This window comes from Acidovorax sp. BL-A-41-H1 (genome assembly GCF_051942715.1).
The window spans coordinates 739,489-796,130 of sequence record NZ_JBPVJQ010000003.1 but is presented as its reverse complement, the minus strand read 5'-3'; the positions used below and the strand labels follow the sequence as shown (position 1 = coordinate 796,130).

Genomic DNA, 56,642 nt, shown 5'->3' with positions numbered 1-56,642 from the left:
GCCACCGCCACCGACGTGATCAGCAGGTTGCGCGGCGTGAGCCAGGCGGGGAATGCAGATGCGGAGGCGGGCGCAGGCATGGCGGCTTTCGGATCGGAGCAGGTACGGCGTGAATTACACCAGACGCTGCATGCCAGAATCCGCCGCATGTCCCAGCCATGGCGCCCCCGCACTTTTCCGCTGCAGCTTGCCAGCCTGCTGGCCTGTGTGCTGGTGGCCTGTGCGGGCGCAGGCGCCCTGGCGGTGTGGCGGCTGCACGACCTGCAGGCCGCCTTTGAGACCGACGCGCGCATCGTGCACCGCCTGCTGAGCCAGCGCGTGGTGCAGCACGATGCGGTGATGGCCACGCTGGCCCTGCTGCAGCCGCCCGCCACCGGCGCGAACGGCGGTGCGGGCAGCGCTGGCAGTGCCGACGCCCTGCCCCGTCTGCCCGCCGTATACCCGCAAATCCTGTCGGTGCTGCAGCGCCCGCCCGGAGCGCAATGGCCCGCTGATGTGCAAGCTGATCTGACTGCGGCCGAGGCTGCCTCCCAACGCTCGGGCCATGCCGCAATGGCGCTCCTCAACACCAGCGCGGGCCGCTACTACCTGGTGATGGCCGGGCGGCCCGCCAGCCACGCACTGCTGATTGACCTGCGCGCCACCGTGCCGCGCGACGAGTGGCCGATGGACATGGCCACCAGCCCGGTACGCGTGACGCTGGAGCACGGCGGCCAGTCGTTCGTGGTGCAGCCTGGCGGCATCGACCCGCGCGGATGGGGCCGCGAGTACGGCTTTCACAAGGTGCTGGCCGCCGCCAGCCAGCCGTTTGACGTAGTGGCCCGCCGCAGCGTGGGCCTGCACGAGCTACCCTGGTGGTCCATGCTGGGCTGGTGCGTGCTGACTGCTGCGCTGTGGGCCGCCGCGCTGGCCCTGCACCGCCAGCGCATTGCCCGCCAGCGGGCGGAAGAGCTGCTGCGCCTGGGCCAGGTGGCGCGCCTGAACACGCTGGGCGAGCTGGCCGCAGGCATGGCGCACGAACTGAACCAGCCGCTCACGGCCCTGCTGTCGGGCACGCAGGCCGCGCAGCGCCTGCTGGCCGAAGACCCGCCCGACCTGGCCACCGCCCAGACGGCCATGGCGCGCGCCGTGGAGCAGGCGCGCCGCGCGTCGGCCGTGGTGGGCCGGCTGCGCCGCCTGGTGGAGCGCGCCGACCCCGCAGGGCAAACCCAGCCGCTGGCGCTGCCCGCTGCCATCAGCGACGTGCTGCACCTGCTGGAGCCCGAGCTGGCCGCGCGCGGCATCGCGCCCGAGGTGACTGCTGCTGCCGACCTGCCCCCCGTGCTGGCCGACCCGGTGGCGCTGCAGCAGATCGTGCACAACCTGCTCATGAACGCCCTGCAGGCGCTGGAACAGGTACCGCCCGCCGAACGCCGCCTGCGCATCGGCATGGCCCGCAGCGGCGATGGCAGCGTGGCCCTGTCGGTGCGCGACCACGGGCCGGGCATCCCGGCGGATCAGCGCCTGCATGTATTCGAGCCTTTTCACACCACGCGCGACGGCGGCCTGGGGCTGGGCCTGACGCTGTGCGAAAGCCTGGCACAGGCCATGGGCGCGCAGCTGGTGCTAGCGCCCCTGCCCGCCCACCCCGCCGCGCAGGACCGCGGCGCCGAGTTCGTGCTGACCATGCCCGCCGTTGCTGGCTGACCCCGCGCTCCAGCCACTGCGCACCCGACCATGACGGACACCGCCGCCCCCCTCTCACCCCTCATCCACCTGGTCGATGACGACGCCGCCGTGCGTGAAGGCCTCGCCCTGCTCATCAGCACCGTAGGCCTGCGCGTGCAGACCTGGGCCGACCCGCTGACCTTCATGGCGGGGTTTGACCGCTCCAGCATCGGCGCCATCGTGCTCGATGTGCGCATGCCCGGCATCAGTGGCCTGGCCGTGCTGGAGCAGCTGCTGGCCCAGGGCGTGGACCAGCCCATGATCCTGCTGACCGGCCACGGCACGGTGGAGATGTGCCGCCGCGCCTTCAAGACCGGCGCGGCCGAGTTCCTCGAAAAACCGGTGGACGACGAGGTGCTGCTCGAAGCCCTGCAGAACGCCGTGCGCCAGCATGTGCGCTCGCGCGAGCGGCACCAGGCCGACCAGCAGGCGCGCGAACGCTACGCCCAGCTGTCGGGCCGCGAGCGCGAGGTGCTGGGGCTGATCATCGAAGGCCTGACCAACAAGGAAATCGGCCGCGCCCTCACGGTGTCGCCCCGCACGGTGGAAACCCACCGCGCCAACCTGTTTGCCAAGCTCGGGGCCGAATCGCTGGCGCAGCTGATCCGGCGGTACGCAGCCCTGGTGGACGCGGCACCCTGACCTGGCGTTCAAGGCGCTTCCGTAGTTCTACGGAGGCGCGCGCGTAGCCGCCCGAATGGCTGAAAACGGCAGGAATTTCTACAGTTCTCCCACGGCGCCACACACGGTGGCACCGACGTCAAAAACACCGGAGAACACCATGCAACACACCCTCGTCAAAGCTGCCGCCCTCACCCTGTCCCTGATCGCCACCGCCGCCAGCGCCGAAGGCGTGCGCACCGAAAAGAACATGTCGCTCGACCTCGCCACGCAGATCGCCGCACAGACCGTGGCCACCTGCACCGCCAATGGCTACGCCGTGACTGCCACCGTGGTCGACCGCGCAGGCACCGTGCGCGCCGTGCACCGCGCCGACAACGCCGGCCCGCACACGCTGGAAGCCAGCCGCCTGAAGGCCTACACGTCCGCATCGGCCAAGAACACCACGCTGGCCATGATGGAAGGCACGCAGAAGAACCCTGCGGCCGCCAACCTGGTGAACATCCCCGGCTACCTGCTGCTGGGCGGCGGCGTGCCCGTGAAGGTGGGCAATGAAGTGATCGGCGCCGTGGGCGTGGGCGGCGCACCCGGTGGTCACCTGGACGAGCAATGTGCAGTCGCAGGCATCGCCAAGGTGCAGGATCTGCTGAAGTAACCCCCCGCCCACACCTGCAACGCACGCCATCGGAGACACCCGTGAAGCACTGGAACCTTGTATTCACACTGGCCGCTGCACTGGCCTGTGCCACCACGGCCCAGGCCCAGGTGCCACCCACGGCGGCAGAAACTGCGGCCTACCAGGGCCTGCACGCGGCTGCGGCGCGGGGCGATGTGCCAAAACTCACCCAACTGATCGGGGCGCGAGCCGACGTGAACGCCCGCGATGGCTACGGGCGCACGCCGCTACACGTCGCCACCTATGCCCGGCAGGCCGAAGCGATCCGCGCCCTGGCCCAAGCGGGTGCCGACCTGAACGCGTTGGAGAAAGACCGCTACGACGCCGTGACCATCGCCGCCGTGGCCGACGACGAAGCCACGCTGCGCGTGCTGCTGCAACTGGGCGCCAGCGCGAAACAGGTGACCAGCCGCTACGACGGCACTGCGCTCATCGCCGCTGCCCACCTGGGGCACGACGGCGTGGTGCGCCATCTGATCGCCGCTGGCGCGCCGCTGGACCACGTGAACAACCTGCACTGGACGGCGCTCATCGAGTCCATCGTGCTGGGCAACGGCGGCCCGCGCCACCAGGCCTCACTGCAAGCCTTGTTACAGGCAGGCGCCAGCCACGCGCTGAGCGACCGGCAGGGCAACACGCCGCTGCAACTGGCGCGTCAGCGGGGCTTCAGCGAGATGGTGCGAATGCTGGAAGCGAAGGGGGCCAGGTAGATAGCGAGTGGGTGCGGGGCGCCTCAGTACCGAGACACCACACCCAGCCCGCACTTCAGCGGTACAGCTCTGCTCCCGCCATGCGCACCTTGTCGGCGCGCGCCGCGCCCAGGGCATCCACCACCGGCTCCCACACACTCGCGTAGGCGGGCATGGCGTGCGGCGCAAACGCCGTATGGGGCCAGTCCGAACCCCACACCAGCCGCTCGCCCATCAGCCCGGCCACGCGGCGGATCGCGCCGTGCAGTTCGGCGTAGGGGGCCACGGCCTCCAGGCGATACCAGCCCGACAGCTTGACCCATGCCCCCAAGTCGGCCAGCCTTGCCAGCGCCTGCCAGGCCGCATCGTCCTGCGCCAAGGCGGCGCGCATTCCCGCCAGATGGTCCAGCACACAGGGCAGCCCCGTTTGCGCATGCAGCTGGGCAATCTGCGCCAGTTGGGCGGGTGCCGCATACCACTGCACATGCCAGCCCAGCGCCTTCAGGCGGGGCGCCAGCGCCTGCATGGCCTGCGCCCCGTTGCCCACGGGGGACACCAGATTGAAACGCACGCCGCGCACGCCCAGTGCGTGCATGGTGTCCAGTTCGCTGTCGGCAATGCCGGTATCCACCACCACCACCGCGCGGTGCCGGCCCGGTTCGCGCGCCAGGGCATCGAGCACCAGCCGGTTGTCGATGCCGTACACACTGGGCTGCACCAACACGAGGTGGCCCACGCCCAGCTTCGCGGCTTCTGCCTCAACGCGTTCAAGGGGCTGGTGCGCAGGCTGGTAGTGCCCAGCCTGGACCGGGGCTGCGGCACCAAACACATGGACGTGCGTGTCCCATCCCTCCTGGGCATCCCGCAGCGGTGTGGATGTGGCCAGCGCACCCATGGGTCAGCCCACCACGATCTTGCGCTCGCGGATGACCTTGCCCCACTGCGCTTGCTGGGCCTGGATGAACTTGCCCGCACTGGCCTGGGTGGCATCGGGAAAGGCATCGCCGCCCAGCGCGCGGATGCGGCCCAGCACCTCAGGGTCTGCCAACGCCTTGCTGATGGCGTTGACCAGCTGCGTGCGCACCTCGGGCGCAATGCCCGCCGGGGCCAGCACGGGATTCCACTCCAGCACTTCGTAGTCGGCCACGCCGGCCTGCGCCATGGTGGGCACATCGGGCAGCGAACGGGCGCGCACGGCGCTGGTCACTGCCAGCGGCCGCAGCTTGCCCGCCTGGATGTGGCCCAGGGACGAGGCCACGTTGGCAAAGAACAGCGGCACCTGCCCGCCCATCACGTCGTTCATGGCAGGGCCGCCCCCACGGTAGGGAATGTGGGACAGCCGCACGCCTGTGCGCTCTTCAAACAACGCCCCTGCCAGATGCTGGGCCGAGCCATTGCCGGACGACGCATAGGCCACGTCCTCGGGCTTGGCCTTGGCGCGTGCGATGACCTCCTTGACGGAGTTGACGCCGAAGCCCGGGTGGCACACCAGCACGTTCGGAAAGGTCGCCAACACGGCCAATGGCACAAAGGCCGTGTTGCTGTCGTAGGGCAGCTTGGGGTAGAGCGATGGATTGACGGCGAACGACGATGCATCGAGCAGCAGTGTGGTGCCATCCGGCGTGGCGCGGGCCACGGCCGATGCGGCCAGCTGGCCGCTGGCGCCGGGCTTGTTGTCCACCACCACGCCTTGCCCCAGCGCCTCGGCCATGCGGGGCGCGATGATGCGGGCCATCAGGTCGGCACCGCCGCCTGCCGGGTAGGACACCACGAGCGTGATGGTGCGCCCAGCCGGGATGCCCGCCGCGCGGGTATGCACCCAGGGCGCGGCGAGCAGTGCGCCCGCGCCCACGAGGGCAGCACGGCGGGACAGGGAGCGAGGTGCTCCGGGGATGGAGGAATGCGGCATGGAAGTCTCCTTGTGGTTGTCAGGTCAGGTGATCGTCACGGTGTAGTGAAAAGCGTTGGCATCGCCGCGCGTGGTGCGCCATTCGACGCAGCGCCCGCCCAGGTCGTAGGCAGCCCGTTGCACCACCACGCCCGGATGGCCGGCGGCCAGCCCCAGGTGGATGGCCTGCGCGGCCGTCAGCACGGCAAAGCCAATGTCGTCCACGGCACGGTGCACATGCACGCCACAGCGGCGCGCAAACATGGGGTACAGCAGGTCGTCCCATTCAGCGGTGCTGCCTTCGGTCAGGGGCGCGAACACATCCAGCGGCAACCACAGCTCTTCCAGCAGACAGGGCTGGTCGGCCAGCAGGCGCAAACGCTGCAGCCGCAGCACCATCTCGCCCGTGGCCAAGCCCAGCCTGCGTGCCACGGCGGCCGGGGCCGCCACGCGCTGGCGCGACAGGATGCGCGAGCGCGGCATTTCGCCACTGCCGCTGTCAAACCGGAAAAACCGCAGCATCGACGCACCGGCAATGCCCTGGCGCACAAAGGTGCCCCGGCCGTGGATGCGTTCCACCAAGCCTTGCGCCACCAGGAGTTCCAGCGCGCGGCGCATGGTGCCCAGCGCCACCTGGTGCTCGGTGGCCAGCAGGCTTTCTGCCGGCAGGGCCGAGCCGGGCGGCCATTCCCCAGCCACCACGCGGGCACGCAGGGCAGCGGCCAGAGCGGCGTAGCGGCTCAGTCCCGGGGCACTGTCAAAGGCAACAACCTTGTGGGATGGGGTCATGCCAAGAACTATAGTCCTCTATAGGTCTTAGTGCAATGCGCAGATGCAACAGGCGGCGTGAAAAAAACTCCGGAAATGATTCGACGCCGGGCAGGATCTATTAACTATCAAATCGATAGCAACAAATGACACCCATCAAGCGCCAGAGGCAGCTTTCACCCAAACCGTCACCTGCCACCAGCGCAGCCAGGCTCCGCGCAGCAGCGCTGGCCCCACGTGAGCGCCTCAGAGGCTGAGAGTTTTTTAGCCGAGCCCGAAAAGCGCGCAAAAACGCCTCGGATCTAGGCGCAAAGCACAGCCATAGCTCGGGCTATGGCGAGCATTTGCAACGACGAGCTGGGGCGTTTTCGCGTGCAAGGCGGGCATGGATAAAAGACTCTCAGCCTCTCAGTCCGTGACGAGCCGCGCCTTCACCGCCTTGCCCTTCACACGCCCCTGGTTCAGCCGCTGCACGGCCTGCGCGCCGATGGCGCGGTCCACAGCCACATAAGTGGAAAAGTCGTTCACATTGATCTTGCCCACCTGCTCGCGGGTGTAGCCCATGTCGCCGGTCAGCGCGCCCAGCACGTCGCCGGCGCGGATCTTTTCCTTGCGCCCGCCAATGATCTGGATGGTGACCATGGGCGGCACCAGCGGGCCGCTGCCTGCGGGTGTGAGCTCGGCCACCGGGAACCAGCGCGATTCGCGGCCCTGCAGCTGCTCGATCTTGCCCACAAAACCCATCTCGTCCATGCTGGCCAGGTTCAGCGCCAGGCCCTCGGCATCGCCCCGGCCGGTGCGGCCGATGCGGTGGATGTGCACCTCGGCATCGGGCGTCACGTCCACATTGATCACGGCGGCCAGGTTGGCAATGTCCAGCCCGCGTGCGGCCACGTCGGTGGCCACCAGCACCGAGCAGCTCCGGTTGGCAAACTGCACCAGCACCTGGTCGCGCTCGCGCTGCTCCAGCTCGCCAAACAGCGCCAGCGCGCTAAAGCCCTGGGCCTGCAGCACGCCCACCAGGTCGCGGCACTGCTGCTTGGTGTTGCAAAACGCAATCGATGAATCGGGCCGGAAATGGTTGAGCAGCTGCGACACAGCATGCAGGCGCTCGCTGTTCTTCACCTCGTACCAGCGCTGCTCGATCTTGCCTTCGGCATGCTGGGCCTGCACCGTGATCTGCTGCGGGCTCTTCATGAACTGGGCGGCCAGCCTGGCGATGCCCTCGGGGTAGGTGGCCGAGAACAGCAGAGTCTGGCGCTCCTTGGGGCACTGCTTGGCCACGACGACGATGTCGTCGAAGAAGCCCATGTCCAGCATGCGGTCGGCCTCGTCCAGCACCAGCGTGTTCAGGGCCTCCAGGCTCAGGTGCTGGCGCTCCAGGTGGTCCATCACGCGGCCGGGGGTGCCCACCACGATGTGCGCGCCGTGCTCCAGGCTCAGCATCTGCCCGCGCAGCGGCACACCGCCGCACAGCGTCACCACCTTGATGTTTTCCTCGGCACGGGCCAGGCGGCGGATTTCGGTGGTGACCTGGTCGGCCAGCTCGCGCGTGGGGCACAGCACCAGCGCCTGCACGGCAAAGCGGCGGGGGTTGAGGTTGGCCAGCAGGGCCAGGGCAAAGGCGGCGGTCTTGCCGCTGCCGGTGCTCGCCTGGGCGATGATGTCCTTGCCCAGCAGCGCGGGCGGCAGGCTGGCCGCCTGGATGGGGGTCATGGTCGTGTAGCCCAGCTGCTGCAGGTTGGCCAGCACGGCAGGGCTCAGCGCCAGCGTGCTGAAGGCAGCGCCGGCTTGGTTTTCTTTGGAGGTCATGCGCGGATTATCCGGCCCCGCCCCGTGGAGGCCATGCCGGTACACGCTGCGAGGGCTTGGCGCAGCCCGGGGCACTGGTGGAATCCCGGAGCCGCAGCCAGCCAGGGAGCGACGACAGCTTGTTACATATCGGATATAACTTGTGGAGCAAACCGCGCCCCGCCCCATGACAGATATTCCTCTCCTTGGCGATACCGCCAGTACAGCCGAGTCCGGCGACGGGTTGCTCGGAGCGATTGCGGATGCGGTCCCGGCACTGATCGCGTACTACGGCGTGCCTGACATGCATTGCAGGTACGCCAACGAGGCCTACGCCGCGTACACAGGCCACACCGCCGCATCCATTGTGGGCCTGTCGGTGCATGAAACGCTTGGCGGCGTGACCTGGGAGGGGATCCGCCACGATGTCGAGCGCGCCGTGCGCGGCCAGCGCGTCAGGTACAACCGCGAGCACAAGCTCCACACCGGAGAGACGCGGCTGTTTGAGGTGCAGCTCATCCCGCACTTTGACAGGGCCATGAAGGTTCAGCTCGGCTGTCACGTCTTCATCATCGATATCACGGAGCGCTGGAAAGCCGAGCGCACCATGCGCGAGAGCGAAGAGCGCATGCGCAAGTTCTCCGAAGCGACGCAGGAGGCCATCGTCTTCCACCACGAGGGTGTGATTACCGACGGCAACGAGGCACTGATCCGCCTCACGGGCTACCCGCTGCATGAAATCGTGGGGCGGTCCATCTTCAGTTTCATCAGCCCCGAATGGCGCGCGCTGGCCATCGAATACACCCGCGCCGAGCGCGAGCATCCGTACGAGGTCACCGTCCGCCACCGCGACGGCCACATCATCCCCGTGGAGGTCACTGGCAAGACCTTGCCGACGGAGCGCGCGGGCTACCGCATCGTCGTGGTGCGCGACATCACCGCCCGCAAGCAGGCGCAGGCGCGCGAAGCCTTCATGGCGCTGCACGACCCGCTCACGCAGCTGCCCAACCGCCACTTCCTGATGGAGCAGCTGGCACAGGTGCTGGCGCTGGCGCGCCGCCGCGAAGGGCGTGCTGCCGTGCTCTTCCTCAACCTTGACCACTTCAAGACAGTGAACGACTCGCTGGGCCACCAGGCGGGAGACCGGCTGCTGTGCGACGTGGCCGAGCGCCTGCGCGCGGGCGTGCGCGACGCCGACATCGTGGCCCGGGTCGGCGGCGATGAATTCGTGGTGGTGCTGACCGATGTGCAGGACGCAAACGGCGCGGCCGCCGTGGCCGACGAGCTGCTGGCCGCCATGAACGCGATGTTCATGCTGGACCAGATCCCGCTGTCCATGTCGCATTCGATAGGCATCAGCATCTTTCCCGACCATGCCGGCACGGCGGACGTGCTGCTGCGCTGTGCCGACGCCGCCATGCACCATGCCAAGGACAGTGGCCGGGGTCACCGGCAGTTCTACGAACCCAGCATGGACGGTGGCGCCCTCGACGTGCTGCACAAGGAGCGCCTGCTGCGCAAGGCCATCGCCGAATCCGGGTTCGTGCTGCACTACCAGCCGCAGATCCGCCTGGAAGACCGCTCGCTGCAGGGCATGGAGGCGCTGGTGCGCTGGCAACACCCGGAACGCGGCCTCGTCGGGCCCGGCGAGTTCATCGAGTTTGCCGAGTCGCGGGGCCTGATTGCGCACATTGGCCGCTGGGTGATGCGCGAGGCCTGCCGTCAGCTCAAGGAATGGCAGGACCTGGGGCTGGCGCTGGTACCCGTGGCCATCAACCTGTCGGCCATCGAGTTCCGCCAGCGCGACGTGGCCGCCGAGATTGCCGGCGTGCTCCAGGAAACCGGTCTGGAGCCACGCTACCTCGAAATCGAACTCACGGAATCGGTGCTGATGCACCACACCGGTCAGGTGCTCGACACCCTGATGGCCCTGAAGGCGTTGGGCGTCGGCGTATCGATTGACGACTTCGGCACCGGCTACTCGTCGCTGGCCTACCTCAAGCGCTATCCCATCGACAAGCTCAAGATCGACCGGTCCTTCGTGATGGACACCCCCGGAAACGCCGACGACGTCGCCATCGTCACGGCCATCATCCAGATGGCGCACAACCTGCAGCTGAAAACGGTGGCAGAAGGCGTGGAAACCGGCCCCCAGATGGAACTGCTGGGCCACCTGGGTTGCGACTCGGTCCAGGGCTACCTGGTGTCGCCACCGATGGCGGCCGATGCGGCGCTGCAGTGGCTGCGCAAAGCTGCAGGGCGCTAGCCCCGCCGCTGCCAAGCCACGCCAGGCAACATCTGCACAGGGCCTCGCAAGGATGCACCGGTGAGGATCGCAACAGGCCACAAAGGCGGTCTCCTGTGGCCCGTGGCTGGGCCGTTGGCGGAAGCCGCGACGCCGCAGTCCGCCCGGGGCCCCGCCCGCGCAGATGGCAGGGAGACTTGCCATCGCCCCTTTGCGATGCCCGAGCAGGCCATGACCGCGTTTTCACCGGTAGCGCCCGGGGCTTGTGGACAATAGCGACATGCCCCTCATCCCCGACTTCATCGCCCCCACCCGCCACACCGACCCGGCCGAAGCGCTGGCACAGGTACAGCGCATCTACCAGCAGCAGATCGGCCACCTGCGCGAGGCCATGCAGCGCTTTGTGGCGGGCGAAACGCCGCAGGGCGGCGTGCGCGCGTTCTACCCGTTTGTGCGCGTGCACACCACCACCGTGGCCCGGGCCGACAGCAAGCTGGCCTACGGCTTTGTGGAAGGCCCCGGCCGCTACGAGACCACGCTGACGCGCCCCGACCTGTTTGCACGCTACTACACCGAGCAGTTCCGCCTGCTGCGCGCCAGCCACAACGTGGAGCTGGAGGTGGGCACCAGCGCGCACCCGATTCCCATCCACTTCTCGTTTGCCGAGCACGACCACATCGAGGGCACCCTGAGCCAGGAACGCCGCATGCTGATGCGCGACGTGTTCGACCTGCCCGACCTGGCCGCCATGGACGACGGCATTGCCAACGGCACCTGGGAGGCGCGCCCGGGCGAGGCGCAGCCCCTGTCGCTGTTCACCGCGCCGCGGGTGGACTACTCGCTGCACCGCCTGCGCCACTACACCGGCACCGCACCCGAGTGGTTCCAGAACTTCGTGCTGTTTACGAACTACCAGTTCTACATCGACGAATTCGTACGCCTGGGGCATGCCGAGATGGCCAAGGAGGACAGCGAGTACATCGCCTTCATCGAGCCCGGCAACGTGGTCACGCGCCGCACCGGGCTGGATGCAGAAGCCGGCGACGAGCTGGGCGTAGCCCCGCCCCGCCTGCCGCAGATGCCCGCCTACCACCTGGTGCGCAAGGACCGAAGCGGCATCACGATGGTCAACATCGGCGTGGGGCCGTCCAACGCCAAGACCATCACCGACCACATTGCCGTGCTGCGCCCCCATGCGTGGATGATGCTCGGCCACTGCGCCGGCTTGCGCAACAGCCAGCAGCTGGGCGACTACGTGCTGGCCCACGCCTATGTGCGTGAAGACCACGTGCTCGACGAAGAACTGCCCTTGTGGGTGCCGATCCCGGCGCTCGCAGAGATCCAGCTGGCGCTGCAGCAGGCCGTAGCCGATGTGACGCAGGTGCCCGAGGCCGACCTCAAGCGCTTCATGCGCACAGGCACCGTGGCCAGCACCGATAACCGCAACTGGGAGCTGCTGCCCGACAACATGCCCCAGCGCCGCTTCAGCCAGAGCCGCGCCGTGGCGCTGGACATGGAAAGCGCCACCATCGCGGCGAACGGTTTCCGGTTCCGCGTGCCCTACGGCACCCTGCTGTGCGTGAGCGACAAGCCACTGCACGGCGAGATCAAGCTGCCCGGCATGGCCAACCACTTCTACCGCGAGCGCGTGGACCAGCACCTGCGCATCGGCATGCGCGCGATCGAGATCCTGCGCAAGGGAGGCGTGGCGCGGCTGCACAGCCGCAAGCTGCGCAGCTTTGCCGAAGTGGCCTTCCAGTAGACTTCAGCGCCCTCATCGCAGCCCCATCACCTGCCCCGGAGCATTGCCAAGCCGCCCATGTCGCTGGACTTCTTCACCCTGATGGCCGTCATGGCGGCCAACCTGTTCATGATCTCGGCCGCGCTGCCGCTGATCATGGGCCGGGACGTGAGCCGCGCGGCGCGCCATGTGCAGGCAAGCATGCTGCTGCAGGCCGTTGGCTGGGTCGCCGTGATGGTGTCGGCATCGGTGTGGGACCAGGCACTGTCCACCCTCTTTATTGCCTGCCAGGCTGCCGCGCAGTGGATGCTGTACCGGGCGCTGGAGGAATGGCTGGGCCCGCGCCCGCTGCGGCGGGTGCTCATGGCGCTGGTGGTGGCGGCCCCGCTGGGCTACACGCTGGGGTTTGACGTGTATGCCTGGCGCGTGGGCTGGGCCAACGGGCTGCTGACGCTCATCCTGCTGATCGTGGCCCGTGCCACGCTCTTCCCGGTGCCGCAGGCAGAGGGCCGCTGGCGTGCGCTGCTGCTGGGCTGCCTTCTGACCTCGGCCTTCTTCACGCTGTCGAGGGGGCTGCTTGGCGCCTTCACCGGCGACTACCCCAGTTTCCGCACACCGCACCCCATCAACCTGGCCGCCGCCGTGGCAGTCAACATCAGCCTGGTGCTGGGCACCGTGGCCGTACTAGTGGCATGGCGCGACGAGGCCGAGCAGCAACTGCGCCTGCAGGCGATGACCGACGGACTGACCGGCCTGCTCAACCGCCGCGGCTACACCGCGCAGGGCGAAAACCTGCTGGCCCATGCCTGGCGGCACCGATTGCCGCTCACGGCCATGATGCTGGATGTAGACCATTTCAAGCAGATCAACGACCGCCACGGCCACAACGCCGGTGACCGCGCCCTGCAACTGTTTGCACGGCTACTCACCGAGACCTGCCGCAACGGCGATCTGATCGCGCGGCTGGGCGGGGAAGAGTTTGGCGTGCTGCTGATGCACAACGCGGCCGCGGCGGGCGTGGCCTTTGACAGGCGCCTGCGCAGCCGCCTGCAGGACGCCAGCGCCGCAGAACTGGGCTTTGTGCTGGACTACAGCGCCGGCATGGCATCGCTGCAGCCGGGCGAATCGAGCCTGACGGCCCTGATGGCCCGGGCCGACGCGGCCCTGTACGAGGCCAAGGCTGCCGGCCGCGGACGGCTGACAGGCGCAGGCTGAGGGGGCAGGCTGACCGCAGGAGTCTGGCCGGCCCAGGGGCCAGCCTGCACGGCGCAAGCCTGGGCCGCATCGCACACAATGCCCGGATGACTGCACTTTTTGAAGCCCTGAACCTGGGCAAGCGATACGGCGATGCGCGCGTGGTGGATGACGTCTCGTTTGCCATTGCCCCCGGCGAATGCCTGGGCGTGATCGGCCCCAACGGGGCGGGCAAGACCACCACCATCCGCATGTGCCTGGGCCTGACCACGCCCGACGAGGGCGGCGTGCAGTTTCGCCCCGACCCGGGCCAGCCACCGCTGCACATGCCGCGCGATGCGCTGGCCATCAAGGCACAGCTGGGCGTGGTCACGCAGTTCGACACGCTCGACCCCGACTTCACCTGCGCCGAGAACCTGCGCGTGTTCGGCCGCTACTTCGGCATCAAGGGCGCGGTGATGGACGAGCGCGTGCCCCAGCTGCTGGAGTTCGCCGCCCTCACGGCCAAGGCACAGGCCAAGCCGGGGGAGCTGTCGGGCGGCATGAAGCGCCGCCTGTCGCTGGCGCGTGCACTGGTCAACAACCCGCGCCTGCTGCTGCTGGATGAACCCACCACCGGCCTCGACCCGCAGGCGCGCCACCTGATGTGGGAGCGACTGCAGCTGCTGCTGCAGCAGGGCAAGTCCATCCTGCTGACCACGCACTTCATGGACGAGGCCGAACGCCTGTGCTCGCGCCTGCTGGTGCTGGACCATGGCAGGAAGATCGCCGAAGGCAAACCCCGCGAGTTGATCGCCCAGCATCTGGAGCCCGACGTCGTGGAGGTGTTTGGCGTGGGAGCCGTGGCGCTGGCGCAGGAGCCCGTGCTGCGCGAAATGGCTGCGCGCATCGAGGTGAGCGGCGAAACCGTGTTCTTCTACACGGCCAACGCCCAGCCGCTGCTCGAAGCGCTGGGCCAGCACGGCCATTTGCGTACGCTGCACCGGCCCGCCAACCTGGAAGACCTGTTCCTCAAGTTGACGGGGCGGCAGATCAGGGAGTGAGTGGCTGCGGGAGCGCCTCCGCATGGGGCGGATGGAACCAGACAGGCGGTTGCAAAGGGTAAAATGCTACTTTATTCATAGCATTGAAGCCAAACAATACCTGGGCTACAAGCCGTTTTAACCCAAAAAAAGGCTCATCCGTGCCCACCGGCGCTCACCCGGGCAATACCGTGACTGCAGAGCGCGGCCGGGCTTTGGCCGGTCAGCCTGAACGAAGCGGACAGTGCTGACACCTCCCGCCCCCTGTCAGGCGCCAAGCCCTCACACCGAGCGCGGCCTGACCTTGCTGGCCGCCAGCTTGGCGTTGCTACGGGCCGTGTCCACATCCGCTGCCCGCGCCAGCGCCACACCCATGCGGCGCTTGGCAAAGCTCTCGGGCTTGCCGAACAGGCGCAGGTCGGTGCCCGGGACAGCCAAGGCCTCGTCCACACCATCGAACACGATGCCCTGCGCGTCCACACCGCCATAGATCACGGCACTGGCGCCCGGGTTGCGCAGGCTGGTGTCCACCGGCAGACCGAGGATCGCGCGGGCGTGCAGCTCGAATTCGCTCTGGTGCTGGGTGCACAACGTGACCAGGCCGGTGTCGTGCGGGCGGGGGCTGACCTCGCTGAACCAGACCTGGTCGCCCTTGACGAACAGCTCCACGCCAAACAAGCCAAGCCCGGAGGGCTTTCCGTCAAAGCCTACACCCAGGTTATCGGTCACGGCCTTGGCGATCTGGCGCGACTTTTCAAGTGCGGCGGGGTGCATGGGGTGCGGCTGCCAGCTTTCCACGTAGTCGCCACTCACCTGCACATGGCCGATGGGGTCGCAGAAGCTGGTGATGATCTGGCCGTCGGCCCCGACCGAACGCACGGTGAGCTGGGTGATTTCGTAGTCAAAGTCGATGAAGCCCTCGACGATCACGCGGCCGTGGCTGACGCGGCCGCCGGCCATGGCGTAGTCCCAGGCTTTTTGAACATCGTCGGGCCCGTCAATCTTGCTCTGGCCCTTGCCGGAGCTGCTCATCACGGGCTTGACGATGCAGGGGTAGCCCACCCCTTTCCCATTCCCGGCGTCGATGGCCGCCTGCAGCTCTTCGAGGGAGTTGCAGAACTTGTAGGGGCTGGTGGGCAGGCCCAGCGTTTCGGCGGCCAGCACGCGGATGCCTTCGCGGTCCATGGTGAGGCGGGCAGCGCGGGCCGTGGGAATCACGCGCACGACGCCAGCGGCTTCCAGCTCTTCAAGCATGGGGGTGGCGATGGCTTCGATCTCGGGCACCACCAGGTGCGGGCGCTCGGCTTCGATCAGGGCCTTGAGCGCCGCCGGGTCGCTCATGGTGATGGTGCGCGCGTGGTGCGCCACCTGCTGGCCGGGCGCGTTGTCGTAGCGGTCTACCGCGATGGTTTCCACGCCCAGGCGCTGCAGGGCAATCAGCACCTCCTTGCCCAACTCGCCCGAGCCCAGGAGCATGACTTTGGTGGCGTGGGATGACAGGGGGGTTCCAAGGGTCGTCATGGGGTGGCTTTCAGGAGGCTGGCGGGGTGAGAGTCGGGAACAACGCTGGCGAATGTAATGCAGACCGGAGGCCGCACACGGGCAGCGCTCGCAAGCCCCGCCGCAGCGGTCGGGGTCCTGCTGCATGGACCTTGAAAAATTTTTGCGATTTTTTGAATCCGTTGGGTCAGCTGGCGAGTATTCAAGGCACCAGCCCTGCTGTCACCCCTTGTTCAACCTGATCTGAAAGCGAAAACGCCATGTCCAAGACCCTGACCTCCCGCCTGCTTCCCGTTGCTGGCGCCCTGGCCGCTGCCGTGCTGCTGTCTGCCTGCGGCTCGATGTCGTCCATGCCCGCCAAGACGATGTTCTCGCAGGACAGCCTGCCCGACAGCATCAAGGTGCCGGCCGGAAACAAGGTGGCCATGGAAACCGTGGGCGTGGGCGAGATCACCTACGAATGCCGCGACAAAGCCAACATGCCCGGCCAGACCGAATGGGTGTTTGTGGGCCCCAAGGCAGTGCTGAACGACCGCAGCGGCAAGCAAGTGGGCACCTACTACGGCCCACCCGCTACCTGGGAATCGATGGACGGCTCCAAGCTGACCGCCACCCAGCTGGCCGTGGCACCTGCCGGCACCGGCAACCTGCCGCTGCAGCTGGTGAAGGCCAACCCCGCCATGGGCACCGGCGCCATGACCGGCGTGACTTACATCCAGCGCGTGGCACTGAAGGGCGGCGTGGCCCCCGCCACCGCCTGCACCACCGCCAGCAAGGGCGCCCGCGAAATCGTGAAGTACCAGGCCGACTACATTTTCTGGAAGGCGGCGTAAGCCTTGCGATTGACCGTACCCAGCACTTGTGGAGGGTGCTGGTAATCCTTGAATTCGCACGCCAGTACTGAGCGAGGCGCGTGGCCGACGCACTCGCACGGCTCAAGCCAGCGACCGCCGCGCAAGGGCCGCCAAGCCGCAAAGGCGGCGCTTCGCTTGCGGGCGCTGGCGGTGTCCCCCTTCCCGAATTGCGCAGCAATTCGAGAAAAGGGGCTGAGTGCCGCGGCTCCGGGCCTGCCTGCGCAGGCCTGGACGGCAACGAAGAGCGGCTGCCTCTGGCGGACGCACCGAGGCGCAAAGCGCCTCAGGGGGTTAGTACTGCTTATACGGCAGGAACTTGCCCGACAGCACCACATTCACGCGGTCACCATTGGGGTTGGCCTCGCGCTGGATGTCCATGCTGAAGTCGATCGCGCTCATGATGCCGTCGCCAAACTCCTCGTGGATCAGTTCCTTGATGGTGGTGCCGTACACGCTGACGATTTCGTACCAGCGGTAGATCAGCGGGTCGGTCGGCACGGGCGTGGGCAGCGAGCCCTTGTAGGGTACGACCTGCAGCCACTTCTGCTCCTCGGCCGTCAGGCCAAAGATCTTGCCCAGCACCTTGGCCTGTTCGGCCGTGGCCGTCATCTGGCCCAGGCACAGCGCGGTGGTCCATTCCTTCGACTGGCCGACCTTCTTGGCAATGGCATCCCATTGCAGGCCCTTGGCGACCTTGGTGCTGATGATCTTTTCGGTGACGTCGTTGCGGTTCATGGTGATGGCTCCTTGATGGGATGGGGTGGAACAGGGAACAAAATTTCAGGGTGCAGCCCTCCCTGTCACCCGCGAAGGGCAACACGGCGAGGCTCTGGGGCTGATGGAATCAGTGGGCTTTGGCCCGCGTCACGAGGAAGTCGACGATGTGGTTGCGCAGCGGGTAGTACCCGTCCAGATGGTGCAGGCTGGCGCGCGTGCGTTCACGCGGCAGCGGGTTGACCACCACCTCGGCGATGCCGCCGGGGCGGTAGCCCTCGGGCGTCTCGTTGCCGTTGCTCATGAGCAAAATGCGGTCGGCCAGCAGGATGGCTTCGTCGACGTCGTGCGTGATCATGAAAACCGTCTGCTGCGTCTGCCGCACGATGGTCATCAACTCGTCCTGGATGGTGCCGCGCGTGAGCGCATCCAGTGCGCCAAAGGGCTCGTCCAGCAGCAGCATCTTGGGCTGGATGGAGAACGCCCGTGCAATGCCCACGCGCTGCTTCATGCCACCCGAGAGCTGCGAGGGCTTCTTGTCGATGGCGGGGCTCAGGCCGACCAGCGCCACAAACTTCTCGACGTGCGCGGTGACCTGCGCCGCCTTCCACTCGGGCCAGCGCGACTTGACGGCAAACGCGATGTTCTGGCGCACCGTCAGCCAGGGCATGAGCGCGTGGCTCTGGAACACCACGCCGCGGTCCAGGCTGGGGCCCGAGACCTCGCGGCCGTCCATGATGACGTTGCCGGACGTCGCGGTATCCAGCCCCGCCAGCACGTTCAGAATGGTGGTCTTGCCGCAGCCCGAGTGGCCGATGATGCAGACGAATTCGCCCTTGTCGAGCGTGAAGGACACGTCGGCAAACACCGGCTTGGCGGGCACGTAGGCCTTGCCCAGTTTTTCAATCTGCAGGAATCCGGTCACGTTGGCGGCCTTTCGTTGCTGGGGGTCACGGGCATCGGGGGCGGGCGCAGTAGCGCGCTGGGTCACGTCACTCCACATAGGTCACCACCTTCTGCAGCTGGCCAAAGGCCAGGTCCAGCAGCATGCCCACCAGGCCGATGACCACGATGGCGAAGATCACGTTGGTGAGCGAGAGGTTGTTCCACTCGTTCCACACGAAGTAGCCAATGCCCGTACCACCCACCAGCATCTCGGCTGCCACGATCACCAGCCAGGCAATGCCCATGCTGATGCGCATGCCCGTCAGGATGGTGGGCGCCGCCGCGGGCAGGATCACCAGAAAGGCCTTGCGCAGCGGGTTCACCTCCAGCGTGGCCGACACGTTGAGCCATTCGCGCTTGACCGAGGCCACGCCAAAGGCCGTGTTCACCAGCATCGGCCACACCGAGCAGATGAAGATCACAAAGATGCCCGAGATGGACGAATCCTTGATGGTGTAGAGCGCCAGCGGCATCCACGCCAGTGGGCTGATGGGCTTGAGCACCTGGATGAACGGATCGAAGGCGCGGCGCAGCAGCGGCGACATGCCGATGACAAACCCCAGCGGTATGGCCACCAGACAGGCCAGGCCAAAGCCCAGTGCCACGCGGCCCAGCGAATGCGCCAGCTGGATGGCAATGCCCTTGTCGTTGGGCCCGTTGTCGTAGAACGGGTTGGACAGATGGCTCCACACCGTGGTGCCCATGGCCCCCAGTGTGGGGAACCCGCCGCTCTTGGGCGCGCCGGGGTCCTTGCCCATCATCTTGGCGTACTCGATCTGCTCGGCCGTCATGCCGGCCGTGCTGCCGCCTGCAGCGCCCGACGGCGCCGTGGCGATGTACCAGATGCCCAGCAGCGTCAGGAAGATGAGCACGGACAGCAGGCCCGCGCGCAGGTTGAGGTTTTTGGCTGCGTTCATCTCAAGCTGCCTTGCGGATGGGGAAGCTCTTCGAGTATTCCGCGGCCTTCGCCGCATCAAACTCGCGCCCCATGATCTTGAACTTGGGGTACGCGCCCTCAGGCACCTTCTGGTCCAGCGCTTTCATGTGCTTCTTGGCGTCGGTGATCAAGAACACCTGCTCGGCGATCTGCTTGTAATTGACCTCGCCCTTGACATAGCCCCAGCGCTGCATCTGCGTGAGCATCCACACCGCCATGCTCTGCCAGGGCATGGGGTCGAAGTCGGCGCGGTCCGGCACAGTCTGGATCTTGCCCAGGCCGTCGGCGAAACGGCCGGTCAGCACCTGGTTGAGCACGGTCTCGGGCTGGTTGAGGTACTGCGCAGGTGCAATCACCTTGGCGATCAGCTCGCGGTTTTCGGGCTTGCGCGCCATGGCGGCCGACGTGAGCACGGCGCGGTACAGCGCGGCAAAGGTGTTGGGGTTTTGCTGGATGAACTCGGCGCTGGTGCCGAAGGCGCAGCAGGGGTGGCCGTCCCACAGCTCCTTGGTCAGGATGTGCAGGAAGCCGATTTCCTCGTACACCGCGCGCTGGTTGAACGGATCAGGGCCCAGGTAGCCGTCGATGTTGCCGGCACGCAGGTTGGCCACCATTTCTGGCGGCGGCACCACGCGGATCTGGATGTCGGTGTCGGGGTTCAGGCCATGCTCTGCCACGTAGTAGCGCAGCAGGAAGTTGTGCATGCTGAACTCGAACGGCACTGCAAACTTGAAGCCCTTCCACTGCTTGGGGTCGCGCTTGTCCTTGTGCTTGTTGGCCAGCGTGATGGCCTGCCCGTTGGTGTTCTGGATGGTGGCCACCTTCATGGGCATGGCGTTGGAGCCCACGCCCATCGAGATGGCCAGCGGCATGGGGCTCAGGAAGTGCGTGGCGTCGTACTCCTTGTTCATCATCTTGTCGCGGATCAGTGCCCAGCCGGCCGTCTTGGTGACCTCGACGTTCAGGCCCTGTTTTTGATAGAAACCAAGCGGGTGCGCCATGATCAGCGGCGTGGCGCAGGTGATCGGGATGAAGCCGATCTTGAGGTCCTTCTTTTCCAGCGCGCCCTGCTTTTCCTGGGCCATGGCCTGCAGGCTGGCCACGGGCAGCACACTGCCGATGGCGGCCATGGCCGTACCCTTGCCCACGGCGCGCAGGAAGCGGCGGCGCACTTCGTCTTGCGGGAACAGCGCCTTGACCAGCGTGGCCTCGATGAACTCGTTGCTATAGGCCTCGAATTCGCTGGTGAGGCTGCGTTCGCGCAGCTTGGCGGCAGCGGCATCGGCCACCACCTCGGCGTGGTGGTCTGCGGCAGTGTGGTCACGGCCACAGCTGCACTTGAGCATCAAAGGGCGGTCGGCATCAAAGGGCGAGAAGAATTCGGACATGGCACACCTCGAAGAGTTGGTGCCTGTCTTTACGCAAAGCGCGGGCCAGCTTGTGGTCCGTTCCGGGTGTCCGATGCATTTCGCGGGGCTGGCGTCTACACCGTGTAGGGCCAGCACTACAGCCGGACCGATGGGCGCCGCAAAAACTCAACTTTCGGGCAGCCCGCGGGCCAGCAGGGCCAGTTCCACATCGTTGCGCGCACCGGTTTTTTCGAGGATGCGGGCGCGGTAGGTGCTCACCGTGTTGGGCGCCAGCTTGAGCTGCGCACCAATTTCGCTCACGCTGTGCCCTGCCGTGAGCAGGCGGAACACCTGGTGCTCCCGGTAAGAGAGCGCGTCCACGCCTACGGGCAGCCCTGGCTGGGCCGCACGCACCACGCCGGTGCGCTCCACGGCCCCGGCCAGCGCCTGGGCTGTGGCCTCGGTCAGGTAGCGCCCGCCGGCAGCCACCTTGCGCACGGCAGCCACCATGTCGTCGGGGTCGGCGCTTTTGTGCAGGTAACCGGCGGCGCCCATCTGTATGCAGCGCACGGCGTACTGGCGCTCGGGGTAGGTGCTGAGCATCAGCACCGGCAGCGCGGGCCAGGCCTTGCGCAGCGCCTGCAGCGCTTCCAGGCCGTCCATGTCGGGCATGGCGATGTCCAGCAGCACCAGGTCGAGCCCCTGCGTGCCACCCAGCTGGGCGACTTGCGCCAACACCTCCTGCCCCTGCGTGGCCTCGCCGGCCACCACGATCTCGGGCAGCCCGTTGGCGGGGTCGGCCAGCACCTGTTTGAGGCCTTCGCGGACGATGCGGTGGTCGTCGCCCAGCAGCACGCGGATGGGGGTGTTCATGCCAGCTCCAGCGGTATGGCCAGCCGCAGGCACGAGCCCTGGCCAGGCTCGCTGACGATGGCGAGCTTGCCGCCCAGCTGCCGCGCCCGTTCGCGCATGCCCATCACGCCATAGGCAGTGGGCGCCTCCAGCGCCTGCCGGGTGGCGCCCACGCCGTTGTCCTGCACGCGCAGTTCCAGCACCTCCTCCTGCACCTCGATCGCAATGTCGATGGCGCTGGCCTGCGCGTGGCGGCCCACGTTGCTCAGCATTTCCTGGAAGATGCGGAACACCGCGATGGCCGCTGGCTCGGGCAGTTGCAGCCCGGCGGGGATGTCCATGCGCCAGGCCAGCCGCAGCTCGGCCGACTGCACGAACTCCTGGGCCTGCCACTCCAGCGCCGCCCACAGGCCCTGGTGGTCCAGGATGCTCGGGCGCAGGTCGGTAATGATGCGGCCCACGTTGTCGACGGCTGTCTCGATCAGGCGGCTCATGTTCTGGCACTTGCAGCGCATCTGCGTGCGCATGTCGCCCGCTGCCTCGGCGCTGCGGCCCTCTTGCTCGCCCAGGCGCTTGTGCAGCCAGTTCACATCCATCTTCAGCGCCACGAGCAGGCTGCCGAGCTCGTCGTGCACCTCGCGGGCGATGCGGGTGCGCTCTTCCTCGCGCACCTGCTCTGAGTAGGCGGACAGCTCGCGCAGCTGCCCCAGTGCGCTGGAGAGTTCCTCGGTGCGCAACGCCACGCGCTGCTCCAGCTCATCATTGGCGCGGGCCAGTTGGTCGTGTGCGCGCTGCAGTTCATCGGCCGCCAGCTTGCGGCTGGTGATGTCCACAAAGGTGATCACCGCGCCGTGGACGGTGTCGCCTTCGAGAATCGGGTAACTGGAATACTCGACCGGGAAGGACGTGCCGTCCCTGCGCCAGAACACCTCCGCGTCCACCCGGCAGGGCAGGCCGTTGCGAAAGGCGTTGAAGATGGGGCAGTCGCTGTCGGCATACGCGGTGCCGTCGGCATGCGAATGGTGGGTCAGGGCGTGCATGTTGCGGCCCATCACCTCGTCGGCCGCAAAGCCGATCATCTGCGCCCCGGCGCGGTTGATGAAGACGCAGTCGCCCGCAAGATCGACGCCAAAGACGCCCTCGCCCGTGGATTCGAGCATGAGACCCAGCCGGTGCTGCCACAGCGCACCCTGGCCGGCGGGGAGTTTCAGGACGTTGTTGGCGGACATCCCGCTGCTGCAAGCAATGGCCGTGCCCGTGCCCGCGCGTGCGGGCAGCCCGTTCGCCCCGGACCCCGCACAATAGGGAGATGCAAGCTACTTCCGACTCCCTGCCGCCCGCGCCCGTTTCGGTGTGGCGCCCGCCCAGCCTGTCCCTGCGCTTCTGGCCGGTGTTCATGCGCAACCTGCTGGTGTGGCGCAAGCTGGCCATCCCCAGCCTGGTGGGCAACATTGCCGAGCCGCTGATGTGGCTGGTGGCGTTTGGTTACGGCATGGGCGCGCTGGTGGGGCAAATCACGGTGCAGGGCACGCCGGTGCCCTACATCCTGTTCCTGGCCAGCGGCTCCATCTGCATGAGCGCCATGAACGCGGCGAGCTTTGAGGCGCTGTACTCGGCGTTCTCGCGCATGCATGTGCAGAAAACGTGGGACGGCATCATGAACGCGCCCGTGCGGCTCGATGACGTGGTGCTGGCCGAAATGCTGTGGGCGGCATTCAAGGCGCTGTTCACCGTGACGGCCATCCTGGGCGTGATGCTGGCACTGGGCATCAGCCACAGCCCCAAGCTGCTGGTGGCGTGGCCGGTGCTGCTGTTCGTGGGGATCATGTTCTCCAGCATTGCGCTGATTTTCAACGCGCTGGCCAAGGGCTACGACTTCTTCACGTACTACTTCACGCTGGTGCTCACGCCGATGATGTTCCTCTCGGGCGTGTTCTTTCCACGCGAGCAGCTGCCGCCCATCGTGCGTGCCATCTCCGACTGGCTGCCGTTGACCAATGCCGTGGAGCTGGTGCGCCCGCTGTTCATGGACCGCTGGCCCGACACGCCGCTGCGCCACGCCGCGGTGCTGGTGGTGACCACGGTGGTGGCTTTCTGGGTAGCGCTGGCGCTGACGCGGCGGCGGTTCCGCGGCTGAAGGCCATCCGCCCGATTGCTATTATTTATATAGCAATACAGGCAATTGGAACAAGCGCTACAGGCCGAAATGGCTTGAAATCAGCTGTCAGGCATGCGCCCGGGGCCGAATTCAGGCTGCCGCGCGCAGCAGATCCACAGCCTTCTCGGCAATCATCACGGTAGGCGCGTTGGTGTTGCCGCTCACGATGCGCGGCATGATGGACGCGTCCACCACGCGCAGGCCATCCAGGCCATGCACGCGCAGGTCGGCATCCACCACATCCAGCGGCCCGGGGCCCATGCGACAGCTGCCCACCGGGTGGTAGATGGTGTCGGCGTACTGGCGGATGACGGCCTCGATCTCGGCGTCGGTCTGGGCGCTCCCGGTGGCTGAAAGCTCCTTCGCACCGTACGTCGCCAACGCGGGCTGCGCCAGGATTTCGCGCAGCCGCCGGAAGCCCTGCACCATGCGCCGCATGTCGTCGGGGTCGGCCAGGAAGTTCGGGTCCACCAGGGGCAGCGCCATGGGGTCGCTGCTGGCCAGCGTGACGCTGCCGCGGCTCTTTGGCTGCAGCAGGCACACATGGCCCGAGTAGCCGTGGCCGAACACCGTTTTGCGGCCATGATCCACCAGCTTGCCGATCACGAAGTGCAGTTGCAGGTCAGGTGCAGCCTCGCCGGGGGTGCTCTTGATGAAACCGCCGGCCTCGGCAAAGTTGGTGGTCAGCAGGCCGGTGCGCTGCCTGCGCCACTCGGCCATGCCGCGCAGCGCGCTCACCATGCCCGCCAGCGACAGGCCAAACAGGTCCTGCAAGTTAGGCGCGTCCAGCACCTGCACCACGTCGGGGTGATCGTGCAGGTGGGCGCCCACGCCGGGCAGGTTGTGCATCACCGGTATGCCCATCTCCTGCAGATGCTTGCCGGGCCCGATGCCAGACAGCATCAGCAGCTGCGGCGACAGCAGCGCGCCCGCGCTGAGCAGCACCTCGCGCCGCGCCTTCACCTGCTGCACGCTGCCGCCCTGGCGGTACTCCACGCCCACAGCGCGGCGGCCTTCGAACAGGATGCGTGTGGCGCGCGCGCCGGTGACCACCTGCAGGTTGGCCCGGCCCAGGTGCGGCGTGAGGTAGCCCTTGGCCGCGCTGTGGCGCTCGCCGTTCTTGTGGGTGACCTGGTACAGGCCCACGCCCTCCTGCGTGGCACCGTTGAAGTCGTCGTTGTGGGGGTGGCCGGCCTGCACGCCCGCCTGCGCAAACAGGTGACTGAAGCGGTTGGGCGAGCGCAGGTCGGCCACGTTGAACGGCCCGCCCTGGCCGTGCCAGGTATTGGCGCCGCGCTCGTTGTTCTCGGCACGCAGGAAGTAGGGCTTGACGTCCTCCCAGCCCCAGCCCGGGTTGCCCTGGGCGGCCCAGTGGTCGTAGTCGGCGTGCTGGCCGCGCACGTACACCATGGCGTTGATGGAGCTGGAGCCCCCCAGCACCTTGCCGCGCGGCTGGTAGCCCCGGCGGTTGTTCAGGGCAGGCTGCGGCGTGGTGTCGATGCCCCAGCCATTGAGCTCGAACTTGGCCATGACGGCCAGGCCCGCAGGGCAATGGATGAACACGCTGCTGTCAGCCGGGCCGGCCTCCAGCAGGCACACACGCACGGCCGGGTCTTCCGTCAGGCGCCCTGCGAGCACGGAGCCGGCCGAGCCGCCGCCGATCACGATGTAGTCGAACATGCTGGGTTTGTCCCCTGTTGTATTGGTTGTAGTGGTGGTGTCGGGGGACCATAACCGAACGGGCGTTCGATTCGCTTTACCATCCTGCCCGTCTGTTTCACTTTGAAGAGAGCTCTCTATATGACGATTCAAACGGTTGGCATCATCGGCGCGGGGACCATGGGCAACGGCATTGCGCAGGCGTGCGCGGTGTCGGGCATCAATGTGGTGATGGTGGACATCTCCGATGCTGCAGTGCAAAAAGGCTTGGCCACCGTCGCAGGCAGCCTGGACCGCCTGATCAAGAAGGAAAAGATCAGCGCTGCCGACAAGGACGCCGCACTGGCGCGCATCCAAACCTCGACCAGCTACGACGACCTCAAGGCCGCGCAGCTGGTGATCGAGGCCGCGACCGAGAACTACGACCTCAAGGTCAAGATCGTCAAGCAGATCGACGCCATCGTGCCGCCGGAAGTGATCATTGCCTCGAACACCTCGTCGATCTCCATCACCAAGCTGGCCGCAGCCACCAGCCGCGCCGACAAGTTCATCGGCATGCACTTCTTCAACCCCGTGCCCATGATGGCGCTGGTGGAGATCATTCGTGGCCTGCAGACCTCTGACGCCACGCACGACGCCGTGAAGGCCCTGGCCGAAGCCCTGGGCAAGAGCCCCATTACCGTGAAGAACGCCCCCGGCTTTGTGGTCAACCGCATCCTGGTGCCCATGATCAACGAGGCTTTCTTCGTGCTGGCCGAGGGCCTGGCCACGCCGGAAGATATCGATGCGGGCATGAAGCTGGGCTGCAACCAGCCCATTGGCCCGCTGGCGCTGGCCGACATGATCGGCCTGGATGTGTGCCTGGCCGTGATGGACGTGTACCTCACGGAGTTTGGCGACAGCAAGTACCGCCCCTGCCCGCTGCTCAAGGAAATGGTGGCTGCGGGCCGCCTGGGGCGCAAGACGGGCCAGGGCGTGTATAGGTATTGAAGCCCCCCTGAGTCGCTTCGCGCCATCCCCCCTGAGGGGGGACGCACCCAGCGCGGCGGGGCGGCCCTTGCGCGGGTGCACTGGCATGGGCCGCGCCAGATTTTGAGGCCGCGCACGTTGGTTAGTCGCGCTGTCTCGATTGAGACGGCACGCTGTGCGTGAAGCGTTTTCAATGTTGGGCAAGGAGACACACCATGCCCACCCTCACCCCCACCACACCCCCGCCCGAAGGCTGCATCGACACGCAGGTCATCGGCCATGTGCTGCTGATCGGCATCAACCGCCCGGCCAAGCGCAACGGGTGGACGCCGCCCATGTTCCGGCAGCTGGCCGAGGCCTACACCCGGCTGGATGACGACCCCGCGCTGCGCGTGGGTGTGCTGCATGCGTTTGGCGACCACTTCACGGCGGGGCTGGACCTGCCCGCTGTGAGCGCCTACATGCAGCGCGGCGAAAAAGCCATTCCCGAAGGCTTGGTAGAGCCGCACGACTATGGCCTGCCGGGCTACCGGCGCCGCTCAAAGCCGATGGTGGTGGCGGTCAAGGGCATCTGCTTTACCGTGGGCATCGAGCTGATGCTGGGCGCCGACATCGTGGTGGCGGCCGACAACTGCCGCTTTTCGCAGATGGAAGTGCAGCGCGGCATCATGGCCACGGGCGGCGCCACGCTGCGCATGGCCGAGCGGGCGGGCACCGGCAACGCCCTGCTGCATTTGCTGACCGCCGACGAGTTTGGCAGCGCCGAGGCCTACCGCCTGAACTTTGTGCAGAAGGTGGTGCCCGCAGGGCAGGAGCTCGATGCAGCGCTGCAGATTGCCCAGCGCATCGAAGCCCAGGCCCCGCTGGCCGTGGTGGCCACGCGCCTGAATGTGCTCAAGGCCATTCAGCAAGGCCAGGCGGCTGCGGTGGCCGAATTCATCCCGGTGCAGAAGACACTGGCCAACAGCGAGGACGCGGCCGAGGGCGTGCGCGCTTTTCTGGAGCGGCGGCCGGCGCGGTTCAGCGGGCGGTAGAGGTCAGCGGGCTGAAGAGATCAGCGGGCGAGGGGCGCGCCTCCTTTCGTGGCGCGCGAGTATCACCTGCAGTGCAAGCGCGCGCGCCCCGTCCCATTACCCGTTCACGCTACAAGTGTTTACACAATTCAATTGCACGCAATTTAATAGCGCCGCACAATTGTGCCCATGTCCAGCACTGCCACACCCCACACTCCCAGCCCAGCCCTCTTGCGGCTGGACAACCAGGTGTGCTTTGCGCTGTATTCGGCCTCGCTGGCCATGACCAAGTTGTACAAGCCCCTGCTCGACAACATCGGTCTTACCTACCCGCAGTACCTCGTGATGCTGGTGCTATGGGAGCAGGACGGACTCATGGTGTCGGAGCTGGGTGAGCGCCTGTTCCTCGACTCCGGCACGCTCACACCACTGCTCAAGCGGCTGGAGGCCCAGGGCCATATTGCCCGGCTGCGCGATGTGCAGGACGAACGCCGTGTGCGCATCACCCTGACGACCGAAGGCCGTGCGCTGCGCAGCCAGGCCGAGATCATTCCGCAATGCGTGCTGCAGAGCAGCCAGTGCTCGCTGTCCGAACTGGCGGCGCTCACCGGCCAGCTCAAGGACCTTCGCGGCAAGCTCCACCAGCGTTGATGGCACCGCCCACGCCCCACCCCTGATACCGATTCCCTCCCCGCCCACCCGTGGGCACCAACCTCCAAGGAAGACACCATGACCACACTCGAAAAAGTCCTGTACACCGCCAAGGCCCACGTCACCGGTGGCCGCGATGGCGCCGCCAAGACCGATGACGGCCGCCTGGACGTCAAGCTGTCCTCGCCCGGCACTGCCGGCACCGGCACCAACCCCGAGCAGTTGTTTGCATCGGGTTACGCAGCCTGCTTCATCGGCGCGATGAAGGCTGTGGGCGGCAAGATCGGCATCCCCGTGCCGCAAGACGTGTCCATCGATGCCGAAGTGGACCTGGGCCCCATCCCGAACGCCTACGGCATCGCCGCCCGCCTGGCCATCAGCCTGCCCGGCATGGACAAGGCCACCGCCCAGAAGCTGGTGGACGCAGCCCACCAGGTCTGCCCTTACTCCAACGCCACGCGCGGCAACATCGACGTGACGATCACGCTGGTGTAAGTGCTGGCGGGGCTGCCTGCCAGCGTGCTGACAGGCAGCCAAACGCTCTCAAAATAATAGCTGCTAGTGCTTATAAATGAAGCGCTAGCAGCTGTTTTTTCTTTAGAAACACCCTGACAGGGCCTTTGGTGCCCCGCCCCGGCTGCAAGCCTGCGTTCAGCCACCGGGAGGATGATGGTGGGCAGAAGGCCCGCCATGAAGATCGCCCTGCTGTCCGACATCCACGCCAACCGGCCCGCACTGGCGGCCTGCCTGGAGCACGCGCGCGGCCAAGGGGCCGATCAGTTTGCACTGCTGGGCGACCTGGTGGGCTACGGTGGCGAGCCCGCCGCTGTGCTTGACGACCTCATGGCGCTGGCTGCGCAGGGCGCGTGGGTGGTGCTGGGCAACCACGACGCCATGGCCCTTGCGCCGCCCCCGGCGGCCTCCAGCCGTGGCGCGCTGGGCGCGCAGTGGACGCATGACCAGCTGGAGCCCCGGCATGTGGACTTTTTGCAGTCGCTGCCACTCACCTTGCGCATGGGTGACGCCGCGCTGCTGGTACACGCCAGCGCCGACGCGCCCGCCCAGTGGCGCTACGTGGAAGACTCCGGCGCTGCCGAACGCAGCATGACCGCCGCGCAGGCGCTCGATCCGGCCATCCGCTACGTTTTCAGCGGCCACGTGCACGGGCAGGCGCTGTATTTCATGACACCAACCGCCAAGCTCATGCGCTTTGCGCCCGAGCCCGGCGTGGCTGTGCCCGTGCCTCCGCATCGGCAGTGGCTGGCCATCGTGGGCTCGGTGGGCCAGCCGCGCGACGGCGATGCGCGCGCCATGTATGCCGTGTTTGACGACACCGCGCGGCAGGTCACGTTTCACCGCGTGCCATACGACCATGTGGCTGCAGCGGCGTCTATCCGCGCCGCCGGCCTGCCCGCTTTTTATGCCGACCGGCTGGAATCCGGCCACTGAGGGCGCCTTGCGTCCATCCGGCGGGCCTCGCAACATGCAACCTCCCTTTGCAACTGCCCTGCGCCCTGCACGATGAAGAAGCTTGAACCCGGCACCGAGATCGACGGCTTTCGGGTACGCGAATGCATCCATGCCGGTGGCATGGCGCACATCTACGCAGTGGACTACGCGCAGGAAGGCCGCAGCAGCGGCTTTCCGATGGCGATGAAGATCCCGCGCATGACGGTGGGCGACGGGGCCGAGACCATTGTGAGCTTCGAGGTTGAACTGCAGATACTGCCCGTGCTCACCGGCCTCCATGTGCCGCGCTTTGTGGCCGCAGGCGACCTCAGCCGCCTGCCCTATCTAGTGATGGAATATGTGCGCGGCAAAACGCTGCAGCACTGGCTGGACCAGCCCGAGCGCCCCGACGCCGACACCATTGCCCGCCTGGGCACGGCCGTGGCCCACGCCGCGCACAGCCTGCACCAGCAGAACGTGTGCCATCTGGACCTGAAGCCTGCCAACGTGCTCATCAAGGATGATGACGGGAGCGCCGTGCTGCTGGACTTCGGCCTGTCGTGTCACGCGCACTACCCCGACCTGCTGGCCGAGGAGATGCGCGTTGCAGTCGGTTCCCCGGCATGGATCGCACCCGAGCAGGTGGTGGGTGTGCGGGGCGACCCGCGCAGCGACATCTTTGCCATCGGCGTCATGCTGTACGAGCTGGCCACGGGCGAGCTGCCCTTTGGAGCGCCCACCACCAGCGGCGGCATGCGCCAGCGCCTGTGGATGACGCCCGCGCCTCCGCGCAAGCACCGCGCTGACATCCCGGCGTGGCTGCAGGAAATCATCCTGCGCTGCCTGGAGCCCGAGGCATCCCAGCGCTACCCCTCGGCCGCGCACCTGGCCTTCGACCTGGCCCACCCCGGCGACGTACTGCTGACCGAGCGCAGCACCCGCACCCAGGGCACGCCGCTGCGCACGCACCTCAGGCGGTGGTTTCGCGCGGCGGGCATGCAGTACACGCCCAGCCCCCTGCCCGCGCAGCAGATCGAGGACACCCCCATCCTCATGGTGGCCGTGCCCCATGCCGACGTGAGCGACGCCACGCTGTACTCGCTGCGGCAGGCGGTGGGGCGGTCTCTGGGCATCCGGCCCGGCGCGCGGCTGGCGTGCGTGACGGTGATCTCACCATCGGCCAGCAGCCTGACCGACAGCGAGCGCAGCGAAACCACGCTGCACCGCCAGCACATGGCGCGCCTGCGTCAGTGGGCGCAGGGGCTGGACCTGGCAGGCCATCCGGTGAGCTACCACGTGCTGGAGGCCGGCGATGTGGCCCACGCACTGGTGCGCTACGCAGCCAGCAACCACGTCAGCATGATGATCCTGGGCGCTGCCACGCACGGGCTGCAGACGCAGCGCTTCATCGCCACCGTGCCGATGCGTGTGGCGCGGGATGCGCATTGCACGGTGATCCTGGTCAAGCAGGCGTTGCCGTTTGCGCAGCTGGGGCAGGCGCTGACCGACTGAAACCGCGGGCAAGCCGGCCTGCGTCGCACCACCCCACCGCACCCTGCCCGTTAGGGCTGTGCCTGTCGAAGCCTGGCTTGTCGGTTACTACTCCATGCTTGTGTTCAGGGCGGGAGCCGGGAGTCGCCCGGCGTGCGAGTAACTTTCTTTTGGCTCGCCAAAAGAAAGTCACCAAAGAAAAGGCGACCCTCAGTCTGCGACCCCTTCGCTTCGCTGCGGGGCAGACCTGCGCCGGTGCGGTTGCGGGGTGGGAGCCGGACAGCCGCACGGGTCGTCGCTATGCTCGACGCGTAACACGCAGCGCTTGCGCTTGGCCAGCACCCAGCCCCTGTCGCCCACGCGCCGCCGGCAGATTGAGCGCCGCCGGGCTTTCGTTTAGCGTAAGGGGATGAGCACCACCACCCTCCACGTTCGCCAGGACCAGCTGGCCACCACCCGTCTGCACACCACCGAAGACACCGCCCTGGCAGACGGCCAAGTGCGCGTGCGGGTGGACCGCTTTGCACTCACGGCCAACAACATCACCTATGCCGCGATGGGCGACATGCTGAACTACTGGCAGTTCTTCCCTACGGGCGATGCCGGCTGGGGCATCGTGCCCGTATGGGGTTTTGGCACGGTGGTGCAGTCGCTGCACCCCGGTGTGGCGGTGGGCGAGCGCCTGTACGGCTACTGGCCCATGGGCACGCAGGCCGTGCTCACGCCACAGCGGCTCAGCGCCCAGGGCTTCAGCGATGGAGCGCCGCATCGTGCCGGGTTGCATGCCGTCTACAACCAGTACCTGCGCAGCAGCGCCGACGCCTTCTACCAGGCCGACACCGAAGACCTGCAGGCCCTGCTGCGGCCGCTGTTCATCACCTCGTGGCTGATTGACGACTTTCTGGACGACAACGGCTTTTTTGGCGCGCGGCGCATGCTGCTGTCCAGCGCATCGAGCAAGACGGCTTACGGCACGGCCTTTCAGCTTGCGCAGCGCGAAGGCCTTGAAGTGGTGGGCCTAACCTCTGCCACCAATGTGGGTTTTTGCGAAAGCCTGGGCTGTTACCACCGCGTGGTGGCGTACGAAGACCTCGCCACGCTGGATGCCGTCACGCCCTCGGTGTACATCGACTTTGCCGGCAGCACCGGCCTGCGCGGCCGCGTGCACCAGCATTTCAGCGGCCTGGCCTACAGCTGTGCCGTGGGCGCCAGCCACGTGGGCGACCTGGGCGGTGCAGGCCAGCTGCCCGGGCCGCGCCCGGTGATGTTCTTTGCGCCCGCGCAGGTCAAAAAGCGCAATGCCGACTGGGGCGCCGCCGGGCTCGGCCAGCGGCTGGTATTGGCTTGGCAGGCTTTCGGCACCGCCGTGCAAAACCCGGCCTCACCGTGGCTGCAGGTGCGCCAGCACAGCGGGCCTGCCGCCGTACAGGCCCTGTATGCCGACCTGCTGGTCGGTGGCGGCGACCCCCGGCTGGGCCACATGGCCCGCTTTGCCCCGGCCTGACGGGCGCACCGGGGCGGCGGCGACAATGGGGCATGCCCCACCAGCCTTCCCTAGACAGCCAGCCCCCCATCCCCACCGCGCCGGCGCGTTCCGCGGGGGATGCTGACCTGCACCCCTATGCCCGCCTCACGCCCGACCACGTGCTGGACGCGCTGGCCAGTGTGGGCCTGTACGGCGACGGCAGGCTGATGGCCCTGTCGTCGTACGAGAACCGCGTCTACCAGGTCACTCTGGATGACGGCGAGCGCGTGGTGGCCAAGTTCTACCGCCCCGGCCGCTGGAGCCAGGCGCAGATTTTGGAAGAACACGCCTTTGCCGCCGAGCTGATGGCGGCTGAAGTGCCCGCCGTGGGCCCCACGGTACTGGGCGGCCACACCCTGCACCAGCACGACGGCTTTGCGTTTTCGGTCAGCCCCTGGCGCGGCGGCCGGCAACCCGAGCTCGATGACTTTGAAGTGCTGGAATGGATAGGCCGCTTCCTGGCCCGCATCCACACCGTGGGCGCAGCCCAGCCCTTTGCCCACCGCCCGGCGCTGGACCTGCAGGGCTTTGGCATCGAGTCGCGCGACTGGCTGCTGGGCCACCACATCATCCCGCTGGACATGCAGTCGGCCTGGCAGGAGCAGTGCGAAAAAGCTATTGAATTGATAGCAACTAGTGCAAACAATACCGGGACCAGCGGCCAATTTGGCTTGAAAGACGCCACTTTCATCCGTCTGCACGGCGACTGCCACCCCGGCAACATCCTGTGGACTCCGCTGGACGAATGGGGCCGCGGCGGTCCGCACTTTGTGGACCTGGACGACGCCCGCATGGGCCCGGCCGTGCAAGACCTGTGGATGCTACTCTCGGGCGACCGGCGCCAGCGCACTCACCAGCTGGGAGCGCTTATCGACGGTTACGAACAGTTCCGCAGTTTCGACCGCCGCGAGCTGGCGTTGATCGAGCCGCTGCGCACGCTGCGCCTCATCCACTACAGCGCCTGGCTGGCCCGCCGCTGGCAGGACCCGATCTTTCCGGTGAACTTCCCCTGGTTTGGCAGCAGCGACTACTGGCGCGGCCAGGTCGACATGCTGATCGAGCAGAACGAGGCCATGCAGGAAGAGCCCCTGGTGGCGTAGCGACGCTGCCCGCGGTCAGCTCGACGGGCCAGGGCCGGACGCCGCGGGTGCCATGGCATCACGCCAGCCGCGCACCAGCACGTCTTCGACAAACCGCCGGTCCAGCCACAGCCACAGCATGATCGGCACCAGCGTGGGCAGCACCAGCGCCCCCACCTGGTAGCCGTACACGATCGCTTCCATCTGCCACTGCGACACGCGCAGCCAGCGGATGTTCGTCTGCGCGGCCAGCACCACCTGCATCAGCACGTAGAACGTGACGCTGAAGGCCTGCGCCGGCAGCAGCAGCGCGTACCCGGCTAGGGCCTTTTGCCAGCGGCCCTTGCCCCGTGCGGCCAGCAGCAGTGCCAGCAGGATGGGCAGCCCGTAGGCGTAACGGCCAGGGCTGGCGTCGATGGTGATCTCACCCATCCGCCCGCCCGCCTGCGCGATGGGCACTGCCACCGAGGTTTCCACTTCCATGTTGCCCGGTGTCAGCTGCACCTTGCGCACCCAGATCGGTGCGCCCTGCTCCAGCGCGATGTGCGACAGAACCCCGATCGGGTAGGACGTCCAGGCCGAGACCTGCGACCACAGCGCGGTCAGCACGATGATCCACCCGAAGGCAGACAGCACGAAGGTGACGAGGGGCGAGGGGCGGCGCATGGGGCGGGCTCAGGCCGATGGCGTGGCGGCAATGGGCGCGGCAGGCGCAATGGCCCCCGAGCGGTTGCCGGCGCGTACCCACAGCAGCCAGACCACCAGCACGTCCAGCATGATCAACGCCTGCCACAGGTATTCGTGCGCAAAGTTGAACACCGCCGTGTTCCACTGGCCCAGATAGAACAGGCTGATCACGCGCACCACGTTCAGTGCCTGTACCGCCACGAAGCCGGCCACCAGCCCCACCAGCTTGTGCCGCCAGGTCGAGGGGAACGCCATCACTGCGGCAAACAGCACGATGCACGCCTCGATGCCGTTGCAGCCCGGCTCGATCGAGACTCCGAAGCCCGTCACCGTGTTCCACAGCACCTTGCCCGCGGCTGCCGCCGTTTCATCAAACATGGTGACCAGCCACACGCACATCCGCGCCAGCAGCGCCGTCCATGGCAGCACCACATGCTGCTGCACCACGCCCAGCATGTTGATGCCGAACAGGCCCAGCTGTAGGGCGACGAAGGTCAGGAAGAAACGAAACATCGGGGGACTCCGTGAGGGTCAATGCGCCCGGCTGACAGCCGGTACGCCAGTTTCATGGCGTACCGCCGGATTATCTGCAATACAGCCGCTCCTCTTCAGGGAGTACCGCTCCCGCGGCCACGTGCTTGACAGCAAGCCGCCGTCGACGAAACGAAGTCGTGCAAGCCTAGCGTCACCTCGAGATTGAGTCCGCTTACTCGCCCCGGTCGCCGCGTCGCCCACGCCGTAGGGCAGACATGCAGCGGACGATCTCGCATGAGCAAATCGACACGTCGGAGAAGGCGGCTCCGACATTGCTCCAGCATGTCTTCGGGCCAAACCCGCACTCGGTGCCCCGCGTGGGCGCATCAAACCTGAAGTGGGCATGGAAGGTCACTCTTCTATGCACAAACCCCCTGCCGTTTCATCTGCCACGTTGAAAAGGCGCCCGGGTCATCGGCAACACACTACGAAGGTAACGCAAGGGTGGCGGACGTTTCGTTGCAGGGGTGCATAGGTCGGGCACGCAGGAACGCGCCGGGATTGGCCTTCCGTACGGGGTTTGCAGCGCTTGCAACGTTTGAGAGCAACAAGGGTATGTCCTGATGATCCACCCCAAAGCATCCGTTAACGTATGCATTAATGAATTCGCAGAAACCATCCATCCCGGTCAATTGGGAAACGCAGCTGTCCAGCCTTGGCTCGAACCTGATTCGCCCGGAATGTGTACTCGCCACCCGATCAGGCGCCCTTTACACCGCCGACTGGCGGGGAGGCGTGGCACAAGTTCTGCCCGACGGTACAGAAACCTTGTTCACGGGAACCATGCCGGACGGGCTTACGGCGCGTCCCAATGGCATCGCCCTCATGGCCGATGGCAGCTTCCTGATGGCTCAACTGGGTGAAAGCGATGGAGGCGTTTACCGTTTGACGCGAGAAGGGCAAATCACGCCCTGGCTGCGCGAGGTGGACGGCATGGATTTGCCGCCTACCAACTACGTGGTGCAAGACGCCGCGGGACGTACATGGATCACCGTCAGCACGCGGCTCACGCCGCGTGCCGCAGCCTATCGCAGTGACGTAGCCAACGGGTTCGTGGTCTGCGTGAGTGCCAACGGTCATGCCCGCATCGTGGCCGATGGCCTGGGCTATACGAATGAAGTGGCGGTTCACCCCAGTGGTCGCTGGCTTTATGTCAACGAGACCTTTGGTCGAAGGCTTTCTCGATTTCCCCTGCTGGCGGACGGATCACTTGGTACCTGCGAGACCGTGACGGAGTTTGGCGCGGGCACCTTCCCGGACGGACTGGCATTCGATGAAGAAGGCTCTGCCTGGATCGTGAGCATTGTGAGCAATCGCCTGATACGGGTGGCGCAGGACGGTAGCCAGCAGATCTATCTGGAAGACAACGAGCACGGGCACCTGGCCTGGGTGGAGCAAGCTTTTCAGAGTCAGTCCATGGGACGTCCCCACCTCGACGCGATTCAAAGCCAGCGTCTTCGCAACATCTCCAGCATTGCCTTTGCGGGACCGGAGCGCCGGACCGGCGTACTCGGGTGCCTTTTGGGCAACCGCCTCGAAACCCTTTCCATGCCTGTTGCAGGCGTGGCCCCTTTTCACTGGAACTTCGCATGAGCCTCGCCAACCCCTCAACCTCCCTGGTGGACATCGCCTACGAGCAAATCCGCCGCCGAATCCTCGACAACGTGTGGCCACCAGGGCATCGCGCGCTGGAACAGGAAATTGCGCTGGTCTTGGGCATGAGCCGAACGCCCATCAGGGAGGCACTCGTGCGCCTGCAGAACGACGGCCTGGTTGAGGTCGTACCGCGTCACGGTATGCGCGTTCTGGCCGTGTCGCCGGCTGACATGCGCGAGATATACGAAATCCTGACAGCCCTGGAATGCATGGCTGCGGAAATCGTGGCGCACCGAAAACCCAGCGAGGACGAACTGCAGCCTCTGATCCAGGCCACGGCCGACATGGATTTGGCATTGGCAAAAGACGACCTCGATGCCTGGGCAGTGGCTGACGAGCGGTTTCACGCCGCACTCGTTGAGCTATGCGGCAACCGGCAACTGGCCGCCACCGTCTGGAACTACTGGGACCGTGCGCACCGCGCGCGAATGTTCAGCCTGCGCCTGCGTCCGAAACCGGTCAACTCCACCCAGGAGCACATGGCTCTGCTGGAACGGTTACGGGCCGGTGACGCCGTTGGTGCGTCTCAAGTCAACCGCCATCACCGGGAGCGCGCCAGTCGTGAGCTTCTCCAGATTTTTGAGCAGTTCAAGCTTGCACAAATGTGAAAACCGATTCCATGAAAAAAATCTCCATCGCAGTGCTCGCCGGAGACGGCATCGGACCAGAGGTCATGGACAGCGCACTACAGGTCCTGGAACGGGTCGGTCACCGCATACATCGCCAATTCGTGGCGCGGCACTATCCTGCAGGCGCACAGAACTACCTTGACACCGGCGAATCGCTGCCCGAATCGACGCTCGCGGCCTGCCGTGCGGCAGACGCCATCCTCTTCGGGGCCATGGGCCTTCCGCACGTACGTGGCAAGGACGGCACCGAAATCATTCCGCAGCTGGACATTCGCTTTGCCCTTGATCTGTATGCCGGTGTACGCCCCGTCCGCACCTGGCCCGGCCTTCCGGTGCCATTGTCGGACCCGCGCGCTACAGAGATCGACCTGGTTCTGATTCGCGAAAACACCGAGGGGCTTTTCTACGCAAGGGGCCGCGGCATTGTCGAGGCCGATGTGGCGTACGACACCCAGAAAATCAGCCGGCTTGGCACAACCCGGATCGTGGACTTCGCGCTGAACCTGGCGCGGGAGCGGGCACAAAAGGGAAGGCCGGGCAAGGTGACGAACGTTGACAAGGCCAATGTGTTTGCATCCATGGCCTTCTGGCGCCAGATCTTTGAAGATCGGGCGAAGCAGTTCCCCGATATCAGAACGGAAAGCGCTTATGTCGATGCGATGGCGCTCAACCTGGTATTGAAGCCGTGGCAGTTCGACGTCTTGGTCACAGAGAACATGTTTGGGGACATTCTTTCGGACCTGATCGCTTCTCTGGTTGGCGGAATGGGCATGGCTCCGTCCGGAGACATCGGTGACCACCATGGCCTCTTCCAGCCTGCGCATGGCACTGCGCCCGACATCGCCGGGCAGGGCGTTGCCAACCCCACCGCCATGATCCTCTCGGCGGCCATGATGCTGGATTGGCTGGCAGTGAGACAGGACGACGCCGAATTGGCTGTGGGAGCCAAAGCGATTGAGCAAGCCGTGCAGTCGGCGTTTGCGAGCCAGGCGGTGCGTCCCAGGGAGTTTGGGGGGGCAAGTGGTACCGCCGACATCACGCGCGCGGTTCTGGAGCGTCTATGACTGCGCGAGTCGCTGTGGTGGGCGCCGGATACTTTGCGCAGTTTCATGTTCAAGGTTGGCAGGCAGCAGGGGCCTCGGTCGTAGCGCTTTGCGACATTGATCAAGACAAGGCCAGGGCCTTGGCAGAGCGGTTCTCGATCAGACAGGTTTTCAATGATGCCGCGCTCATGATCCAGGAAACCCGGGTCGATGTAGTGGACGTAGTGCTTCCCCCCAACGCACAGGCCCAGGTGGTGCGGGCCTCCCTTGCGAAACGCATCTTGACGGTCTGCCAGAAGCCCTTTGGTGTGGACCTTGCAGAAGCTCAGTTGCTGACCGACGAGGCTGACCGTCAGGGAACGCGCCTGGTCATCCACGAAAACTTCCGATTCAGCCCCTGGTTCCGGGAATGCAAGCGCTTGATCAACGCAGATCATTTCGGGCGCCTGCATGGCATCACTTTCCGGCTGCGCACGGGAGATGGCCAAGGTCCGGATGCATACCTGGACCGTCAGCCCTATTTCCAGAAGATGCCACAGCTACTCATACGGGAGACGGGGGCGCACTATGTGGACACGTTCCGGTATCTGATGGGTGAGGTACTGGCTGTCACGGCACGTTTGCGGCGACTCAATCCCCACATTTTGGGTGAAGACGCAGGGCTGGTGATTCTTGAGTTTTCCGACGATCGCCAAGGCCTGTTCGATGGCAACCGCTTGAATGACCATCCAGCCGACGACCCCAGAACCACGATGGGAGAGATGTGGCTGGAAGGTGAGCGTGGCGTGATGCGCCTCGACGGCAACGCGCGGCTCTGGTGGAAGCCTCACGGCGGACCCGAAGCGCAGCACATCTATCCAGCGGGGACCCAGGGGCCTTTCGGCGGTGCCTGCACTGCCCTGCAAGCGCATGTCCTGGCACACCTCGACCACGATGCCCCACTGGAAAACGACGCCCGAAGCTATCTAGAGGTCCTTCGCATTCAGGCAGCGATTTACTTCTCGCACGCCAGCGGAAGCAGGGTTCCCCTGGCCACTTTCGTATCCCCCACCCCTGTACCCACCTGACCAGGAGACACCATGAAAAGAATCCGTTTCGCATTGCTTTCCTCCGTCGCTGCCCTGAGCATCACAGCGACGCACGCCCAGACAACGTTGAAGTTCAGCCACACCGACCAGCAAGGCGGCTCCCGCCACGCCGCAGCTGAGGTGTTTGCGAAAAAAGTCGAAGAGTTGACCCAGGGCAGATACAAGGTGCAGATTTTTTGCTGCAGCCAGTTGGGCAACGATCCGAAGAACATCGAACAACTGGCCCTGGGCGGCATCGACTTCACCGTATCGGCGACTGGTAGCTACGCGCCGCAGCTGCCGACGCTGAACCTGACCATGCTGCCGTTTCTGGTGGACAACTACCAGCAAGGCTGGAAGCTGTACGACGAAAGCAAGTGGCTCAAGGAGCAGTTCGACAAGGCTCCGGCCAAGGGATTCCGGTTTCTCTCGACATGGGAGGCGGGCTTTCGCAGCATGACGACCAAGGACCCACTGAACTCACCAGAAGATGCCAAGGGCAAGAAACTGCGCACGTTCCCCAATGAAATGATGCGCTGGACGTTGGAATCCATGGGATTCAATATCCAGATCATGCCGCTGCCGGAGGTCTACCTTGCGATTCAGCAGGGCGCTGTAAGTGGTCAGGAGAACCCGGTCGACACCATTTTCTCCAACAAGTTCTATGAGGTCGCACCCAATGTCACGTTGACCAACCACGTGTATAGCCCCATCCCGATGGCCATCAGCGAAAAGACCTGGCAGAAGCTTTCGCCCGCTGACCAGAAAGCGATGACCGAAGCAGCGCAGATCGCGGGCAAGTTCAGTCGGCAAGCGATTGCAGACAACGATGAAAAACAGCTCAAGGACATGGCGGCCAAGGGAGCGAAGATCAACACCAAGCCCAATGTGGCAGCTTTCCGCACAGCGGTGCAACCGGTGTATGGCAAGGCGCGTGAGAAGTTCGGTGCGGATGTCGACGCCTTCCTCAAGGACGCGGAGTTGGTGCGCAGCAGCGTCAAGTAAGGCATGAAGAACATGAACCTGCTTCCGCCTTCCCCTCCCGCGCCCCCACCTTTGCGCTGGCTTGGAACTATTGTTGACACCGCGATCGTGTTGCTGGGCGCCGCGCTGGTGGTGGTGGTGTTCAGCAACGTGGTGCTGCACGCCTTTGACAAGGACATTGCCTGGACTACCGAGTTTGGCGAACTCGTGATGGTGTGGACAACATTCCTCGGGGTGGCGGCCGCAGTGCAGCGCAATGCGCACATGGCAGTGACCGAACTGATTGACCTGGTGCCTGAACCCCGGCCGCGGCTGTGGGCCGATGGTCTGGTCCAGCTCGCGGTGGCGGGCCTGCTGCTGCTACTTGTGTGGAAGGGAGGCGTGGCAGCGAACGCTGGCTGGACAACCCAAATGACCGTGACCGGTTGGCCTCAAGCAGTGCAATACATGTCTTTACCGGTTTCCTCCGCGATCGCGCTTGTCTTCGTGATCTGGGATCTAGTCCAGATCTGCAGTGGAACGCCCCGACAACAACGTTATGACGTCAATAGCGTCAACACTGCCTGAGGAGTACCCAATGGTTTTGATTTTCATACTCCTGGTTTTCTTTGGTCTGGCGCTGGCGGGCCTGCCCGTCGTGTGGTCCATCCTGGCCACTACGGTGCTCACGGTCTGGTCATTTGGGCTCAGCCATCCCCTGGAGACCATCTTCCTGACCTACATCGGTGGGGTCGAGCCGTTCATTCTCATCGCCGTCCCGCTGTTTATCGTGGCTGGAGAACTTTTCTCGCGCGGTGGCGTCGGCGAACGCATCATCCGTTTCGCTCGCAGCCTGTTTGGCTCGCTACCGGGGGGCCTGGGCATCGTCACTGTCGCGTCCTGCCTTCTGTTTGGCGGCGTGTCCGGATCGGCTATCGCAGGTGCCGCGGCGATCGGCACTGTGATGATCCCTGCTCTGACCAGGCAAGGCTATTCAGCGGCTTTTGCTTCGGCCCTGGTTGCTGCTGCCGGCACGTTGGCCATCATCATGCCGCCTTCGATTCCTTTACTCGTGTTCGGATACATCGCCGGGGCCTCAGTGCGCGATCTGTTTCTCTCCGGAATCGTGCCGGCCTGTCTTTTCGGCATCGGGCTGATGCTGGTATGCGTCTGGTATGGAATCAAGACTGGTTGCGATCGGGGGGGCCAGCACGCATCGGGTGCCGAGATATGGTCATCCTTCAAAGACGCGTTCCCGGCACTGCTGATGCCAGCAATCATCCTTGGCGGTATCTGGAGCGGTTTTTTTACACCTACCGAGTCCGCGGTTGTCGCCGTAGTGTATGGACTGCTGGTCGCGATGTTGTGGTACCGATCAATCAGCTGGCGCGACCTGCCAAGCCTGCTCTACAGCGCCTTTTTGACCAGCGCAGTGGTCATGGCAGTGGTGGGAGCTACGGCAGCGCTGGCATGGATCATCACGGTGGAACAGGTACCCATGGTGATGATGGATTGGGTAAAGGCGGTCGCCAACAACCGCTGGACGTTCTTCCTGCTGATTAACTTCTTCTTGTTGATCCTGGGGATCTTTCTGGAGCCGCTGCCAGCACTGGTGTTGACAGCACCGCTGTTCGTACCCCTGGCACAGGTATACGGCATCGATCCCGTGCACCTCGGCTTGGTCATGACGTGCAATCTGGCGATTGGTCTTTATACGCCGCCGGTCGGGGGCACCCTGTTTGTCGCAGCAAAGCTAGGTCAGGTGAGCATGGGTGCGATCTCCCGTGCGCTGATGCCCTTGTTCTTCGTGTCGCTGCTGGTGCTGCTGCTGATCACCTACGTGCAAGCCCTCCCGATGTCTCTGGTCTGGCTACTGCGCTGACTACCCTCCTCATTTGAAGGCCTCTGGATATGTACGTTGTTGTTGTCGAATTCCGCATCCATTCCGCCTATGTGCAGGCATTTCACCAAGCCATTGTCGAGAACGCGAGGTTGTCAATGGAGTCCGAGGCGGGCTGCCACCAGTTTGACGTGTGTTGCGATCCAGCCGATCCAGCCTTCTTCTTTCTCTATGAGATTTACGAAGACGAAGCCGCTTTCAAAGGACATTTGCAATCGCCCCACTTCCTTGCGATGAGCGCGCTGACCACGTCGTGGGTTGAAAGCAAAACCGTCAAAACGATGACGCGCAAGCAGCCTTGATATCGACCGAGTGATGATGAAAAACTTGCTTTTGGGTTGCATTGCCGATGACTTCACCGGCGCCACCGACCTGGCCAACAATCTTGTGCGCGCTGGCATGCGCTGCATTCAGACGATTGGCGTACCGGATGATGGAGCTTCTTTGCAGGCCGACGCGATTGTGGTGGCGCTCAAGTCGCGCACCTTGCCGGCGGCCGAAGCGGTCTCACAGTCGATTGCCGCGCTGAACTGGTTGCAGGCGCAGGACGCGCAGCAGATCTACTTCAAGTACTGCTCCACCTTCGACTCCACCCCCAAGGGAAACATCGGACCTGTTACGGACGCGTTGCTGGACGCCCTGCATGGCCCCGACCAAGGCTTCACCATCGCTTGCCCGGCTTTTCCGGCGAATCAGCGCACCGTTTTCAAGGGGCACCTTTTCGTGGGCGATGTGCTGCTGTCGGACAGTGGCATGCGCCACCACCCCCTGACCCCGATGGTTGACGCCAACCTTGTTAGGGTGATGCAGGCACAGACACGCAGAAAGGTCGGACTTGTGACCCAGGACGTGGTGGCTGCCGGCCCGCAAGCAATACGCGAACGCTTCGCGGCTCTCCGGCGTGAAGACGTATGCGTAGCTGTTGTAGATGCCGTCTGCAATCAAGATCTGATGACGATCGGCGAGGCTTTGGCAGGCATGTCGCTAGTCACTGCCGGATCAGGCATCGCCATTGGCCTTCCGCAGAACTGGCCCCAGCTGCGCGCTCGCGGGCCTGAGTCGCGCGCAGATGCCTTGCCTCCCGCACGAGGGTGGCAGGCGGTGATCTCAGGCAGCTGCTCGATCGCAACCAATGCACAGGTGTTGCACTTCAAACAGAGCGGCAGGCCAAGCATGGCCGTCGATCCGCTGACAATCGCAGCGGGGGAAGACGTGGTGTCAAAGGTGCTTGACTGGGCCGAACCCCTGTTGCCCAACGGCCCGGTGCTGATCTACGCGACCACCGAGCCGACGGCTGTACAAGCCGTTCAGGAGCACCTGGGGTCGGAGCGGGCGGGCGCGCTGGTGGAAGAAGCGCTCTCGCGTATCGCCTCCGGCTTGATCGCGCGCGGCGTGCGCCAGCTACTGGTTGCCGGAGGGGAGACATCAGGTGCAGTGGTTCAGACGCTCCGCGTGAAGCTCATGACCATAGGTCCCCAAATTGATCCTGGTGTTCCTTGGACCGCGGTGGACACGCCGCTCTGCTCTGGCGAGCCGGTGCACATCGCACTCAAGTCGGGAAACTTTGGCAGCTCCGACTTCTTCACCAAGGCCTTTTCCCAGTTGTCAGCGTTGTGATGAACGAACACGCACTGCGCGAAGAAATCTGCCGCATTGGAGCCTCCCTGTTTGCTCGGGGTTATGTTCACGCAACGGCTGGCAACATCAGCGTCCGCCTGCCCGAAGGCGGCTATCTCATCACGCCCACCGACGCCTGCCTCGGCACGCTTGACCCAGCCCGCTTGGCGAAGGTGGGCGCGGATGGCGCACACAGCGGAGGTGACCGCCCTTCCAAGACGATCACGCTGCACCGCAGTATTTATGGCGCCGACCAAAGCGCTCGCTGCGTTGTCCACACCCATTCAACCTGTCTTGTGGCGCTCTCGCTCGACAAAGCCCGTGCTGGCGCCGACTCAGCGTGCGACGATCTGCTGCCACCAATCACCCCCTATTTCGTAATGAAGGTGGGCCATGTGCCGCTGATTCGCTACCACCGGCCAGGCGATCCGTCAGTGGGTGAGCTGGTTGCGAAGCGCATCGCACGAATGCAGGCGACCGGAACGCCAATCCGTGCGGTGATGCTGGCGCGACTGGGACCCACTGTATGGCACCGAACACCCGCCGAGGCCAGCGCCGTTCTGGAAGAACTGGAGGAAACCGCTCGATTGTGGCTGCTGACCCGCGCAACGCCCCTGGAACCAGAACATATCAACGATTTGCGTCAGCATTTTGGAGCCAACTGGTAAACCTGTGGGGGTCATCGACCTATGCCGACACAGTCTTGGACAGGCCAATGTTGTAGCGTGACGCGCTTTCGCGCCACCCAAACTAGTTCATTGAAATCATGTCAGCACGTGCTGCTCCCACGACGGCGCTTCCGACATGCAAAGCGGAACTGCAGCCCCAGTTGCTGGCGATGGCTGGCGTTGATGGCAGCCGTGATCGAATGTTCAGAGTTGCCTGGCCACTCTCCGCCCAGGGTCGCCGCACAAGCTGGTTGCAGATGTCTGAACCAGCCCCTCATGCGCAGGGCATTTCCGATCTTTCGGCACGAACCCAACAGGACGAACTGCAAGGGAAAACACAGGACTGATTGACAAAGAAAGGGCAAAGCTGCGCCGGTCATATTGTTCTAAGCCGTTGATTACCAAGGTCCGGTTGCAGAGACCGCGGTGCACGTTGACACAGGGTGCGCAGCATCAGGTTTCTCGCACGGGCAGGATCGCAGCGGTCGATGCTCCAGAAGGCTTTTCAGATTCGGCCTCGGCCGCAAACATCGAAACGCCGCGGCGGCTGCGCCAGTCTCCCAGGAACAGCAGGATCGGCGCTGCAATGAACACCGAGGAACATCCCGCAATGATGATGCCCGCCGCCATCGGCACCGCAAAGCTGGCCACCGCCGAGCCGCCCCATACCGCTAGCGGCAGCACCGCGAGGAAGGCGGTGACCGAGGTGTACAGGCTGCGCGTGAGCGTCTGGTTGATGGACAGGTCGATCACCTCGCGCAACGGCTGCTTGCGATGGCTGCGCAGGTTCTCGCGCATGCGGTCGTACACCACTACCTTGTCGTTCACCGAATAGCCCACCAGCGTCAGCAGGGCCGCAATGGCCGTAAGGCTGAAGTCGAGCCCGGTAATGGCAAACACGCCAAGCGTCAGCACCACATCGAGCACCAGGGTCAGGATCGCACCCACCGCAAACGGCCATTCGAAGCGGGCCCAGATGTAGACCAGCATCGCCAGGCTGGCCAGGATCACCGCGATCACGCCAGCCTGGGCCAGTTCGCCGCTGACCTTAGGGCCCACCACCTCGGTGCGCTCGAAGCTGGCGCGCGGGTCGATCTCCAGTACGGCGGCCTTCAGACGCTCGACGGCAGCGGTCTGCTGCGCCTCGCCGCCGGGCTGGCGCTCGACGCGTACCAGCAGGCGGTCTTCGCTGCCCACGGTCTGCAGCGACACCTCGCCCAGGCCCAGCCCGTCAAGCTGCGTGCGGTAGCGCGAGAGGTCATCCGGGATACCAGCGCTCACCTCCATCTGGATGCCGCCCCGGAAGTCGATGCCGAAATTGAGCCCTGGCTTGAACAGCAGGAACAGGCTGGCGGCCACCAGCACGGCCGCCACGCCCAGGCCGGCAAAGCGCGCCTTCATGAAATCGAACCGGGTCCCGTCGGGTACGGGACGGAATCCGAACAGGGGACGGATCTCGATGGTCTTCATGCGCCGGCGGCGCGCGATGGACAGCATCATCACCTTGACCACCGATACCGCCGTGAACATCGAGATTACGATGCCCAGCGCCATGGTGATGGCAAAGCCGCGCACCGGCCCCGAGCCGAACCAGAACAGCAGCACGGTGGCGATCAGCGCCGTCACGTTGCTGTCCATAACCGTGGCGTAGGCCCGCTTGAAACCGGCATCGATGGCCGTGACAGCCGCTTTGCCCTTGAGCGTTTCTTCGCGGATGCGTTCGTTGATGAGCACGTTGGCATCCACCGCCAGCCCGATGCCCAGGACAATGCCCGCGATGCCGGGCAAGGTCAGCGTCGCACCCAGCATGCTCATGCCGGCAATGGTCAGCACCACGTTCAGCGCCAGCGCGACGTTGGCCACCAGCCCCCAGCCGCCGTACAGCACAAACATGAACAAGAACACCAGGACGAAGGCGCCGATACCGGCGTAGATGCCTTTCTGGATTACGTCGCTGCCCAGGTCCGCCCCTACGCTGCGTTCTTCGATCACGGTGAGCTTGGCTGGCAGGGCGCCCGCACGCAGCAGGGCTGACAGCGTGCCCGCCTCCTGCACCGTGAAGTTCCCCGAGATCTGGCCCGAGCCCCCCGTGATGGGCTCGCGGATCACCGGGGCACTGAGCACCTTGCCATCGAGCACGATGGCGAACGGCCGGCCGACATTGGCCTCGGTGATGGCGGCGAATTCGCGGGCGCCGGCCCGGTCGAAGCGGAAGTTGACCACCGGTTCGCGCGTTTGCTGGTCAAACCCCGCACTGGCGTCAGACAGGCGGTCGCCACTGAGCGCCACGCTGTTGCGCACCGGATAGGAGTTGCCTTCGCTGTCCTGCAGCGTGCGGATGCCGTCGGGGCTCGAGGAATCCCCCAGCATGTGAAAGCTCATCTTTGCCGTCGAGCCAAGCAGCGCGCGCAGCTGGGCGGGGTCTTGCAGGCCGGGCAACTGCACCAGGATGCGGTCTGCCCCCACGCGCTGGATGGTGGGCTCGGAGACACCCACCTGGTCCACACGCTGGCGAATGACCTCCAGGCTCTGCTCCACAGCCCGCGTGATCGACTGGTGCTGGCCTTCGGCGGTAAAGACAAGTTCGATGCCGTCCTCACCACGCGGGGTGATGTCCAGGTCCTTGCGGGCAGCGCCCACCGGATTGGACAGGGCGGCCAGCACATCGAGCGCGCGCTGCTGCTGCGCGGCCGACCGCAGCAGCACGACCACACCGCGCTCGCTGGTTTCGATGCCGCGCCAGGGGGTGTCGGCCTCACGCAGCATGCGCCGCGCCTCGTCGGCCAGTGTGCGCGACCGCTCACGCCGCAGCTCCGAGCCATCGACCTCCAGCACGAGGTGCGAGCCCCCGCGCAGGTCCAGGCCCAGGGCCACCGGCTTGTTGGGCAGCGCGTCGGGCCATCGCTCGAGCACCGATGCGGGCAATACGTTGGGCAGCGCAAACAGCAGCGCCACCAGGATGACCGCCAGGTAGGTGGTCACCAGATAGGGAGAGTTCTTCATGAAACGGTCCTGACGGGCGCGCACGGGACTCAAGCCGGCGCGCAGGCATTCGGGAAAAGGCGAAGCCAGCGCGCAACGGGTGCGCGCCAGGCGTCAGGTGAGGATGGGCGGCGCGCGACTGCCGTGCGCGCGGCTGCGCTCTGTGGCGCGCGGCGGGCCGGCGCTGTACGCCGGTTTCCCGACGCGTTGCGACCCGATCTGCGCAAGGACAGGGCTGGCCGGCAACGCAGCATGGGCAGGGCCTGGTGGCGCAGCCTGTGCATCGTTCCCAGCTTGCTGCGCCTGCCAGACGACCGCGCCGGCCACCACGGCCTGCGCCGTCGTCTGGTCGCGACGGGCTGCCCGCATGGCCACCGCGCTACCGCCATGCCGCGCCACATGCTGCGCGTTGACGCTGAACTTGCTGGCCAGGTGCGTCGACGTGATCCCCGCCGCGCCCCCCAGGCCCGCGCACAGCAGCGCAACCCAGGCCAGGATGGCCCACGCGGCCGTCTGCAACCGCATACCCGCACCGACACCCGCCCTGGCTGACGGCGAGGTCAGGTCAGGAGGCCGGGGCGCTGAAAGGGGCAGCGAGTCGGACAGGGGGCCGGTGGGGCATGAAGTCACGGCCCGGACTATAAAGCGCTAGTGATTCGGTTTTTACTGATCCAGAACCCCGTATTCTTTTTCCGATGCCTTGAATGAGGCAGAGAGCAGCATTTCGCCGATAGCGGCACCGCTACAGCGCAGGGGCACCATGCAAAAGCCCCGGCGAGCTTTCGCTGGCCGGGGCTCTGGACACCAAGGAGCCGCTTGCCTGCCCTGGAGAGCAAGCCGGGCTGCGGGCTGTGTTACCGCGTCACACCAGCAGCGCGTTCACGCGCTTGACGTACGCCGCCGGGTCTTCCGGCAGGCCGCCTTCGGCCAGCAGGGCCTGGTCAAACAGGATGTGCGCCAGGTCATGGAAGTGCACGCTGCCGTCGAGCTTCTTGACCAGCGCGTGCTCGGCGTTCACCTCCAGCACCGGCTTGGTGGCAGGAGCCTCCTGACCTGCCTGCTTGAGCAGGCGGGCCAGCTGGGTGCTCATGCCGTCGTCCTGCACCACCAGGCAGGCGGGGGAGTCGACGAGGCGTGTGGTCACGCGCACGTCTTCGGCCTTGTCCTTCAGCGCTTCTTTGAGCTTGGCGAGCACGGGCTTGAAAGTCTCGGCAGCTTCTTCGGCAGCCTTCTTCTCGGCCTCGTCCTGCAGCTTGCCCAGGTCCACCGCACCCTTGGCCACGCTTTGCAGCGGCGTGCCGTCAAACTCGTGCAGGTAGTTCAGCGCCCACTCGTCCACGCGGTCGGTCATCAAGAGTACTTCGATGCCCTTTTTCTTGAAGACTTCGAGCTGCGGGCTGTTCTTGGCGGCGGCGAGTGTTTCGGCGGTGATGTAGTAGATGGCCTCCTGGCCTTCCTTCATGCGGGCCTTGTAGTCGGCAAAGCCTACGGTGACGGTGTCGCTGGTGGTGCTGGCAAAGCGCAGCAGCTTGGCCAGGCGCTCGCGGTTGCCAAAGTCTTCGCCCAGGCCTTCTTTCAGCACGGCACCAAACTCGCTGTAGAACGCGGTGTACTTGCCTTCCTTGGCCTTGTCGTCAGCATCCACCACATCAGTCACTCCGTCGGCACCGGCCGTGGTGTCGTGCCGGTCGTGCTTGGCCAGGTCTTCCAGCATGCTCAGCACACGCTTGGTGCTGCCCTCGCGGATCGCGCGCACGTCGCGGCTTTCCTGCAGAAGCTCCCGGCTCACGTTCAGCGGCAGGTCGGCGGAGTCGATCACGCCCTTCACAAAGCGCAGGTAGGTGGGCATCAGGGCCTCGGCGTCGTCCATGATGAACACGCGCTTGACGTACAGCTTCACGCCCGCCTTCTTGTCGCGGTTCCACAGGTCAAACGGGGCCTTGGCCGGGATGTACAGCAGCTGCGTGTACTCGGTGTTGCCTTCGACGCGGTTGTGCGCCCAGGTCAGGGGCGCTTCATGGTCGTGGCTGATGGCCTTGTAGAAGTCGGCGTACTGTTCTTCGGTGATGTCCTTCTTGGGGCGCGCCCAGAGGGCGCTGGCCTTGTTGATGGTTTCCCACTCGCCGGTCTTGAACATGCCACCGGGCTGGCGGCCGCCGTTTTCGTCCGATGGGTTGATCAGCTCGCCGTCTTTCCACTCTTCCTTTTCCATCAGGATGGGCAGGCTGATGTGGTCGGAATACTTGGCGATGACCTGCTTGAGCTTCCAGGCGTTGAGGTATTCCTCGGCATCGTCGCGCAGGTGCAGGATGATGCTGGTGCCGCGCTCGGCACGGGTGATGGTTTCCACCTCGAAGTCGCCCGTGCCGCCGCTGATCCAGCGCACCCCTTCGTCGGCCGCAAGGCCCGCACGGCGCGACTCCACCGTGATCTTGTCGGCCACTATGAAGCCCGAGTAAAAGCCCACGCCAAACTGGCCGATGAGCTGGGCGTCCTGCTTCTGGTCACCCGAGAGCTTGCCCATGAAGTCCTTGGTGCCGCTCTTGGCGATGGTGCCCAGGTGGTCGATGGCCTCTTGCTGGCTCATGCCGATGCCGTTGTCGGTGATGGTCAGCGTCTTGGCGGCCTTGTCGAAGGTGACGCGCACCTCCAGGTTGGGGGCGTCTTCAAACAGGGCGGAGTTGTTCAAGCCTTCAAAGCGCAGCTTGTCGCAGGCGTCTGATGCGTTGGAGATCAGTTCGCGCAGGAAGATTTCCTGGTTGGAATACAGCGAATGCGTGACAAGGTGCAGCAGCTGGGCCACTTCGGCCTGGAAAGACAGGGTTTGCTTGCTCATGATTTTTGACGTGCGGAAAGTACAAACAAGTGAGTGCGAACAAAAGACAACGCCCCTGAAGTAGGGGCGTTGGTCGGGAAATCAAGGGGCGGTAAAAAAAGCACGCGGCCTGGGCCGCTTCCTCAGCGCGGCAGGGCTTCCACCTCGCGCGTCCAGCGCTCGATCAGGCGGCGCCGCTCTGCCGCCTTGCCGTACTTCTCAAAGTCGTATTTCACGAGCTTGACGCTGTCGAGCGAAGGGATGCGCGGATCCATGGCAAAGGTCTTGTTGGCCGGTACCTGCAGGCTGCCCACCTGGGCGCCTACCGCCTGGCCGGCGGGGCTCATCAGCCAGTCGTAATAGCGCTTGGCGTTGGCCGCATTGCGGGCACCCTTGACCAGGGCAATGCCGCCGATCTCGTAACCGGTGCCTTCGCAGGGCGACTGGGTTTTGACGGGGTATTTGTCAAACTTCCACTTCTCGAAGTTGAACATGAAGGTGACGCCGATGGCGACTTCGCCCTTGGCCACATTGGGCGCCTGGGCCTGGCCGCTGCGGGTGTACTGGTTGGTGTTCTGGTGCAGCTTTTTAAGGTAGGCAAAGGCCGCTTCCTCCCCCATCAACTGCACCAATGTGGCGAGCACGGTGTACGCGGTGCCACTGGTGGCAGGGTGCGATATCTCGACTTCGCCCTTGTACTCGGGCTTGACGAGGTCGGCCCAGCATTTGGGTTCGGGCAGCTTTTTCTTGCGCAGCACGTCGGTGTTGTAGCCAAAGCCGATGGCGCTGGAATAAAAGCCACCCACCTGGTTGCCCGACATGGCGTACTGGCGTACCGCCCAGTCGCGCAGGTCATTGATGTAGTCGGGCCGGTAGGCCTCCAGCAGGCCTTGCTCTGCGGCCTGCAGGAACGGGTCGCCGGTGCCACCCCACCAGATATCGGCCTTGGGGTTGGCAGCCTCGGCGCGCAGTTGGGCTGCGATCTCGCCGGTGCCCTTGTGTGACTGGCTGACCCTGATGCCTGTTTGCCGCGTGAACTCGCGCGCGGCGGCTTCGCACCAGGGGGCATCGGTACTGCACAGGGCATTGACGACGCCCGTCGACTGGGCGTGCACCGGTGCGAGCAGGGCCAGCGAAGCCAGGGGGCCGAGGGCCCAGCGGATGATTGTCTTGTGCATGTGCGGATTTCCCGGTCGGGCTCGCACTGCGGGCCCTGGGTTGGTCGAAGGGGCGACGGCGTGAAAACGTCTTGGCGCCGAAGCGTTGGGGAACCAGACAGGAACACGCAAGGGCACGGCGCCAACGACCCCGCTGGACCCCGGCTCAGCCGTCGGTGGTAATGCGCTGCACCAGCTGCTGCAGCACGGCGTCGGCCTTGTCGTTGGCCACCTGACAGGTGCCGGCCGCCGCGTGGCCGCCGCCGCCAAACTCCAGCATCAGGTTGCCCACGTGGGTCTTGCTGCTGCGGTCCAGGATGGACTTGCCTGTGGCCAGCACGGTGTTCTGCTTTTGCAGCCCCCACATCATGTGGATCGAAATGTTGCACTGGGGGAACAGCGCATAGATCATGAACCGGTTGGTAGCCCAGATGGTTTCCTCTTCGCGCAGGTCCAGCACGACCAGGTTTCCAATCGGGATGGCGCAGCGCATCAGCTGCTCGCCGGCCTTGGCCGAATGCTCGCGGTACAGGGCCACCCGCTCCTGTACGTCTGGCAGCGCCAGGATCTGTTCAATGGTGTGGTCGCGGCAGTATCGGATCAGGTCCATCATCAGCGCGTAGTTGCTGATGCGGAAATCGCGGAAGCGGCCTAGGCCGGTGCGCGAGTCCATCAGGTAGTTGAGCAGCACCCAGCCCTGGGGGTTGAGGATGTCCTCGCGCGAGTACTGGGCCGAGTCTGCCTGGTCCACTGCGGCCATCATCTCGTCGGTGATCCGGGGGAACGCGGCCTTGCCGCCGTAGTGGTTGTAGACCACGCGAGCAGCCGACGGTGCATGCGCCTCGATGATGTGGTTTTCGTCCCGGCGGCCCGAATTGCGTACGGTTTCCGACTCGTGGTGGTCAAACACCAGGTGCGCGCCCGGTACATACGGCAGGTTGGTCGTGATGTCGCGGCTGGTGATGGCGATCTTGCCGTCCTGCATGTCCTTGGGGTGCACAAAAGTGATGTCGTCAATGAGGTCGAGCTCATTGAGCAGCACGGCGCACACCAGCCCGTCGAAATCGCTGCGCGTCACCAGGCGGTATTTCACATCGCTCACATTTCTCTCCTTTTATGGGGGGCGGTCCGGTTCAACCAACCGATGGTAGCGGGGGTCTGGTCGCATGCAATCCCGTTAGCGCCAAAAAACAGGCCTCTCAAGAGGTCACGTCAGGTTTTTGGCAAGCGTGGGGCCAGCCAGCGTACCAACTGCCGCGCAACAGCCGCGTCTCCCAGCATGGCCAGGTGCCCCATTCCGTAGAAAACCGCCTGGCGCGACCTCGCAAATCCCAGCGTGCGCGCAGGGTCGTCGTGCACCCCGAGTGCACTGCTGAGCGGAACCAGACCGTCGCCCACCAGGGTCTCGGCGGCCAGGCTGCGGCGGCTGGCCAGCGTGGCCGCCAGTGCATGGCAGGCCACGCCGGATGGCAGGGGTACCGGCGTGCGGCGGTCTGGCTCCTTGCGGAAACGGTCGCGCCCCTCCCAGTCGGAAGGCAGCACATGCCCGTAGCGCAGATCGGTGATGCCTGCACTGCGCAGCCTGGCCAGCCGGGCAAACGGGCGCGAATAGGCCGTACGGCCCAGCAGCGCATGTACCCACTGGCCCGCGCGCTCCAGCGGGGCGCCATGGTGCGGCGTACCCAGAAAGACCAGATGGCGCAGCAGGGGCAACCAGCGGCCAGGGGCCGCACCGCCCAGGGTTGCGCGCTGGGCCTTGCCTGCTGTGGCCGCCTGGTGACAGGCGCTGCGCGCCACCAGCCCGCCCATGCTGTGGGCCACCACCGCGATCTCCGTCACGGGCACAGGCCATGTGGCCACGAGCGCGTCAAGCGCTGCCGAAAGCGCCGCCCCGTTGTCCGACGTGTGCAGGCCGGTGTTGTAGCGCAGGTAAACCGGCGTGTAGCCCAGTTCGCGGGCCAGGTGCTCGCCATGGTCGTGGCCGTCATGGCGCCATTGCAGATCGTTCATGCACAAGCCATGCACCAGCACCAAGACCTTGCCCGGCACCGATCCGGTATCGGCCAGCGCCCGTGTGTTGAGCGGCAGCCCGCGCTGGTACCAGCCCATGTGCGTGCACAGCGGATTGCCATCGTGATGGAGGCGGTCGCCCATGACACCATTGAGCGCAGCAATCACGGCCTGGCGCTCCCAGTGCACAGCGGTGCCGTCGCCTTCGTCGGTTGCAAAGAACGGCTCCAGCCGCGAAAGCCCCGCCTGCAAACCGGCATCTACCAGCCGCGTCACGCCCCGGATGCTCTGGTAGACCAGACCCGTGAGGCCCCGCGTGCTGCCGGGCTTTTCGCCCCCTGGCAGGCCGATGGTGCCCAGCACCGACTGGTGTACCCCTTCTGCCACGCGGCTGATGCTGACGGTGGCCTGCGCGGCCAGGCGGGCCACGCTCCGCAGGTCGGTGGCGCGCAGTTGTGCCAATACGCCGCTGCCAGAGTCGCCGTCAGAGGCGCTACCGGAAGCGCTGGCCATAGCATCCGCGGACGCAGTGGCGTCTGCGCCATCGGTCGTTACATGCCCGGGCTTGCGTGAACGGGAGCGGCCAGTGGGGGATGAGGACATGGGAACTCCGTTCACGAACAAGAAAGGATTGCAGCGGCGGGCGGTCAGGCAACCGCTGGCGTAGGCCAGCCGGGCCTCCGTCTGCAGCAGGGCGCGTGCTGAGGGCTCGGCCTGGCACGCAAATCAGAAGCGCTCATGGGGAGACAGGTAACGCCACTGCCCCACCGGCAGGTTGCCCAGCGTCACGCGGCCGATGCGGATGCGCTTGAGCCCCACCACCTTGAGGCCCACCAGCTCGCACATGCGGCGGATCTGCCGCTTTTTACCTTCGGTGAGCACAAAGCGCAGCTGTTCGGGGTTTTGCCAATCGACCTTGGCGGGCTTGAGCGGCTCGCCGTCTAGGCTGAGGCCATGGCGCAGGCGTTCCAGCAATTCTTTGGGAAACACCGCCTGCACATTGGTGCTGACAGGATCACGCTCGTCAATTTCCTGCAAGGGCGCAGAGCGCTCGCCGGGATGGCGTGCCACCGCCTGGCCTGGCGCCGGGTAGACCACGCGCACCAGGTACTCCTTTTCCATCTCGGAGTCTTCGCCAATGATCTGCCGGGCCACGCGGCCGTCCTGCGTCAGCACGAGCAGGCCCACCGAGTCGATGTCCAGCCGCCCGCAAGGCGCCAGGCCACGCAGCTGTGGTGGCGAAAACCGGTTGCGGCTGGGGTCATCGCGCCAGTGGGTGCGCGGGTTGATCAGCGCCACCGCGGGCGTGTGGCCGTCTTCTGCCTGACCACTCACATAGCCAATGGGCTTGTTCAGCAGGATGGTGACGCGCTGTTCCTGAAAGCTCTGCGCCACCTTGTCGACTTCGATGCGGTCGGTGGGCAGCACCTGCACACCCATCTCGGCCACCGCGCCGTTGACCTTGACCCAACCTTGCGCAATCCACTCGTCGGCCTCGCGGCGCGAGCACATGCCCAGCTCGGCCATGCGCTTGTTCAGGCGCGACGTGGGTAGACCATTGGAAGATACCGAGGTAGGTGCCCGCACCGGTGCCTGCCGAACGGGGGCCACGAAGCCGGCCGACGCTGTACGGTAGCCCGTGGGTGGGGGCGTGCGCGATGGGCGGGGCGGTGGCGCGGGCCTCGGCGGCGCAGGCTTGGCGGCGACGCTGGGGCGACGCAGCACCGCACGCGGTGCTGGAGCGGGCGCAGATGCAGGTGTTGCGCCACCGTGGACTGGCGTGGCGGCAGGGCCGGAAGATCCGGAAGGCCCGGCAGGCGGGCGGGTGCTGGAAGAGGACATTGCGGGTATTTTCGCCTGTGGAGGCGATTCGACCGCGCTTTTGTCTTGCGGACCATGCCCCAGCGCATCTCAGCCCAGGCGAATCAGGCCCGGCGCCGACGGGCAGGACCGCCTGACCTGCAAGCACCGGTCCTCAGGCCTGCTGCTCCGCGTGCCACGCCATGAAATCATCGACCGGAAGCGGGCGGGCAATGTGGTAGCCCTGCGCCTCGTCGCACCGCAGCGTGCGCAGCAGAGCCAGGATGTCCGCAGTTTCGACGCCTTCGGCCACCACCGTAAGCCCCAGGTTGTGCGCAAGGTCAATCGTGGAGCGCACGATCATTTCGTCGTCTTCGGCCTTGGTCATGCCCATCACGAACGACTTGTCGATCTTGAGTTCATCCACCGGCAGGCGCTTGAGGTAAGCGAGCGATGAGTAGCCGGTGCCGAAGTCGTCAATCGACAGCTTGAAGCCCTGCTCGGACAGGCGGTTGAGCATGGCCTCGGCACGCTGGGGGTCGTCCATGATCGCGCTCTCGGTGATCTCCAGGCAGAAGGCGCTGGCAGCCACCCCGTGCCGCGCGAGGATGGCGCCCAGGCGGTTGCTCAGTTCGGGGTCGAGCAGGTCGCGCGTTGACAGGTTCACCGACACCTTCAGGTCCAGCCCCTGCGCCCGGGGCTCGGTCAGCAGCCGCGCCACGGCCTCAAAGATCCACAGGGTGAGCTGCCGTACAAAGCCCGTCTGTTCTGCAAACGGGATGAACTGCACGGGAGGCACGAGACCGCGCTGGGGATGCTGCCAGCGCACCAGCGCCTCCGCCCCCATTTTGTGGGTACCCTGCAGCGAGACCTTGGGTTGCAGGTACAGCCGCAATTCGTCGTGCTCCACTGCACGGCGCAACTCGGACAAAAGGGATAACGTCTGGGTGCTGGCCAGGTCAAACGAGGGGTCGTATTGCAGGGCGCCGCTGAGCTTGCGCTTGGCGGCATACATCGCGATTTCGGAGCGGCTGAGCAACGCATCTGCCTCGGCGGCGTCACCCGGCCAGCAGGCAATGCCGATGCCCGCACTGAGGTCTACCAGCTGGTCTTCCAGCGCCAGCGGCTCCTCGAACGACCGGATGATGCGCAGCGCCGTGGCGTGGGCGGCAGCTGCATCGGCCGCGTGCAGCAGCACGGCAAATTCGTTGCCACCCAGCCGCGCCACCATGTCGCCGCCCGGGGGCACCTGCTGGCGCAGCCGCGCGGCCACTGCCTGCAGCAGCAGGTCGCCATAGGCGTAGCCCAGCACGTCGTTCACATGCTTGAACCGGTCCAGGTCGAGCGTCAGCACGGCCAGTGGCTGCACGGCTGCGTCGCGGGCGGCGATCGCCTGGACCACCGCTTCGCGAAATCGCTCCCGGTTGGGAAGGTCCGTGAGACGGTCCCAGTAGGCCAGGCGCAGTATCTCCCCCTGTTGCGCACCGATGGCGACGCGCATGTGGTCAAAAGACCGGGCGAGGTTTCCGATTTCGTCGGTGCGCGCGGTGTGCGCCAGCGGCACGTCGTATTCGCCGCGCGAGAGCCGCTGCGTAGCCGTCAGCAGCGAGCGCAGCGGCGTCGTCAT

51 protein-coding genes (2 of these 51 only partly in view) are annotated in these 56,642 nt (G+C 65.7%); 28 read left to right on the top strand and 23 right to left on the bottom strand.

The window, feature by feature from the left end; genetic code table 11:
- Positions 1–80 carry the start of a cation diffusion facilitator family transporter gene (locus ACTPOI_RS04615; protein ID WP_440106861.1) on the bottom strand. The gene continues 892 nt to the left of window position 1, outside the view, so the window shows 80 of its 972 coding nt (coding positions 1–80); it begins with the start codon at positions 78–80; its stop codon lies off the left edge, out of view.
- 67 nt (positions 81–147) lie between these two features.
- Here ACTPOI_RS04615 and ACTPOI_RS04610 point away from each other — a divergent pair, with 67 nt between their 5' ends.
- From ACTPOI_RS04610 to ACTPOI_RS04595, 4 genes are all read left to right on the top strand, one after another.
- Complete coding sequence (locus tag ACTPOI_RS04610; protein ID WP_440106859.1) at positions 148–1,686, top strand: sensor histidine kinase; 1,539 nt, start codon at positions 148–150, stop codon at positions 1,684–1,686.
- Between the two features lie 30 nt (positions 1,687–1,716).
- Positions 1,717–2,349, top strand: coding sequence for a response regulator transcription factor (locus ACTPOI_RS04605; RefSeq protein ID WP_440106856.1), 633 nt, complete (start codon positions 1,717–1,719; stop codon positions 2,347–2,349).
- A gap of 139 nt (positions 2,350–2,488) precedes the next feature.
- Complete coding sequence (locus tag ACTPOI_RS04600) at positions 2,489–2,983, top strand: GlcG/HbpS family heme-binding protein (RefSeq protein WP_440106854.1); 495 nt, start codon at positions 2,489–2,491, stop codon at positions 2,981–2,983.
- A 41-nt stretch (positions 2,984–3,024) separates the two neighbouring features.
- On the top strand, positions 3,025–3,714 hold the full coding sequence (locus tag ACTPOI_RS04595) for an ankyrin repeat domain-containing protein (RefSeq protein ID WP_440106852.1): 690 nt from the start codon (positions 3,025–3,027) through the stop codon (positions 3,712–3,714).
- 55 nt (positions 3,715–3,769) lie between these two features.
- Here the strand turns inward: ACTPOI_RS04595 and ACTPOI_RS04590 are convergent, their stop codons facing one another.
- The 4 genes from ACTPOI_RS04590 to dbpA form a co-directional block, all read right to left on the bottom strand.
- Positions 3,770–4,588 carry an amidohydrolase family protein gene (locus tag ACTPOI_RS04590; RefSeq protein WP_440106850.1) on the bottom strand — a complete coding sequence of 273 codons (819 nt, stop codon included), beginning with the start codon at positions 4,586–4,588 and terminating at the stop codon, positions 3,770–3,772.
- A gap of 3 nt (positions 4,589–4,591) precedes the next feature.
- Positions 4,592–5,602, bottom strand: coding sequence for a tripartite tricarboxylate transporter substrate binding protein (locus ACTPOI_RS04585; RefSeq protein WP_440106848.1), 1,011 nt, complete (start codon positions 5,600–5,602; stop codon positions 4,592–4,594).
- 24 nt (positions 5,603–5,626) lie between these two features.
- Positions 5,627–6,370, bottom strand: coding sequence for a GntR family transcriptional regulator (locus ACTPOI_RS04580; RefSeq protein ID WP_440106846.1), 744 nt, complete (start codon positions 6,368–6,370; stop codon positions 5,627–5,629).
- Positions 6,371–6,757: 387 nt separating this feature from the next.
- Positions 6,758–8,161 carry an ATP-dependent RNA helicase DbpA gene (dbpA, locus tag ACTPOI_RS04575; RefSeq protein WP_440106844.1) on the bottom strand — a complete coding sequence of 468 codons (1,404 nt, stop codon included), beginning with the start codon at positions 8,159–8,161 and terminating at the stop codon, positions 6,758–6,760.
- A 166-nt stretch (positions 8,162–8,327) separates the two neighbouring features.
- On the opposite strand from dbpA, the gene ACTPOI_RS04570 reads away from it, so the two are divergent.
- The 4 genes from ACTPOI_RS04570 (at position 8,328) to ACTPOI_RS04555 (ending at position 14,363) form a co-directional block, all read left to right on the top strand.
- Positions 8,328–10,406, top strand: a complete 2,079-nt coding sequence (locus ACTPOI_RS04570; protein WP_440106842.1) for a putative bifunctional diguanylate cyclase/phosphodiesterase — start codon at positions 8,328–8,330, stop codon at positions 10,404–10,406.
- Between the two features lie 259 nt (positions 10,407–10,665).
- Positions 10,666–12,147: an AMP nucleosidase gene (locus ACTPOI_RS04565; RefSeq protein ID WP_440106840.1), complete on the top strand. Its 1,482-nt coding sequence runs from the start codon at positions 10,666–10,668 to the stop codon at positions 12,145–12,147.
- A 57-nt stretch (positions 12,148–12,204) separates the two neighbouring features.
- Entirely contained in the window at positions 12,205–13,341 is a 1,137-nt protein-coding gene (locus ACTPOI_RS04560; protein WP_440106838.1) for a GGDEF domain-containing protein, read from the top strand.
- 86 nt (positions 13,342–13,427) lie between these two features.
- Positions 13,428–14,363, top strand: coding sequence for an ATP-binding cassette domain-containing protein (locus tag ACTPOI_RS04555; protein ID WP_291519496.1), 936 nt, complete (start codon positions 13,428–13,430; stop codon positions 14,361–14,363).
- A gap of 261 nt (positions 14,364–14,624) precedes the next feature.
- Here the strand turns inward: ACTPOI_RS04555 and purT are convergent, their stop codons facing one another.
- Positions 14,625–15,863, bottom strand: a complete 1,239-nt coding sequence (gene purT / locus ACTPOI_RS04550; RefSeq protein ID WP_440106836.1) for a formate-dependent phosphoribosylglycinamide formyltransferase — start codon at positions 15,861–15,863, stop codon at positions 14,625–14,627.
- 239 nt (positions 15,864–16,102) lie between these two features.
- Between purT and ACTPOI_RS04545 the strand changes: the two genes are divergently transcribed.
- A complete protein-coding gene (locus ACTPOI_RS04545) occupies positions 16,103–16,675 on the top strand; it encodes a DUF3455 domain-containing protein (protein ID WP_440106834.1) in 573 nt (190 codons plus the stop codon).
- A 312-nt stretch (positions 16,676–16,987) separates the two neighbouring features.
- Here the strand turns inward: ACTPOI_RS04545 and cynS are convergent, their stop codons facing one another.
- From cynS to ACTPOI_RS04515, 6 genes are all read right to left on the bottom strand, one after another.
- Positions 16,988–17,431 (bottom strand): cyanase, encoded by a 444-nt coding sequence (gene cynS, locus ACTPOI_RS04540; RefSeq protein WP_291519493.1) that lies wholly within the window; start codon positions 17,429–17,431, stop codon positions 16,988–16,990.
- A gap of 109 nt (positions 17,432–17,540) precedes the next feature.
- Complete coding sequence (locus tag ACTPOI_RS04535; protein WP_300462631.1) at positions 17,541–18,413, bottom strand: ABC transporter ATP-binding protein; 873 nt, start codon at positions 18,411–18,413, stop codon at positions 17,541–17,543.
- The gene (gene ntrB, locus ACTPOI_RS04530) at positions 18,403–19,272 is read right to left on the bottom strand and encodes a nitrate ABC transporter permease (RefSeq protein WP_291519491.1); all 870 of its coding nucleotides are present in this window, start codon (positions 19,270–19,272) and stop codon (positions 18,403–18,405) included. Before ntrB ends, ACTPOI_RS04535 begins: the two co-directional genes overlap by 11 nt.
- Before the next feature lies 1 nt (position 19,273).
- A complete protein-coding gene (locus ACTPOI_RS04525; protein ID WP_440106831.1) occupies positions 19,274–20,680 on the bottom strand; it encodes a CmpA/NrtA family ABC transporter substrate-binding protein in 1,407 nt (468 codons plus the stop codon).
- Positions 20,681–20,827: 147 nt separating this feature from the next.
- Positions 20,828–21,514 carry a response regulator gene (locus ACTPOI_RS04520; protein WP_440106829.1) on the bottom strand — a complete coding sequence of 229 codons (687 nt, stop codon included), beginning with the start codon at positions 21,512–21,514 and terminating at the stop codon, positions 20,828–20,830.
- Positions 21,511–22,722 carry a PAS domain S-box protein gene (locus tag ACTPOI_RS04515; RefSeq protein WP_440106827.1) on the bottom strand — a complete coding sequence of 404 codons (1,212 nt, stop codon included), beginning with the start codon at positions 22,720–22,722 and terminating at the stop codon, positions 21,511–21,513. Before ACTPOI_RS04515 ends, ACTPOI_RS04520 begins: the two co-directional genes overlap by 4 nt.
- 80 nt (positions 22,723–22,802) lie before the next feature.
- Between ACTPOI_RS04515 and ACTPOI_RS04510 the strand changes: the two genes are divergently transcribed.
- A complete protein-coding gene (locus ACTPOI_RS04510; protein WP_440106825.1) occupies positions 22,803–23,630 on the top strand; it encodes an ABC transporter permease in 828 nt (275 codons plus the stop codon).
- Between the two features lie 111 nt (positions 23,631–23,741).
- Here ACTPOI_RS04510 and ACTPOI_RS04505 read toward each other — a convergent pair whose 3' ends face one another.
- Positions 23,742–25,331, bottom strand: coding sequence for a GMC family oxidoreductase (locus ACTPOI_RS04505; protein WP_440106823.1), 1,590 nt, complete (start codon positions 25,329–25,331; stop codon positions 23,742–23,744).
- A 120-nt stretch (positions 25,332–25,451) separates the two neighbouring features.
- On the opposite strand from ACTPOI_RS04505, the gene ACTPOI_RS04500 reads away from it, so the two are divergent.
- From ACTPOI_RS04500 to ACTPOI_RS04465, 8 genes are all read left to right on the top strand, one after another.
- Positions 25,452–26,300, top strand: a complete 849-nt coding sequence (locus ACTPOI_RS04500; RefSeq protein ID WP_440106821.1) for a 3-hydroxybutyryl-CoA dehydrogenase — start codon at positions 25,452–25,454, stop codon at positions 26,298–26,300.
- A gap of 194 nt (positions 26,301–26,494) precedes the next feature.
- Entirely contained in the window at positions 26,495–27,313 is an 819-nt protein-coding gene (locus ACTPOI_RS04495) for a crotonase/enoyl-CoA hydratase family protein (RefSeq protein WP_440106819.1), read from the top strand.
- A 168-nt stretch (positions 27,314–27,481) separates the two neighbouring features.
- Positions 27,482–27,943, top strand: a complete 462-nt coding sequence (locus ACTPOI_RS04490; protein WP_440106816.1) for a MarR family winged helix-turn-helix transcriptional regulator — start codon at positions 27,482–27,484, stop codon at positions 27,941–27,943.
- A 78-nt stretch (positions 27,944–28,021) separates the two neighbouring features.
- Positions 28,022–28,438 (top strand): organic hydroperoxide resistance protein, encoded by a 417-nt coding sequence (locus tag ACTPOI_RS04485; RefSeq protein ID WP_440106814.1) that lies wholly within the window; start codon positions 28,022–28,024, stop codon positions 28,436–28,438.
- 195 nt (positions 28,439–28,633) lie between these two features.
- Positions 28,634–29,392, top strand: a complete 759-nt coding sequence (locus ACTPOI_RS04480; protein WP_440106812.1) for a metallophosphoesterase family protein — start codon at positions 28,634–28,636, stop codon at positions 29,390–29,392.
- A 72-nt stretch (positions 29,393–29,464) separates the two neighbouring features.
- Positions 29,465–30,904 carry a serine/threonine protein kinase gene (locus ACTPOI_RS04475; protein WP_440106810.1) on the top strand — a complete coding sequence of 480 codons (1,440 nt, stop codon included), beginning with the start codon at positions 29,465–29,467 and terminating at the stop codon, positions 30,902–30,904.
- Between the two features lie 388 nt (positions 30,905–31,292).
- Positions 31,293–32,387, top strand: coding sequence for a DUF2855 family protein (locus tag ACTPOI_RS04470; RefSeq protein WP_440106808.1), 1,095 nt, complete (start codon positions 31,293–31,295; stop codon positions 32,385–32,387).
- A gap of 32 nt (positions 32,388–32,419) precedes the next feature.
- On the top strand, positions 32,420–33,508 hold the full coding sequence (locus ACTPOI_RS04465) for a serine/threonine protein kinase (protein WP_440106806.1): 1,089 nt from the start codon (positions 32,420–32,422) through the stop codon (positions 33,506–33,508).
- Between the two features lie 15 nt (positions 33,509–33,523).
- On the opposite strand, the gene ACTPOI_RS04460 is transcribed toward ACTPOI_RS04465, so the two are convergent.
- Both ACTPOI_RS04460 and xrtH read right to left on the bottom strand, forming a co-directional pair.
- Positions 33,524–34,153 (bottom strand): exosortase H-associated membrane protein, encoded by a 630-nt coding sequence (locus tag ACTPOI_RS04460; RefSeq protein WP_440106804.1) that lies wholly within the window; start codon positions 34,151–34,153, stop codon positions 33,524–33,526.
- A gap of 9 nt (positions 34,154–34,162) precedes the next feature.
- On the bottom strand, positions 34,163–34,687 hold the full coding sequence (gene xrtH, locus ACTPOI_RS04455) for an exosortase H (RefSeq protein ID WP_440106801.1): 525 nt from the start codon (positions 34,685–34,687) through the stop codon (positions 34,163–34,165).
- A 621-nt stretch (positions 34,688–35,308) separates the two neighbouring features.
- Here xrtH and ACTPOI_RS04450 point away from each other — a divergent pair.
- Genes ACTPOI_RS04450 through ACTPOI_RS04405 form a run of 10 tightly spaced genes read left to right on the top strand, consistent with a single transcriptional unit; the run spans position 35,309 to position 44,251 of the window.
- A complete protein-coding gene (locus ACTPOI_RS04450; protein WP_440106799.1) occupies positions 35,309–36,301 on the top strand; it encodes an SMP-30/gluconolactonase/LRE family protein in 993 nt (330 codons plus the stop codon).
- Positions 36,298–36,972: a GntR family transcriptional regulator gene (locus ACTPOI_RS04445; RefSeq protein WP_440106797.1), complete on the top strand. Its 675-nt coding sequence runs from the start codon at positions 36,298–36,300 to the stop codon at positions 36,970–36,972. The genes ACTPOI_RS04450 and ACTPOI_RS04445 overlap by 4 nt, the downstream gene beginning before the upstream one ends.
- 11 nt (positions 36,973–36,983) lie before the next feature.
- A complete protein-coding gene (locus tag ACTPOI_RS04440) occupies positions 36,984–38,057 on the top strand; it encodes an isocitrate/isopropylmalate dehydrogenase family protein (protein WP_440106795.1) in 1,074 nt (357 codons plus the stop codon).
- Positions 38,054–39,103 carry a Gfo/Idh/MocA family protein gene (locus ACTPOI_RS04435; protein ID WP_440106793.1) on the top strand — a complete coding sequence of 350 codons (1,050 nt, stop codon included), beginning with the start codon at positions 38,054–38,056 and terminating at the stop codon, positions 39,101–39,103. The genes ACTPOI_RS04440 and ACTPOI_RS04435 overlap by 4 nt, the downstream gene beginning before the upstream one ends.
- Positions 39,104–39,115: 12 nt before the next feature.
- The gene (locus ACTPOI_RS04430) at positions 39,116–40,108 is read left to right on the top strand and encodes a TRAP transporter substrate-binding protein (protein WP_440106791.1); all 993 of its coding nucleotides are present in this window, start codon (positions 39,116–39,118) and stop codon (positions 40,106–40,108) included.
- Positions 40,109–40,111: 3 nt separating this feature from the next.
- Positions 40,112–40,654: a TRAP transporter small permease gene (locus tag ACTPOI_RS04425; RefSeq protein WP_440106789.1), complete on the top strand. Its 543-nt coding sequence runs from the start codon at positions 40,112–40,114 to the stop codon at positions 40,652–40,654.
- A gap of 10 nt (positions 40,655–40,664) precedes the next feature.
- The gene (locus ACTPOI_RS04420) at positions 40,665–41,948 is read left to right on the top strand and encodes a TRAP transporter large permease (protein ID WP_440106787.1); all 1,284 of its coding nucleotides are present in this window, start codon (positions 40,665–40,667) and stop codon (positions 41,946–41,948) included.
- Between the two features lie 29 nt (positions 41,949–41,977).
- Positions 41,978–42,268, top strand: coding sequence for a putative quinol monooxygenase (locus tag ACTPOI_RS04415; protein ID WP_440106785.1), 291 nt, complete (start codon positions 41,978–41,980; stop codon positions 42,266–42,268).
- A 16-nt stretch (positions 42,269–42,284) separates the two neighbouring features.
- Positions 42,285–43,583 (top strand): 3-oxo-tetronate kinase, encoded by a 1,299-nt coding sequence (gene otnK, locus ACTPOI_RS04410; protein ID WP_440108263.1) that lies wholly within the window; start codon positions 42,285–42,287, stop codon positions 43,581–43,583.
- Positions 43,583–44,251, top strand: a complete 669-nt coding sequence (locus tag ACTPOI_RS04405; protein WP_440106783.1) for a class II aldolase/adducin family protein — start codon at positions 43,583–43,585, stop codon at positions 44,249–44,251. Before otnK ends, ACTPOI_RS04405 begins: the two co-directional genes overlap by 1 nt.
- A gap of 453 nt (positions 44,252–44,704) precedes the next feature.
- Here the strand turns inward: ACTPOI_RS04405 and secD are convergent, their stop codons facing one another.
- The 8 genes from secD to ACTPOI_RS04365 form a co-directional block, all read right to left on the bottom strand.
- Positions 44,705–47,254: a protein translocase subunit SecD gene (gene secD, locus ACTPOI_RS04400; protein WP_440106781.1), complete on the bottom strand. Its 2,550-nt coding sequence runs from the start codon at positions 47,252–47,254 to the stop codon at positions 44,705–44,707.
- A 93-nt stretch (positions 47,255–47,347) separates the two neighbouring features.
- Complete coding sequence (locus ACTPOI_RS04395; RefSeq protein WP_440106779.1) at positions 47,348–47,758, bottom strand: hypothetical protein; 411 nt, start codon at positions 47,756–47,758, stop codon at positions 47,348–47,350.
- A gap of 337 nt (positions 47,759–48,095) precedes the next feature.
- The gene (gene htpG, locus ACTPOI_RS04390) at positions 48,096–50,069 is read right to left on the bottom strand and encodes a molecular chaperone HtpG (protein ID WP_440106777.1); all 1,974 of its coding nucleotides are present in this window, start codon (positions 50,067–50,069) and stop codon (positions 48,096–48,098) included.
- 122 nt (positions 50,070–50,191) lie between these two features.
- The gene (locus tag ACTPOI_RS04385) at positions 50,192–51,226 is read right to left on the bottom strand and encodes an ABC transporter substrate-binding protein (protein WP_440106775.1); all 1,035 of its coding nucleotides are present in this window, start codon (positions 51,224–51,226) and stop codon (positions 50,192–50,194) included.
- A gap of 145 nt (positions 51,227–51,371) precedes the next feature.
- On the bottom strand, positions 51,372–52,307 hold the full coding sequence (locus ACTPOI_RS04380; RefSeq protein ID WP_440106773.1) for an exopolyphosphatase: 936 nt from the start codon (positions 52,305–52,307) through the stop codon (positions 51,372–51,374).
- Positions 52,308–52,417: 110 nt separating this feature from the next.
- Positions 52,418–53,818: an esterase/lipase family protein gene (locus ACTPOI_RS04375; protein ID WP_440106771.1), complete on the bottom strand. Its 1,401-nt coding sequence runs from the start codon at positions 53,816–53,818 to the stop codon at positions 52,418–52,420.
- Positions 53,819–53,941: 123 nt separating this feature from the next.
- Positions 53,942–54,742 carry a pseudouridine synthase gene (locus tag ACTPOI_RS04370; protein WP_440108262.1) on the bottom strand — a complete coding sequence of 267 codons (801 nt, stop codon included), beginning with the start codon at positions 54,740–54,742 and terminating at the stop codon, positions 53,942–53,944.
- A 448-nt stretch (positions 54,743–55,190) separates the two neighbouring features.
- A protein-coding gene (locus tag ACTPOI_RS04365) for a putative bifunctional diguanylate cyclase/phosphodiesterase (protein WP_440106769.1) crosses the window boundary here: on the bottom strand, positions 55,191–56,642 show its 3' portion. It continues 897 nt past the right edge of the window; 1,452 of the gene's 2,349 nt are visible here — the last part of the coding sequence; its start codon lies off the right edge, out of view; its stop codon occupies positions 55,191–55,193.

Bases quoted from the DNA above. Each gene is read 5' to 3' on its own strand.
- xrtH (WP_440106801.1), bottom strand. From the start codon at position 34,687: ATGTTTCGTTTCTTCCTGACCTTCGTCGCCCTACAGCTGGGCCTGTTC.
- ACTPOI_RS04420 (WP_440106787.1), top strand. From the start codon at position 40,665: ATGGTTTTGATTTTCATACTCCTGGTTTTCTTTGGTCTGGCGCTGGCG.
- ACTPOI_RS04565 (WP_440106840.1), top strand. From the start codon at position 10,666: ATGCCCCTCATCCCCGACTTCATCGCCCCCACCCGCCACACCGACCCG.
- ACTPOI_RS04545 (WP_440106834.1), top strand. From the start codon at position 16,103: ATGTCCAAGACCCTGACCTCCCGCCTGCTTCCCGTTGCTGGCGCCCTG.
- ACTPOI_RS04460 (WP_440106804.1), bottom strand. From the start codon at position 34,153: ATGCGCCGCCCCTCGCCCCTCGTCACCTTCGTGCTGTCTGCCTTCGGG.
- ACTPOI_RS04490 (WP_440106816.1), top strand. From the start codon at position 27,482: ATGTCCAGCACTGCCACACCCCACACTCCCAGCCCAGCCCTCTTGCGG.
- ACTPOI_RS04590 (WP_440106850.1), bottom strand. From the start codon at position 4,588: ATGGGTGCGCTGGCCACATCCACACCGCTGCGGGATGCCCAGGAGGGA.
- ACTPOI_RS04405 (WP_440106783.1), top strand. From the start codon at position 43,583: ATGAACGAACACGCACTGCGCGAAGAAATCTGCCGCATTGGAGCCTCC.
- ACTPOI_RS04610 (WP_440106859.1), top strand. From the start codon at position 148: ATGTCCCAGCCATGGCGCCCCCGCACTTTTCCGCTGCAGCTTGCCAGC.
- otnK (WP_440108263.1), top strand. From the start codon at position 42,285: ATGAAAAACTTGCTTTTGGGTTGCATTGCCGATGACTTCACCGGCGCC.
- ACTPOI_RS04510 (WP_440106825.1), top strand. From the start codon at position 22,803: ATGCAAGCTACTTCCGACTCCCTGCCGCCCGCGCCCGTTTCGGTGTGG.
- ACTPOI_RS04465 (WP_440106806.1), top strand. From the start codon at position 32,420: ATGCCCCACCAGCCTTCCCTAGACAGCCAGCCCCCCATCCCCACCGCG.
- ACTPOI_RS04585 (WP_440106848.1), bottom strand. From the start codon at position 5,602: ATGCCGCATTCCTCCATCCCCGGAGCACCTCGCTCCCTGTCCCGCCGT.
- ACTPOI_RS04580 (WP_440106846.1), bottom strand. From the start codon at position 6,370: ATGACCCCATCCCACAAGGTTGTTGCCTTTGACAGTGCCCCGGGACTG.
- ACTPOI_RS04445 (WP_440106797.1), top strand. From the start codon at position 36,298: ATGAGCCTCGCCAACCCCTCAACCTCCCTGGTGGACATCGCCTACGAG.
- ACTPOI_RS04450 (WP_440106799.1), top strand. From the start codon at position 35,309: ATGAATTCGCAGAAACCATCCATCCCGGTCAATTGGGAAACGCAGCTG.
- dbpA (WP_440106844.1), bottom strand. From the start codon at position 8,161: ATGACCTCCAAAGAAAACCAAGCCGGCGCTGCCTTCAGCACGCTGGCG.
- ACTPOI_RS04475 (WP_440106810.1), top strand. From the start codon at position 29,465: ATGAAGAAGCTTGAACCCGGCACCGAGATCGACGGCTTTCGGGTACGC.
- ACTPOI_RS04505 (WP_440106823.1), bottom strand. From the start codon at position 25,331: ATGTTCGACTACATCGTGATCGGCGGCGGCTCGGCCGGCTCCGTGCTC.
- ACTPOI_RS04570 (WP_440106842.1), top strand. From the start codon at position 8,328: ATGACAGATATTCCTCTCCTTGGCGATACCGCCAGTACAGCCGAGTCC.
- ACTPOI_RS04470 (WP_440106808.1), top strand. From the start codon at position 31,293: ATGAGCACCACCACCCTCCACGTTCGCCAGGACCAGCTGGCCACCACC.
- ACTPOI_RS04395 (WP_440106779.1), bottom strand. From the start codon at position 47,758: ATGCGGTTGCAGACGGCCGCGTGGGCCATCCTGGCCTGGGTTGCGCTG.
- ACTPOI_RS04415 (WP_440106785.1), top strand. From the start codon at position 41,978: ATGTACGTTGTTGTTGTCGAATTCCGCATCCATTCCGCCTATGTGCAG.
- purT (WP_440106836.1), bottom strand. From the start codon at position 15,863: ATGACGACCCTTGGAACCCCCCTGTCATCCCACGCCACCAAAGTCATG.
- htpG (WP_440106777.1), bottom strand. From the start codon at position 50,069: ATGAGCAAGCAAACCCTGTCTTTCCAGGCCGAAGTGGCCCAGCTGCTG.
- ACTPOI_RS04605 (WP_440106856.1), top strand. From the start codon at position 1,717: ATGACGGACACCGCCGCCCCCCTCTCACCCCTCATCCACCTGGTCGAT.
- ACTPOI_RS04440 (WP_440106795.1), top strand. From the start codon at position 36,984: ATGAAAAAAATCTCCATCGCAGTGCTCGCCGGAGACGGCATCGGACCA.
- cynS (WP_291519493.1), bottom strand. From the start codon at position 17,431: ATGAACCGCAACGACGTCACCGAAAAGATCATCAGCACCAAGGTCGCC.
- ACTPOI_RS04500 (WP_440106821.1), top strand. From the start codon at position 25,452: ATGACGATTCAAACGGTTGGCATCATCGGCGCGGGGACCATGGGCAAC.
- ACTPOI_RS04515 (WP_440106827.1), bottom strand. From the start codon at position 22,722: ATGTCCGCCAACAACGTCCTGAAACTCCCCGCCGGCCAGGGTGCGCTG.
- ACTPOI_RS04495 (WP_440106819.1), top strand. From the start codon at position 26,495: ATGCCCACCCTCACCCCCACCACACCCCCGCCCGAAGGCTGCATCGAC.
- ACTPOI_RS04485 (WP_440106814.1), top strand. From the start codon at position 28,022: ATGACCACACTCGAAAAAGTCCTGTACACCGCCAAGGCCCACGTCACC.
- ACTPOI_RS04525 (WP_440106831.1), bottom strand. From the start codon at position 20,680: ATGTCCGAATTCTTCTCGCCCTTTGATGCCGACCGCCCTTTGATGCTC.
- ACTPOI_RS04385 (WP_440106775.1), bottom strand. From the start codon at position 51,226: ATGCACAAGACAATCATCCGCTGGGCCCTCGGCCCCCTGGCTTCGCTG.
- ACTPOI_RS04430 (WP_440106791.1), top strand. From the start codon at position 39,116: ATGAAAAGAATCCGTTTCGCATTGCTTTCCTCCGTCGCTGCCCTGAGC.
- ACTPOI_RS04435 (WP_440106793.1), top strand. From the start codon at position 38,054: ATGACTGCGCGAGTCGCTGTGGTGGGCGCCGGATACTTTGCGCAGTTT.
- ACTPOI_RS04375 (WP_440106771.1), bottom strand. From the start codon at position 53,818: ATGTCCTCATCCCCCACTGGCCGCTCCCGTTCACGCAAGCCCGGGCAT.
- ntrB (WP_291519491.1), bottom strand. From the start codon at position 19,272: ATGAACGCAGCCAAAAACCTCAACCTGCGCGCGGGCCTGCTGTCCGTG.
- ACTPOI_RS04520 (WP_440106829.1), bottom strand. From the start codon at position 21,514: ATGAACACCCCCATCCGCGTGCTGCTGGGCGACGACCACCGCATCGTC.
- ACTPOI_RS04560 (WP_440106838.1), top strand. From the start codon at position 12,205: ATGTCGCTGGACTTCTTCACCCTGATGGCCGTCATGGCGGCCAACCTG.
- ACTPOI_RS04425 (WP_440106789.1), top strand. From the start codon at position 40,112: ATGAAGAACATGAACCTGCTTCCGCCTTCCCCTCCCGCGCCCCCACCT.
- ACTPOI_RS04535 (WP_300462631.1), bottom strand. From the start codon at position 18,413: ATGTGGAGTGACGTGACCCAGCGCGCTACTGCGCCCGCCCCCGATGCC.
- secD (WP_440106781.1), bottom strand. From the start codon at position 47,254: ATGAAGAACTCTCCCTATCTGGTGACCACCTACCTGGCGGTCATCCTG.
- ACTPOI_RS04480 (WP_440106812.1), top strand. From the start codon at position 28,634: ATGAAGATCGCCCTGCTGTCCGACATCCACGCCAACCGGCCCGCACTG.
- ACTPOI_RS04600 (WP_440106854.1), top strand. From the start codon at position 2,489: ATGCAACACACCCTCGTCAAAGCTGCCGCCCTCACCCTGTCCCTGATC.
- ACTPOI_RS04555 (WP_291519496.1), top strand. From the start codon at position 13,428: ATGACTGCACTTTTTGAAGCCCTGAACCTGGGCAAGCGATACGGCGAT.
- ACTPOI_RS04370 (WP_440108262.1), bottom strand. From the start codon at position 54,742: ATGGCCGAGCTGGGCATGTGCTCGCGCCGCGAGGCCGACGAGTGGATT.